The 57671-nt window shown below is 37.4% G+C and carries 56 protein-coding genes and 2 pseudogenes (2 of these 58 running past the window's edge); 27 read left to right on the top strand and 31 right to left on the bottom strand.

Annotated elements, in window-relative coordinates:
- Positions 1-344, top strand: partial view of a hypothetical protein gene (locus OK025_RS20215; protein WP_317666524.1) — the 3' portion only. The gene continues 292 nt to the left of window position 1, outside the view; only the last 344 of its 636 coding nucleotides appear in the window; its start codon lies off the left edge, out of view; it ends in the stop codon at positions 342-344.
- Between the two features lie 181 nt (positions 345-525).
- Here the strand turns inward: OK025_RS20215 and OK025_RS20220 are convergent, their stop codons facing one another.
- The 9 genes from OK025_RS20220 to OK025_RS20260 all read right to left on the bottom strand — a co-directional run bounded on the left by OK025_RS20220 (position 526) and on the right by OK025_RS20260 (position 8165).
- Positions 526-1290 carry a LytTR family DNA-binding domain-containing protein gene (locus OK025_RS20220; protein ID WP_317666526.1) on the bottom strand — a complete coding sequence of 255 codons (765 nt, stop codon included), beginning with the start codon at positions 1288-1290 and terminating at the stop codon, positions 526-528.
- Positions 1271-2287, bottom strand: coding sequence for a sensor histidine kinase (locus OK025_RS20225; RefSeq protein ID WP_317666528.1), 1017 nt, complete (start codon positions 2285-2287; stop codon positions 1271-1273). Before OK025_RS20225 ends, OK025_RS20220 begins: the two co-directional genes overlap by 20 nt.
- A gap of 120 nt (positions 2288-2407) precedes the next feature.
- Positions 2408-2806, bottom strand: a complete 399-nt coding sequence (locus tag OK025_RS20230) for a DoxX family protein (protein ID WP_286849870.1) — start codon at positions 2804-2806, stop codon at positions 2408-2410.
- Positions 2807-2832: 26 nt separating this feature from the next.
- Positions 2833-3876, bottom strand: coding sequence for an alpha/beta hydrolase (locus OK025_RS20235; protein ID WP_317666532.1), 1044 nt, complete (start codon positions 3874-3876; stop codon positions 2833-2835).
- 43 nt (positions 3877-3919) lie between these two features.
- Positions 3920-4360 (bottom strand): hypothetical protein, encoded by a 441-nt coding sequence (locus tag OK025_RS20240; protein ID WP_317666534.1) that lies wholly within the window; start codon positions 4358-4360, stop codon positions 3920-3922.
- Positions 4357-5337 (bottom strand): heme-binding domain-containing protein, encoded by a 981-nt coding sequence (locus tag OK025_RS20245; protein WP_317666536.1) that lies wholly within the window; start codon positions 5335-5337, stop codon positions 4357-4359. The genes OK025_RS20240 and OK025_RS20245 overlap by 4 nt, the downstream gene beginning before the upstream one ends.
- A gap of 127 nt (positions 5338-5464) precedes the next feature.
- The gene (locus tag OK025_RS20250; protein WP_317666538.1) at positions 5465-6238 is read right to left on the bottom strand and encodes a DUF1223 domain-containing protein; all 774 of its coding nucleotides are present in this window, start codon (positions 6236-6238) and stop codon (positions 5465-5467) included.
- Positions 6239-6271: 33 nt separating this feature from the next.
- The gene (locus tag OK025_RS20255) at positions 6272-6730 is read right to left on the bottom strand and encodes a protein-disulfide reductase DsbD N-terminal domain-containing protein (protein ID WP_317666540.1); all 459 of its coding nucleotides are present in this window, start codon (positions 6728-6730) and stop codon (positions 6272-6274) included.
- Positions 6731-6866: 136 nt separating this feature from the next.
- Positions 6867-8165, bottom strand: coding sequence for an epoxide hydrolase (locus tag OK025_RS20260; RefSeq protein WP_317666542.1), 1299 nt, complete (start codon positions 8163-8165; stop codon positions 6867-6869).
- A gap of 378 nt (positions 8166-8543) precedes the next feature.
- Between OK025_RS20260 and OK025_RS20265 the strand changes: the two genes are divergently transcribed.
- The 6 genes from OK025_RS20265 (at position 8544) to OK025_RS20290 (ending at position 14015) form a co-directional block, all read left to right on the top strand.
- Positions 8544-9491: an alpha/beta hydrolase gene (locus OK025_RS20265; RefSeq protein ID WP_317666543.1), complete on the top strand. Its 948-nt coding sequence runs from the start codon at positions 8544-8546 to the stop codon at positions 9489-9491.
- Positions 9492-10333: 842 nt separating this feature from the next.
- A complete protein-coding gene (locus tag OK025_RS20270; RefSeq protein ID WP_317666544.1) occupies positions 10334-10780 on the top strand; it encodes a tetratricopeptide repeat protein in 447 nt (148 codons plus the stop codon).
- A gap of 312 nt (positions 10781-11092) precedes the next feature.
- Positions 11093-12004: a hypothetical protein gene (locus OK025_RS20275; protein WP_317666545.1), complete on the top strand. Its 912-nt coding sequence runs from the start codon at positions 11093-11095 to the stop codon at positions 12002-12004.
- Between the two features lie 518 nt (positions 12005-12522).
- Entirely contained in the window at positions 12523-13080 is a 558-nt protein-coding gene (locus OK025_RS20280; RefSeq protein ID WP_317666546.1) for a hypothetical protein, read from the top strand.
- Between the two features lie 52 nt (positions 13081-13132).
- On the top strand, positions 13133-13426 hold the full coding sequence (locus OK025_RS20285; RefSeq protein WP_317666547.1) for a hypothetical protein: 294 nt from the start codon (positions 13133-13135) through the stop codon (positions 13424-13426).
- A gap of 424 nt (positions 13427-13850) precedes the next feature.
- Positions 13851-14015, top strand: a complete 165-nt coding sequence (locus tag OK025_RS20290) for a hypothetical protein (RefSeq protein WP_317666548.1) — start codon at positions 13851-13853, stop codon at positions 14013-14015.
- 162 nt (positions 14016-14177) lie between these two features.
- Here the strand turns inward: OK025_RS20290 and OK025_RS20295 are convergent, their stop codons facing one another.
- The 3 genes from OK025_RS20295 to OK025_RS20305 all read right to left on the bottom strand — a co-directional run bounded on the left by OK025_RS20295 (position 14178) and on the right by OK025_RS20305 (position 18218).
- Positions 14178-17039: a response regulator gene (locus OK025_RS20295; protein ID WP_317666549.1), complete on the bottom strand. Its 2862-nt coding sequence runs from the start codon at positions 17037-17039 to the stop codon at positions 14178-14180.
- Positions 17040-17369: 330 nt separating this feature from the next.
- Positions 17370-17531, bottom strand: a complete 162-nt coding sequence (locus OK025_RS20300) for a hypothetical protein (RefSeq protein ID WP_317666550.1) — start codon at positions 17529-17531, stop codon at positions 17370-17372.
- Between the two features lie 309 nt (positions 17532-17840).
- Complete coding sequence (locus OK025_RS20305) at positions 17841-18218, bottom strand: hypothetical protein (RefSeq protein WP_317666551.1); 378 nt, start codon at positions 18216-18218, stop codon at positions 17841-17843.
- Positions 18219-18739: 521 nt separating this feature from the next.
- Between OK025_RS20305 and OK025_RS20310 the strand changes: the two genes are divergently transcribed.
- Complete coding sequence (locus tag OK025_RS20310) at positions 18740-19198, top strand: nuclear transport factor 2 family protein (protein WP_317666552.1); 459 nt, start codon at positions 18740-18742, stop codon at positions 19196-19198.
- A gap of 626 nt (positions 19199-19824) precedes the next feature.
- On the opposite strand, the gene OK025_RS20315 is transcribed toward OK025_RS20310, so the two are convergent.
- The 4 genes from OK025_RS20315 to OK025_RS20330 form a co-directional block, all read right to left on the bottom strand.
- Entirely contained in the window at positions 19825-20016 is a 192-nt protein-coding gene (locus OK025_RS20315) for a hypothetical protein (RefSeq protein ID WP_317666553.1), read from the bottom strand.
- Between the two features lie 20 nt (positions 20017-20036).
- The gene (locus OK025_RS20320; protein WP_317666554.1) at positions 20037-20381 is read right to left on the bottom strand and encodes a hypothetical protein; all 345 of its coding nucleotides are present in this window, start codon (positions 20379-20381) and stop codon (positions 20037-20039) included.
- A gap of 540 nt (positions 20382-20921) precedes the next feature.
- Positions 20922-21476 carry an HAD family hydrolase gene (locus OK025_RS20325; protein ID WP_317666555.1) on the bottom strand — a complete coding sequence of 185 codons (555 nt, stop codon included), beginning with the start codon at positions 21474-21476 and terminating at the stop codon, positions 20922-20924.
- A gap of 203 nt (positions 21477-21679) precedes the next feature.
- Positions 21680-22081 carry a helix-turn-helix domain-containing protein gene (locus tag OK025_RS20330; RefSeq protein WP_317666556.1) on the bottom strand — a complete coding sequence of 134 codons (402 nt, stop codon included), beginning with the start codon at positions 22079-22081 and terminating at the stop codon, positions 21680-21682.
- Positions 22082-22163: 82 nt separating this feature from the next.
- Between OK025_RS20330 and OK025_RS20335 the strand changes: the two genes are divergently transcribed.
- The gene (locus tag OK025_RS20335) at positions 22164-23045 is read left to right on the top strand and encodes an NmrA family NAD(P)-binding protein (RefSeq protein ID WP_317666557.1); all 882 of its coding nucleotides are present in this window, start codon (positions 22164-22166) and stop codon (positions 23043-23045) included.
- 2 nt (positions 23046-23047) lie between these two features.
- Here OK025_RS20335 and OK025_RS20340 read toward each other — a convergent pair whose 3' ends face one another.
- The 8 genes and pseudogenes from OK025_RS20340 to OK025_RS20370 form a co-directional block, all read right to left on the bottom strand.
- Positions 23048-23857, bottom strand: coding sequence for an AraC family transcriptional regulator (locus tag OK025_RS20340; RefSeq protein WP_317666558.1), 810 nt, complete (start codon positions 23855-23857; stop codon positions 23048-23050).
- Between the two features lie 137 nt (positions 23858-23994).
- A pseudogene (locus OK025_RS26845) lies at positions 23995-24242 on the bottom strand (SDR family oxidoreductase).
- 2 nt (positions 24243-24244) lie between these two features.
- Positions 24245-24355: an SDR family oxidoreductase gene (locus OK025_RS20345; RefSeq protein WP_317666559.1), complete on the bottom strand. Its 111-nt coding sequence runs from the start codon at positions 24353-24355 to the stop codon at positions 24245-24247.
- Between the two features lie 68 nt (positions 24356-24423).
- Complete coding sequence (locus OK025_RS20350; protein WP_317666560.1) at positions 24424-24996, bottom strand: hypothetical protein; 573 nt, start codon at positions 24994-24996, stop codon at positions 24424-24426.
- Between the two features lie 2 nt (positions 24997-24998).
- The gene (locus tag OK025_RS20355) at positions 24999-25418 is read right to left on the bottom strand and encodes an SDR family NAD(P)-dependent oxidoreductase (protein ID WP_317666561.1); all 420 of its coding nucleotides are present in this window, start codon (positions 25416-25418) and stop codon (positions 24999-25001) included.
- A 274-nt stretch (positions 25419-25692) separates the two neighbouring features.
- Positions 25693-26292: an NAD(P)H-dependent oxidoreductase gene (locus tag OK025_RS20360; protein ID WP_317666562.1), complete on the bottom strand. Its 600-nt coding sequence runs from the start codon at positions 26290-26292 to the stop codon at positions 25693-25695.
- A 77-nt stretch (positions 26293-26369) separates the two neighbouring features.
- A complete protein-coding gene (locus tag OK025_RS20365) occupies positions 26370-27191 on the bottom strand; it encodes a helix-turn-helix domain-containing protein (protein WP_317666563.1) in 822 nt (273 codons plus the stop codon).
- 392 nt (positions 27192-27583) lie between these two features.
- Positions 27584-28231, bottom strand: coding sequence for an HD domain-containing protein (locus OK025_RS20370; protein ID WP_317666564.1), 648 nt, complete (start codon positions 28229-28231; stop codon positions 27584-27586).
- A gap of 304 nt (positions 28232-28535) precedes the next feature.
- On the opposite strand from OK025_RS20370, the gene OK025_RS20375 reads away from it, so the two are divergent.
- Together OK025_RS20375 and OK025_RS20380 are read left to right on the top strand one after the other, a co-directional pair.
- Positions 28536-28931: a DUF6896 domain-containing protein gene (locus OK025_RS20375; RefSeq protein WP_317666565.1), complete on the top strand. Its 396-nt coding sequence runs from the start codon at positions 28536-28538 to the stop codon at positions 28929-28931.
- A 315-nt stretch (positions 28932-29246) separates the two neighbouring features.
- The gene (locus OK025_RS20380; RefSeq protein WP_317666566.1) at positions 29247-29657 is read left to right on the top strand and encodes a hypothetical protein; all 411 of its coding nucleotides are present in this window, start codon (positions 29247-29249) and stop codon (positions 29655-29657) included.
- A gap of 367 nt (positions 29658-30024) precedes the next feature.
- On the opposite strand, the gene OK025_RS20385 is transcribed toward OK025_RS20380, so the two are convergent.
- Entirely contained in the window at positions 30025-30177 is a 153-nt protein-coding gene (locus OK025_RS20385; RefSeq protein ID WP_120333750.1) for a lmo0937 family membrane protein, read from the bottom strand.
- 433 nt (positions 30178-30610) lie between these two features.
- Between OK025_RS20385 and OK025_RS20390 the strand changes: the two genes are divergently transcribed.
- Entirely contained in the window at positions 30611-31111 is a 501-nt protein-coding gene (locus OK025_RS20390; protein WP_317666567.1) for an RNA polymerase sigma factor, read from the top strand.
- A 165-nt stretch (positions 31112-31276) separates the two neighbouring features.
- Here the strand turns inward: OK025_RS20390 and OK025_RS20395 are convergent, their stop codons facing one another.
- On the bottom strand, positions 31277-31561 hold the full coding sequence (locus OK025_RS20395) for a hypothetical protein (protein WP_317666568.1): 285 nt from the start codon (positions 31559-31561) through the stop codon (positions 31277-31279).
- Between the two features lie 246 nt (positions 31562-31807).
- Here OK025_RS20395 and OK025_RS20400 point away from each other — a divergent pair, with 246 nt between their 5' ends.
- Complete coding sequence (locus tag OK025_RS20400; protein ID WP_075993108.1) at positions 31808-31993, top strand: hypothetical protein; 186 nt, start codon at positions 31808-31810, stop codon at positions 31991-31993.
- 187 nt (positions 31994-32180) lie between these two features.
- Here OK025_RS20400 and OK025_RS20405 read toward each other — a convergent pair.
- Positions 32181-32582 (bottom strand): annotated as a pseudogene (locus OK025_RS20405) (ferritin-like domain-containing protein); the annotation flags it as partial.
- 287 nt (positions 32583-32869) lie between these two features.
- Between OK025_RS20405 and ligD the strand changes: the two are divergent.
- From ligD to OK025_RS20430, 5 genes are all read left to right on the top strand, one after another.
- The gene (gene ligD, locus OK025_RS20410; RefSeq protein ID WP_317666569.1) at positions 32870-35632 is read left to right on the top strand and encodes a DNA ligase D; all 2763 of its coding nucleotides are present in this window, start codon (positions 32870-32872) and stop codon (positions 35630-35632) included.
- Between the two features lie 16 nt (positions 35633-35648).
- Complete coding sequence (locus tag OK025_RS20415; RefSeq protein WP_317666570.1) at positions 35649-36560, top strand: cation diffusion facilitator family transporter; 912 nt, start codon at positions 35649-35651, stop codon at positions 36558-36560.
- Between the two features lie 154 nt (positions 36561-36714).
- Complete coding sequence (locus OK025_RS20420) at positions 36715-38829, top strand: catalase (RefSeq protein ID WP_317666571.1); 2115 nt, start codon at positions 36715-36717, stop codon at positions 38827-38829.
- A gap of 111 nt (positions 38830-38940) precedes the next feature.
- On the top strand, positions 38941-39804 hold the full coding sequence (locus OK025_RS20425) for an SDR family oxidoreductase (RefSeq protein ID WP_317666572.1): 864 nt from the start codon (positions 38941-38943) through the stop codon (positions 39802-39804).
- A gap of 267 nt (positions 39805-40071) precedes the next feature.
- On the top strand, positions 40072-40902 hold the full coding sequence (locus OK025_RS20430; protein ID WP_317666573.1) for a hypothetical protein: 831 nt from the start codon (positions 40072-40074) through the stop codon (positions 40900-40902).
- A gap of 121 nt (positions 40903-41023) precedes the next feature.
- Here the strand turns inward: OK025_RS20430 and OK025_RS20435 are convergent, their stop codons facing one another.
- Positions 41024-41587 carry a hypothetical protein gene (locus OK025_RS20435; RefSeq protein ID WP_317666574.1) on the bottom strand — a complete coding sequence of 188 codons (564 nt, stop codon included), beginning with the start codon at positions 41585-41587 and terminating at the stop codon, positions 41024-41026.
- Between the two features lie 744 nt (positions 41588-42331).
- Positions 42332-42748 carry a hypothetical protein gene (locus OK025_RS20440; protein WP_317666575.1) on the bottom strand — a complete coding sequence of 139 codons (417 nt, stop codon included), beginning with the start codon at positions 42746-42748 and terminating at the stop codon, positions 42332-42334.
- 1125 nt (positions 42749-43873) lie between these two features.
- On the opposite strand from OK025_RS20440, the gene OK025_RS20445 reads away from it, so the two are divergent.
- The 6 genes from OK025_RS20445 to OK025_RS20470 all read left to right on the top strand — a co-directional run bounded on the left by OK025_RS20445 (position 43874) and on the right by OK025_RS20470 (position 48555).
- Complete coding sequence (locus OK025_RS20445; RefSeq protein ID WP_317666576.1) at positions 43874-44281, top strand: hypothetical protein; 408 nt, start codon at positions 43874-43876, stop codon at positions 44279-44281.
- A gap of 362 nt (positions 44282-44643) precedes the next feature.
- Positions 44644-45351, top strand: coding sequence for a DUF4304 domain-containing protein (locus OK025_RS20450; protein WP_317666577.1), 708 nt, complete (start codon positions 44644-44646; stop codon positions 45349-45351).
- 48 nt (positions 45352-45399) lie between these two features.
- Positions 45400-45960: a hypothetical protein gene (locus OK025_RS20455; RefSeq protein ID WP_317666578.1), complete on the top strand. Its 561-nt coding sequence runs from the start codon at positions 45400-45402 to the stop codon at positions 45958-45960.
- A gap of 389 nt (positions 45961-46349) precedes the next feature.
- Positions 46350-47168, top strand: coding sequence for an oxidoreductase (locus OK025_RS20460; RefSeq protein WP_317666579.1), 819 nt, complete (start codon positions 46350-46352; stop codon positions 47166-47168).
- Positions 47169-47203: 35 nt separating this feature from the next.
- A complete protein-coding gene (locus OK025_RS20465; RefSeq protein WP_317666580.1) occupies positions 47204-47647 on the top strand; it encodes a DUF2147 domain-containing protein in 444 nt (147 codons plus the stop codon).
- Between the two features lie 2 nt (positions 47648-47649).
- Positions 47650-48555: a helix-turn-helix transcriptional regulator gene (locus tag OK025_RS20470; protein ID WP_317666581.1), complete on the top strand. Its 906-nt coding sequence runs from the start codon at positions 47650-47652 to the stop codon at positions 48553-48555.
- 731 nt (positions 48556-49286) lie between these two features.
- Here the strand turns inward: OK025_RS20470 and OK025_RS20475 are convergent.
- Positions 49287-49769, bottom strand: a complete 483-nt coding sequence (locus OK025_RS20475) for an adenylyltransferase/cytidyltransferase family protein (RefSeq protein WP_317666582.1) — start codon at positions 49767-49769, stop codon at positions 49287-49289.
- Positions 49770-49784: 15 nt separating this feature from the next.
- Entirely contained in the window at positions 49785-50267 is a 483-nt protein-coding gene (locus tag OK025_RS20480; protein WP_317666583.1) for an adenylyltransferase/cytidyltransferase family protein, read from the bottom strand.
- Positions 50268-50472: 205 nt separating this feature from the next.
- On the opposite strand from OK025_RS20480, the gene treY reads away from it, so the two are divergent.
- The 3 genes in view from treY to treZ are tightly spaced (at most 14 nt apart) and all read left to right on the top strand, a layout consistent with a single transcriptional unit that may run on beyond the window.
- Positions 50473-54669: a malto-oligosyltrehalose synthase gene (gene treY / locus OK025_RS20485; RefSeq protein ID WP_317666584.1), complete on the top strand. Its 4197-nt coding sequence runs from the start codon at positions 50473-50475 to the stop codon at positions 54667-54669.
- A gap of 8 nt (positions 54670-54677) precedes the next feature.
- Positions 54678-56786 (top strand): glycogen debranching protein GlgX, encoded by a 2109-nt coding sequence (gene glgX / locus OK025_RS20490; protein WP_317666585.1) that lies wholly within the window; start codon positions 54678-54680, stop codon positions 56784-56786.
- Positions 56787-56800: 14 nt separating this feature from the next.
- On the top strand, positions 56801-57671 hold the beginning of the coding sequence (gene treZ / locus OK025_RS20495; protein ID WP_317666586.1) for a malto-oligosyltrehalose trehalohydrolase. Its footprint extends 947 nt past the window's final position; the window shows 871 of its 1818 coding nt (coding positions 1-871); it begins with the start codon at positions 56801-56803; its stop codon lies beyond the right edge, outside the window.

The following is a 57671-nucleotide window of genomic DNA, read 5'->3' on the forward strand; positions in this document are numbered from 1 at the left end:
ACAATAGAATGGAATTGGACAATTCAAGTGCTGACTTCATTGCTATATTAACTTACAAGACAACGGAACAAGGTGGACGAAAAACTGCAGCCAAAACTGGTTATCGCCCACAGATAAAATTTGACTTTGATGAAATGCACGCTTCTGGACAACAAATGTTTATTGATAGGAGTCTTGTTTTCCCTGGTGACACTGTTGAAGCTGTAATAAAAATTTCTTCTGTTGATTATTTCTCGAACCAGCTGACGGAAAAAATGAAATTTGAATTTAGAGAAGGGACTACTGTAATTGGCACGGGGATAATTAAACATGTAATTAATAACAGACTAAGAAAAAGCTCTTAGGCCAAATGAGTGGGGCGTATTGTCTTTTTGCGTTGTTTGATGATGCAAAGGACTTATAAAATTTTTGATGATAATAGCTCAAAATAGCTTAAGTGTGCTTTCCATGTCTTTTTTTTAAATAGGATAATAATAAAAAAACGGAAGGCTTAGCCTTCCATTTTTTATTCAAATCATTTGTCTCTTAACGATCTTCCAGCCAACTGAGGAACTGGGCGGTCTTTTCTTTGCCTATAAGCAGCTTATCGTCTGTGGGGACAGTCAATTTGACATATAGCTTCCTGGCGAAATAATGTTCAACCTCTTTAACGGCCGAAAAACTGATTAAATACTGTCTGTTCAGCCGAAAAAAATCTTTGCCAGATAATTGGGTAGCCAGCTGATCCAGGGATTGACTGAGATCAAAATGCTCACCCTTAAAAGTCACCATGGTCGGAGAGGTGTAGTTAATATAGATAAAAGCAATATCTTCTGTCTTCACCGTCATGTACTTATTGTTTTTGAACACGAGAAAGCTCTTCTTTTTATTGTCTTCGCCACTGATCTTCTGGATCAGTTCAACAAGATGATTTTCGGTGGTTTTCTGAAAGAAATTCTTGAAATTATCTACCTTTTCAAAAGCGTTTTTTAGGTCTGTTTCTGAGAAGGGTTTAAGTAGATAATCAATTCCGTTCTCTTTTATAGCCTCCATTGCGTATTCACCAAATGCTGTGCAAAAGATGACAGGACATACAACCTTTACCGTCTTGAATATATCAAAACTGATTCCGTCAGAAAGTTGTATATCCATAAAGATAAGATCCGGGCTGGCGCTGTCAGAGAGGTAATCTATAGCTCCTTCAACGCTCTGGATCTTTGCCATGATCTTAGACTCTGGACGAAGTTTCAATATCAGGTTCTCGAGGGAACGGGCAGCTTTAATCTCGTCCTCAATTATTAGTATGTTCATATATAATGGGAAGTTTTATAGTAAATGTTTCAGTATCCATTATGATAATGATCTCCTTTTCGGATAGATGAAGATAACGCTGGTTGATATTTTCAAGTCCTAAACCGGTAGAAGGTTCCGATATTTTCCTGGGCTGTATATTATTGCTGACAATAAGGTAATCACCTTCCTGCCCAATGGATATATGTAGGGGTTTCTCAAGTGAAACTATATTATGTTTAATGCAGTTCTCTACCAAGAGCTGCAATGTAAAAGGAGGAATAAAACTTCCATAAATTTCACGTCCTAGATTCATTGAAACAACTAAACCTTCCTCAAAACGTGCTTTTAATAGGTAAATATAGGAGTCCATAATCTGTAGCTCCTCTCCGAGTGGAAGTAGGTTCAGTTTGAGGCTGCCCAAAGTAAACCTGTAAAAATCAGCAAGCTTGATGATAAATTCCGCTGACTGAGTATCATTGCTTTCCACCATGTATTTTAACGTGTTGAGACTGTTGAACAGAAAATGTGGATTTACCTGCTGTTTTAAAAGCTCATACTGTGCTGCGAGATTCGCGGACATCGAACGCTCAAGTTCCCGCACCACCTGCTGGTTGAGATAAGTCTGGTATAGAAGATGTATAAACATATAGAAAGTCAGGTTGATGAGTACACCTCTGACCTCATACATCAGCATTTTAGGTCCAAAATTGAGATGTGAAAGGATGTAATACTGTATTGAGGAAAGTAGGAACATCAATACCAAACCAACTCCTAAACCTCTGAAAAGTTGAGGTGATATCACATTTTTGCTGCCCGTTTTCTTTGTATAGGCTGGTATCGAATAGATATTGTAGTACCAGATCAAAAGAGCAAAACCCGTGGTTACACCAAAGTCGGCAATACCCTCAGAAAGAATAAAATTATGGTCCACAATCTTTGGGATAGATGTTAGTATACCCAATGATATTGAACTGATCCAGATTAGTTTATGGGAAATATAGAAAGGTGTCTTCATACTTTGCTCACCGTTGTTAAGCTGATAATGTTTTATATAATTTGCTGGTATTTCGGGCTGTTTGAAATGCCAGCAAATTAGCGAAAAATGTTTTATATCTAAGTACCTGATACTTGTAATTTAAGTATTTAGATCTTTTGCTGTATAAATGACATGATTTATCCTATTAAATGAAAAATAGGTAACTGAAAGTATAGTAATGGCAACGCATGTATCGATTACGGAAGAAGGTCCAAGAACAGCAATTTTTGAGAAGAACGCAAAAATAATGTCAAAATACATACCTGCGAAAACCCATTCCTTAAGCCTTTTAAATCTATTCGGGATCAGTAATATGGTAACACCTAAAATTTTGAATACACCGAGAATGTATATAAAATGCGCTGGATAGCCTAATTTTTTTGTGATGTCCCATACTGCAGGGTTATGTGTCAGTTCAAAAAAGCCGCTGAGCCCAAACCATATTGATATCAGGATACTTCCTGTAAAATAAATCTTTTTGTATGTTGAATTTTTCATAATATTTTTTGTGATTAATTTCTTTATTATTTAGAGAGCGAGTCGGCCTCAATAATGGCATCCGCAAATTCTTTGGGAGCTTCCTGTGGTAGGTTGTGTCCGATCCCACCCGTCAGGTTATGGTGTTTGTACTTTCCTTTATATTTGGAAGCATAGTTTTCAGGGAGTGGAAACGCCGCACCGTTGGCATCACCTTCCAGCGTCACGGTCGGTACGGTGATATCCGGTGATTTGGCGAGCTTTGTTTCAAGTTCGTCGTACTGTTTCTCTCCGGGAGCCAGCCCCAACCGCCAGCGATAATTATGGATCACGATAGCAACATGGTCAGGATTTTCAAACGATTTGGCCGAGCGCTGATAGGTTTCTTCATCAAAAGAACATTTCGGGGAGGCTGTTTTCCAAATCAGTTTGTTAAAAGCCGCTGTATGTGCTTTGTAACCTTTGTAACCCCGCTCCGTTGAGAAATAGTACTGGTACCACCACAAGAATTCAGCAGCCGGTGGAAGTGGGATTTCATTTGCTTTGGGGCTTCCGATCAGATACCCGCTTACAGCTACCAGCGCAGAAACACGCTCCGGCCAGAGGGCAGCCATGATATCGGCAGTCCTGGCACCCCAGTCAAAGCCTCCAATAACAGCTTTATCTATTTTCAGGGCATCCATGAAGACGATGATATCGAGCGCCACAGCGGACTGCTGTCCGTTACGTACAGTCTTTGGCGAAATAAAGGTTGTTGTTCCATAACCCCGGAGATAGGGCACAAGTACCCAGTATCCTTTTGCTGCAAGTAATTCAGCGGATTTTTCAAAACTGTGAATATCGTATGGCCATCCATGGAGCAGTATAACGGGCTTCCCGGTTTTTGGACCGACCTCTGCGTAGCCTATATCAAGCAGTCCTGCCTTTATTTTTTTTGTATGCTGAAATGCGGAGTCTACGGTGTTGTCAGCCTGTACATGTTTATCCTGAGAAAGCTGTTGGGCGTGGACTAATGATGCACCTGCTGTGACAAGCAGGGATAACGAGAGGGTGAAAATCACCTTTTTGCCAAAATTTGCTATTGTATTCATTGGATCTGTTTTTTGTCGATTTTAAATTATTGAGTTGAAGCTATCATAGTGGAAAATTTACGGGATCAGTGTCCATTATGTCGGCAATACGCTGCCCTCTGGATTCCCCGGAGGGTATTTCACCATATTCTGTGGTATAGTCCAGTTTGCCATCGCCGCCGGCTTTTACCGTCTCTACACGCAAGAGTTCACCGTTTACTTTACTTCCAAAATATTGCGGATCTTCCAGCATTTTATAGGTAACAAGTTTGAGGGAAACGCGGTCGTGACTATGTCGGGCTCCTTCCAGGAGGGACAGGGCTTCCTTATTGCCGTATAATGCCGACATCGTCTGCCTGTCCGTATTAAAGGATGATGAGATAAATTTCAGTTCGCCGGATTCAAACATGAACCGTATTTTTCCATTCTCTTTATCTGATATGTTCTTGCTGCATGAGCCGAAGATTAAACTACATATAAATAGTACGGATAAGATCTTTTTCATTTTTGGACAGTTTTTAAGTATTGCTGCATCATTCTTTTGGAGTTCACTTTCGGCGGAACATTGAACAGGTAACCCGTCGATTCTGCGAGCTGCCTATGACAGCTGATACAGGACTGTTGAGCAAACAGTGCAGTCCTTCCGGTAGGTTTTAAATCTTGACCATTGAATTTCGCAAAACCCCAGCCTTCGGTTTCCTTATATGTTTTTCCGTCTTTTACCATGTACTGCATGTTCACGAAATCTCCGGGCACGATATCTCCATTGGATTTTCGGGTCTGTTTAAAAACCGCCTTGGCCACTGCACTGCCATCGGGCCAGGGGTGGAAGTTTTCCTTTTCGATAGCGCGGACTGCGATGTCATTTCCGTAAATAACGCGTATTGTATTGTCGATAAGCGTGCTCATCCCGATCACTTTCCAGTTCTTAAAATCGGCATTGTACGGGATTCCGTTCGGTGATACCGGGGCAAGGGCAGCTGTTATTTTTAGTACGTTCGCAATACCCTGATTTGCAGGTAGCAAACCATCTTTTGCGGATAGCGAAAGGGCATATTGTTTTATGGTCGCTACTTCAACAGCAGATAGTTTTGAGTCCGGATGTGTGAGCGCATAGGAAGGCAGGGGCATCTTACCCGCGTTTACCATATTGTAAATGGCATAAAATTTACCTTTCTGTTCCGCATCGGAGAGCTTATCCCACTCGGAAAAATTCATCACTTCCCGTGCACGGTCAATATCCCTGTTCACGATCCACGATACCGGGGCAATTTTATCAAAGAACGATAGCCGCTGCTCATTGGAATGGCAGTTGAAACAGGAACGTTCTAGGATAAGCTGGACCTGTTTAGGCACATTTCTGATATGTCCGGTTACGGCTTTTTGTTCAATGGTTCTATTGAAAAATTGAAGGACGATAAGACCGACCACAATGCAGATGGATATGGTGGGTATCAGTTGGATTCGCATTAGGAGTTTCATGATCTTTGCTCTTTTGTTATGTTAAAATTAAGGTAAAGTACTACCCTAGGGAAGCTCAAAACAGTTGGACCGGACATATTGAAGGTTGAATTCTTCTTTTGGATCCCCGAAGTGGACAATCTATTTCCTAAAGGTTTATGCTTGTGGCAGCTAGTATTCCTCCGGATTTCTTGTCCTGCTCGAAAGCGATGATTTCCCATGCATGACCGGTTTCCGGAAGTTTAAAAGAAAAACTGTCCTGGGCTTTAGTGCCCATGCTCTTTAGCTCGCGTACAACCTGCACATGGGAGAGGGCTTTTCCGGCGTTCTCTCCCGCAGATACCTGAGAGGAAGCGTGTTTTTGGACAAGAGCGACCAGGATGTCCGAATTTTTGGAGCTAGAGGATGATACATAAGCGATCTGGATATTTTTACCTTCGGCTTTCAATACTTTTAAAGCAAGGGTTTCAGTATGTTGTTCTAGCATCGCGGACTGGATGCCGCTGATGACTTTGCCTGTTTCCGATCCGACCATTTCCTGTTTGCCATTGATGACCATCTGGGGGGTATATAAGGTACTTACATTCATCCATGTGGCGTACTGTTTCTGTCTTTCGGTAAAACTGCTTTTGCTGAAGCGATCTTTCCATCCCTGATGATCCCAGTAATCGACATGAAAGGCCATGATATAAAGTTTTTTATTCAGATTATCCTTCTCAAGTTTTGCAATAAGCTCATCTGCGGAAGGGCAACTCCAGCAACCTTCTGAAGTAAAGAGCTCGACCACGGCGAAGCTTTTGTCTGAGTTGCTGCTTTTGATCTTTTGCAGTTTTTTATCATCATTGATACCCTTGAAGGCCATGATCAGGGCAATGATCAAAGGCAGGCTCAAAACGTATAGTATTTCTTTTATTGATTTCATGATCTAAATTTTTAAGCTGTTTATAGTTTGTTGTTAGTTGAAGATTTTTAGGGAGAAGCCGAAATCCTGTGGCGGAACACATACCTGATCGCTGCACTGCATAAACTGAATGGTTCCCCGGATTGTTCCATTTTTGCCCTTTAATCTGATCTTCTGACCGAACTCGACCTCATTTTCAAAATAGGTAACTGGCATGCCCAGAAGTTTATCAAACTTCAACAGTGGGCTGGGCTGGCTCACATTTCCCACCAATTGGTAAGATCTGTCAGGCTCGAATTTAAAATTCATCTTGATCGGGCTTTGGGGGCTGTTTCCCAGTGCATACATATGCCATCCAGGGGCGATCCTGGCCTTCATCCAGATTTCTCCTTCTTTGGGGGATTTCCTTTTAAGCGTGCATTCCCATGTCACCTGACCGGATAAGGTCTGTCCTTTTGAATGTGAGCAGAACATCATTAGAACGGTCACTACTAAAATTGCTAATCTGTTCATTTCTATATTTTTAATTGTTAAAACTTAAATTCTTTGTACAAATAGAGCGGAATTATGCTCTCGCTGCCACTGTAAACTGCTTGAAGTAGACGTTCTAAGCCCTGAAATGGACAGTTTGGAACATAAAGGAAAATCATCACAGTTGATCCCGTAGCGTTTTAAAAGCGTTCCTCATTTCCTGGGTGAAGAGCTCCGGCTGTTCCCATGCCGCAAAGTGCCCACCTTTTGGTGCGATATGATAATAGTATAAAGAAGGATAAGCCGCTCTCGACCAGCTTTCTGGTGCTTGATATATTTCATGCGGAAATACTGAAATAGCTACAGGAATTTTTATGCGCTTTGTTTGCTGATGTTCGGAACTGAAATTGTTGTTATTATTTTCCCAGTAAAAGCGGGACGAGGATGCTCCGGTATTGGTTAGCCAATACAAAGTTATATCGTCAAGGATCGCATCGCGGCTAATTACCTTTTCTGGCTGGAGGTTACTTTCTGACCACTCAGCGATCTTTTCGTATAAAAACGCTGCTAGTGCAGTTGGAGAATCAGAAAGCAAATAGCCTGTAGTTTGTGGCCTAGTCACCATCATCCCGCCATACGCTGCGTTTCTGCCAAAGAAAGCGCGCATTGAATTATAAGCCTTTGTTTCTTCTGGAGAAAGACTTGTCGGAGCGGGATCACCGGCGTTGATTGGTTTTACCAGGTCTGCAGGGATTGTGGCCGGCATGGTTAGGTGGATACCCAATAGCCCCGAAGGAGCCTGTCTGGCAAGCGCGTCGGAGATTACAGACCCATGGTCTCCACCTTGAGAAACATATTTTGTGTAGCCCAGGCGTTTTACCAAAATATCCCAGGCTTTGGCAACACGGTCAGGGTTCCAGCCAAGTTCTTTAGGGATTTCGGAAAATCCATATCCTGGAATTGCGGGGATGATAACATCAAAGGCATCTTCAGCTTTACCACCGTATTTGACGGGATCTGTCAGTGGGCCTATAGCATCAATAAATTCCAGGGGTGATCCTGGCCATCCATGTGTAAGGATAAGGGGTAAGGCACCTTTTTCCTTTGAACGCACGTGAATAAACTGTATGTCAAGTCCATCAATCTTGGTGACAAACTGTGGCAGCGCGTTCAGTTTGTTTTCAAGTTTATGCCAGTCATAGCCATTTCCCCAATAATTGATCAGTTCTTTTAACTGGGCTAGTTGTATGCCCTGTGATTCATCGTTTACCGTTTCGCTATCTGGAAACCGGGTCTCCGAAATACGTCGTTTCAGTTCATCAAGTTTATCCTGCGGAATATTGATTTTATAAGGTCTGATACCAGTTTCTGAGTTTACACTTTCCGTTTTTGCTATGGTGCGCTGTGCACTTGTAATTGAAGGAATACATAGTGCGCATGTCGCTACCATAAGGATTGTTGTTATTTTTGTCTTCATTTCTTTTTTGTTTTAGATTTTACAATCTGATTTCTTTTGTTGCAACAAATGTATGTGGGGCGGTGTGGGTGTTAAACGGAGAATAGGTTCAAGTGGACATATTCACAGGTGAGCTGGGAGTTTTAAAGCTCGAACAGGAAGTTCCATTTTTATAAATCGGATTGAAAGTAAGATATCGGCAGATAAAAGAACCGGCTATGAAGGATTTTGATAGAAAGCATTGTCCTGTAATCAACATAGAGGTACTTTTCTATCAAACTATATGAGTCGCGGAATTGACTAATTCACTTACAATATTGTCCGCTTCAACTGTTTTGGGTATGTACTGCGTTGAGGATCGTTTTAAGTTTGCTTCAGAATCATTAAAACAATAATAAAATGAAGACAACCAGAAAATTTACTATCGCAGGCGCCCTATGTTTAAGCCTTTTTTCCGCAGTATCAATTTCGTGTAGCAACGATAATGATTTACGAATAGGGCAGGAGACAACTATTGTAAATCACAAAAATGCTAAGACCAGCTTTATCAATGTGAAAGGAACAGATTTCGCTTACCGAAGTTGGGGTAAAGACGGAGGAATTCCGCTAGTATTACTACCTGGAACAGGTGGTTCTATGGATGATTGGGATCCTGTCGTGACCGACGGTCTAGCGAAAGAATACAAATTGATCATATTTGATAATAAAGGAGTGGCATCTTCCAAAGGAGCTACCCCCAATACTATCCAGGCAATGGCTAACGATGCCATCGATTTTATCAGAGCAATGAATTTAGGGAAGGTCAATATTATGGGATTTTCAATGGGCGGATTCGTGGCTCAAAGAATTGTTTTGACGGATCCCGAACTAGTTAATAAAATAATTTTAGCTGATAGTGGGCCTAAAGGAGCTATTGGTCTTGCCAATCTTCCAAATATAATTGCTGGAAGTGCCGGACTTAGCCCTGAAGATTCCTACTTAAAATTCGGATTTACCGATTCACAGTCAAGTATTGCGTCTGGAAAATCGTCTTATGCTAGAGTTCATCAACGGATAATTGATAGAGATCCAGTGCTTAGCGATGCCAGTACATCTGCTCAGTTTAGAGCTATACTAACCTGGGCACAGCCAGATCTCGAAGCACTTGATGAAATTAAGGCTATTAAAAAACCTGTTTTAATCGTACATGGTGATCAGGACCTTCCAATCTCTATTCAAAATGCCCATAATATGAAACAAAATTTAGAAAACTCTATTCTTTTAGAGTTTTCAGATTCAGGGCACGCTGCATTTTATCAAAATTATGATACTTTTTTGGCGAGGGCTGTCGCATTTCTTGCTCAATAGGTTATTTGGAATAAAAAATGATAAATAGCTAATAGTTCGTTTGAAACGCTTATTAAACAGCGGACTACAAAAGCTTGTTAGTTATTAATGGTCTTGATACTAAAAGTAAAGCACGATTCTTTAGGCACTTTACTTTTAGTATTTTATAGAACTTTCGTTTTTAATATTTTTAAAGAAGGATTATAATGGACAACACTTGGATTGTCCCTCGATACAGGATTCTGATCAGTCAAAATCAGATGAAATTCCCATCATTAAATAACAGGGGATATGTATAGCGATCTATATCTTATAACCTTTAACAATCCAATTTTTAAATCCATTCGTACCATAAGGTGGCTCAGGAAATGCGTCACGAACGGATTTCGGATTTACTGAAATATTTGAGGATGGAGAAATGATTACAACTACTATTTCAAAAGAAATTCGAACAGATTATTTAATTAAGCTATTAGAAGGTTTTGGATTTGAAAGGGTGACACAAATTGACTATAATTGCGAAAGGATAGTCGACTGCACAACAGGATAAACTAAAGCGTATGGTTTCTCAAACTTTACTGTTTTCTTTGAAATAGAAGGGGGGGCGTCAACCATATTTGGCTTTCGATTTGCTCATGGGTTTCTTTAGTGGAAATTTCAGTAGAAAAATTTGAATTGGTTAAGTTAGTCCAATATAGTTTAGGAGAAGAATGTGACTTGATTTTAATGAAAATATGTAATTGATGTGCGGATTTTTGAGATTTTACTCAATACAATTTGTCGAATTATTTGAAGTCAATTATTTCGGATAGATATGACGTTTAGATAGAAAAAATATTGGGCATTTTGTTATTTTATATAATATGGCGAGAGGAGATAAATTATATTTTCAAGCTCTCAAAGAAGCGAGCAAAAATACTGATATAGGAGATTCAAATGCACTTGAATTATTAAATAGAGCGATTGACAAGGGTAACAGTAAAGCGCAATATGCTTTAGCGACATGGTATCTATATGGGAAAACCGTCAAAAAAGATTATAAAGTAGCCGTTAAGCTGTTATTTGAATCATCCCTTCAGAACAATGAATTGGCCTGTTTTGATTTAGCCGTTTGTTATGAGAATGGTTTTGGCATAAAAAAGAATATGAAAAAAGCTTTCTTGTTTTATTCTAAGGCTATCTTACTTGGTGAGAGACAATCTATTTACGAAGTTGGCCGCTGTTATTATTATGGCATTGGAGTTAATAAAAACCTCGACCTGGCTAACATATATCTTGCTATAGCCAGTTTGCATGGCATAAAAACGTAACTGAGTTTAAATTTGATATGAATGCTGCAAATAATAATCAGATATAAATCATTTCTTTTGAGGAATTTGGTGTCGAATAAATAGGAAAGGTGGGAAGTTCTTATGTGAAGGAAGTTTTGGGTAATCTTGGGGTAAGGCCAAAATTTAAAGTTTCGCTTTGTATTCCGCGAAGCCAGTTGTTTTGACTTTTTTCTTAAATTTATTCAATTAATTGGCTTTGGCTTACTGTGTTGCTAAATTGAAATTTTCGCTTCAGTTTCTGCCAATGGCGCCAAGCCCCCAAACGTTTTAAGAAATGCGAAAATGACGACAATGATGAAAAGCGCAACACTTTTAATTTTCGGTTTGACTTTGGTATTTAGCCAAGTTTCTGGACAAACATTTAAGCAACAATTCAACGAACTTGTTTCTAAAAACGACACGTTAAGTCAACAACAGCTTTTAGACAAATGGGAAAAAGCAGACAGCAATGACCCTGAACTTTATATCGCTTATTTTAACTATTTTGTGAAAAAGAGTAATAAAGAAGTTGTAACTCTTGGACAAAACCCAAAGGGAACTGACGTTCTTCAGATTATGGATCAAGACAGTTCTAAAAAAGAGCCTGTTGCTTATATATATGGTGACACTTACTATGATCAAAACATTTTAAAAAAGGGTTTTGACTACATAGACAAAGGGCTTGCAAAACATCCGAACAGACTTGATATGCGTTTTGGTAAAATTTATTTGCTCGGACAAATTGAAGACTATGAAAAATTCACAGCTGAAATTATCAATACGATTGACTATTCTGATGTAAACAAAAACAAATGGACATGGGCAGACAACACCCCACTTGACGACCCCCAAAATTTTATGCTTAGTTCAATACAAGATTATCAACTTCAAATTTACAACACTGAAAATGACAGCTTGATTGAAAATATGAAACGAATTGCCGAAGCCGTTTTAAAATATTACCCTGAACATATAGAGAGTTTATCAAATATTTCAATCGTCTTTATGCTGCAAAAACAGTATGACAAAGCTCTTGACACTCTTTTGAAAGCCGAGAAACTAAAACCAAAGGACTACATTGTTTTGAGCAACATTGCACAAACATATAAACTAAAAGACGACGCAATAAATGCAATTAAATATTACGAACTGACAATCAAATACGGAGACGACCGAGCTAAAAACTACGCAAATGGACAAATCGAAGAACTTAAAAAGAAATAAAAGCACTTATATTCTCTGGCAGCAAAAATGAGACTGCGCATTATCATCAAATTAGTATTGCGTCACACGCAATAAGGCATCAATTGAATCAGTTGAATTTCTTCGTTTTCATTGAGCTCGTTTGGTTTCTTCTTTCTTTTAAATGATGTCGTTCTGGTTTCAGCATTTGGATAACCGCATTGTATTTCCCTCCGCGTTGGAACGAATATGTTTCAATATCGTCAAATGGGAAACCGTTTATAAAATAGGCAGAGGTTATTGAGTCGGCGTGTAAGCAATCTTTTGACATATAAAAATTCAATAATAGTTATATCCTAAACGTTCAAAAGATTCATCTTTTTGTATATAATTATTATATAACTAAGCAGCTAATTTACATATCTAATTTGTATCTTGATTCAACATGGTTAATCTGGTTATAAGGAAAGTACTGAACGATTATGTCTCTTTCATAAACGACCTCAAACTTCATTTATCTTCTAGGTGGAAATTTCAATTAATCAAAAATAATTTAAATTATGAAAAAGGTTCTCTTTAGTTTGGTTGTGTTAATATTGACATTGGTTATTTTTGATGCGAAGGGACAAACAAAAAAAGACAACAAATACGATTTTTTTGATACCGTTGTAAACAACCACAATCAAATATTCCAGGCTTCGGGTATCCCCTCGGCCGTCGAAATGGTGCTAAAGTATTGTAAAGCGGTGGATTTTAATTTTTATGACTTGCAGATTAAATGGCAAAATAGAACGGATGGTTCTTTCCATGAATTTGACAAAAAGGAATTATACGGAGTTACTTTTTCCCGGAAATTTAATTTACCGCGGGATGAAAGTTTTCCTATGGATAGTCTTTTTCAAACGATAGAAAATGAATTGAAATCTGGTAAAAAGGTAATCATCGCGCTTCAGGTGGAAACAGGTTGGTCCATTTTTGTCGTCTATAAACAAACTTTGGATGGTGAATTTGTTTCTTACAGCAAATATGGAAGCCATACAACGATACTTAGAAATACAAAAGAAATTGTGAAAAAGTCTAATGGTACAGAAATCATAACGTACAATATTCTGTCTTAATTTTGGGAAGATGCCAGCATTTCTTATTTTATAATCAAAAATAATTTAAATTATGAAAAAGGTCCTCTTTAGTTTAGTTGTGTTAATATTCACATCTTTTGTTTTTCATTCGAAGGCTCAAACACAAGAAAAAGATAATTTTGAGTTTTTTGACACTGTCATAAACAACCACAATCAACTCTTTCAAATGTCTTGTATCCCATCTGCTGTCGAAATGATTCTAAAGTATTATAAATTAGTGGATTTTGATTTTTACGGTTTACAAAACGAATGGAAGAACAAAACTGATGGCTCTTTTCGTGATTTTGACAATAAACAACTATACGGTATTACTTTTTCTCAATAATTTGTTTTGCCTCGGAATTCAACCTTTCCGATGGACAGCCTTTTCCAAACTATAGAAAACGAGTTGAAGTCTGGGAAAAAAGTGATTATCTCACTTCCAACAGACGGCAACTGGCATATGTTTGTTGTATGTAAACAAACTCTAGATGGAGACTTTGTATCATATAGCAAACTCGGAAGTCATACATTAATACTTAGAAATACAAAATACATTGTGAAAAAATCTAATGGTACGGAAATCATGACTTATCGCACTCCATCTGGTATGTAGCCTTTTTAAGATTTTAATCCAATGATTGCATTAGTGTTACATAGTGATTGCATAGCAGGTTATTGGTTTTATAACTCCAATGGGATCTTAGCATATCAGTTATTACTGTTTTGGAATAAATATAGTCCAACTAGCATAAGTTTTGATCAAACTTGTGAAGAGGGTCAAAACTTATTTTACACTAACGAGACTCATTTATACCGACCATGAACTGATGGTGAAAAGTAATGCCTATACAAATTTGGCGGTGATCGGTATTTGGGCGTTTATTTTCTTCTCTTCGGGACTCCATATACAACAGTTACAAGGAGAGCTATAAAATCCAATAAGTGGGTTTTAGAATTTAATGAAAATTCGGATGTAGAGAAAATAGTTAGAAAATATAATATTAATGGATAAATCAGATGAGGTATTTTGCTAGAAATTACTGAAGGCCGAATTGTCTAGTCTGGCCTTCCCAAATGAAATTCAACCATAACTACTAAACGCTAATATATTTTTTGAGTACTTCAAGAAGTTCTACCCGCCGTATCGGTTTGGGAAGAAAGTCATTCATTCCGGATTCAAGGCATTTTTCTTTTTCCCCCAGTACATTTCCAGCTGTAACGCCTATGATAGGTATATGTTGATATTCTGGCAACATTCTAATATGTTGTGTTGCCTCGATACCACTCATGATCGGCATTTGTACATCCATGATAATAAGGGAAAACTGCTTTTTCCTGCATTCTTCCAAAGCCTGTAAACCATTTGCCGCTTCCGTTAGAAGTATATTGGGAGCAAGAGACTTCATTAACTTATTGTTCAGGACCATATTCACTGGGTTATCATCAACCAAAAGTACATCTAATTCTCGCTCAAATGCATGCGATTCTTTCTTAGGCTGATCCTGAACTATTTCTATTGCTGTGCTTCGGTCTACCTTTTTAAGGGTTTTGTATAGATCATGTGATTTTATAGGCTTCAACAGCAAATGCGTATTTTCTATTTTCCTAACTGAAGTAAGTATATCCAGCTCTTCCGAAGAGGAAGAAAGTACTATAAATGGAGCAACCTCTTTTCGCTGATTTAACAAGCCTTTTATTTTATCTATTGTTTCCAATCCGGACATAATAGGCATATGATAGTCCATCAAAATCACATCGAACCGCTCACCTTTCAACATGATATCCAAGGCTTCCATTCCATTAGAAGCCAATGTGGATTTGATATTTTTATAGCTAAGCATGTGTTCAAGGATAATCCTGTTGCTTTCATTATCATCCACCACTAAGGCTGATTTAATAGTCGTTTCATCCTCTTCTTTCCATTCAGACATTTCGTAAGGAACCTCAAGGTCGAAGAAAAATACAGAACCGCTGCCCACTTCGCTGGTCAGTGACAAATGACTTCGCATATATCCCAAGATATTGTTGGAGATGGTTAGTCCCAGTCCGGTGCCGCCAAATCGTTTACTGATTGAACTGTTTTCTTGGGTAAAGGCATCAAAAATATATTTCTGTTTCTCAACAGGGATGCCGATTCCGGTATCTCTTACCGAGAATCGTAAGGCAATCGTATGATCATCCATGCGTAACTTCTCTACTTTTAGTTCGATCTCGCCCTTTTCTGTGAATTTCACGGCATTTCCTAACAGATTGATCAAGATCTGTTTTAACCTGATTTCATCAATGAAAAGTATTTTTGGAAGGCTCGGCTCAACGTTGAGAAGAAGTTCGATGTTTTTTTTCTGAGATTGATAAAGAATAACATTGATGACTTGGCTTAACATATCATATACATCACTTTTTTCAATCAAAAGTTCCATTTTTCCAGATTCTATTTTAGAAAAATCCAGTATATCATTGATGATGCTAAGTAGGTTTTCCCCTGATTCATTAATGTAATTCAGATATTGTGTCTGTGTTTCATTCAGCGGTGTCCGGAGGAGTAGGTCTGAAAAACCAATAACACCATTCAAGGGAGTGCGAATTTCATGACTCATATTAGCCAGAAATTCGGATTTTGCCCTGCTGGCTATATCTGCAATTTGCTTCGCATTTTTCAGTTCCTCGTTTATTTTTACGGCATTTGTGATATTCTGTATGGAAATAATTATACCTCCAATCTCATCTTTTGTAAGATACCAAGGTCCGACTTTAAGATCGTAATGTTGAATTTCTTCTTTTCCTTCCACCTTTAGTGCAAAATCCCCATCGATGTACGTTTCTCCCAAAAGCGCATTCCTGTATATCTTTTTTCTTTCTTCGGGAATATTAGGCGATATTGTAAACAGGTTATTGCCGATAAGGTCGACATTTTTCATACTAAATTCATCTCGCCACCTGCTGCTTACAGCAACGTAGTTAAGGGCTCTGTCAAACATCGCCAAAGGAATAGGAACATCTGTAGCACAGGACTGCATCATAGCTTCTTTCTGAGCAACTTCCAGAAACATTTTTTTGAAGGCATCAATGTTCTGGATAATTCCAAAAACCCTGTGACAAACTTCATTTTCAAATTCGGGAATCCCTTTTACTCTTACCCAGATGGTGACGCCGTCGTTACGCAGAAGTTGCAGCTCCTCATCGAATGGAATTCCTTGTTCTACTGCTCTTTTAAATAGAAATTCTATTCTCGCTCTGTTTTTTCCTTCGTAAAATCCAAGGGCATTTTCATAAGTTGGTTGGAAATTAATGTTAGTTTTATGAATTTCTCGCACACTTTGAGACCAGATGAGCTTTCCGGTCTTCATATTGACTTCCCAGCCTCCCACTTGGGCAACCGCGCTTGTTTCCTCAAGCATTTCCTTCGTGTAAAACAGATCTTTTTCCAACCTATCCCGGCGCATAATGTCCGATTTTAGTTGAATATAGACGAAAATGGTGACACCAATGGCCGCAACTGCAGAAAAGATGATGAATAGAACAGTCCGTTTAGTGGAGTTATTCAGATCTTCATTTTTTAGGGCAAGCTGAACTTCCTCGTGTTTTACAAATTCCTGAACGAGCATTCGACATTTATCCATGGCCATCTTGTTTTGAACAAGTTCTTCTGGGGTCATTAATATTCCCTTTGTACGATTATAAATCAACAAGACATATTCTTTCATCAACATGTCTGAGGTATGTAACAGTTCACGAAGGATATTAACCTGGAGTTTATCGTCAAGATTAAACCTATCTTTGTTAGCAACAAGCAGCGGATATTCATTCCTGCTTTTATTGAAGGGTTCAAGAAAATCTTTACGGCCGGTAAGCTGATATCCCCGATTGCCCGTTTCGGCATTTAACAGCGTGTTTAAAATATCTTTTATTAAACTGATAGACTCCTTCGTTTTTAAAAGACTTTTCCTGCTTTCCATCTGGTTATGTATGCTAATATAAGATGCTATAGAACCAGCAATCAGCAGTATTAAAGAAAGCATTACACCTATCCGTAGATTTCTTATTATTTTTTTTGGCATTGGTCGGTAGTTTACCGTTAAGATACTAAAAAAGTAGAATTGTCTCTCTAACCAGTCAGTAATATTTGATGGCTTTCATCAAATTTCTACGTGATGACCTATATTGGAGATCTCGAGTATTGGGGTCAAACGATTCTACTTTAACCCGCATGACACAGCAGTTCCTCTGCCGATGGTATTGATTATTTTTGTGTTTTATTATGGCATAACCGTTAAATCTTATTAATTCTAATTCTTCTTTTCCTTTAGGTAAGTTGTAATATTCCATTCGTACCAGCCATTTTCGTTTACCTCTGATGCTATCATGTCTTTTGGAATTTTCTCTGTGTAAACACAATGTATTCGTTCGGTCAAATCTGCATTAAAGAATTGTTCAATATTGTTAGTCATTTGCCGTTATTTTTATCGCTCTAAAAGTATCCTTTTGCATCGAATATGTAAAAAGAGTTTTTAGGTTGGCATTTAAGTTTAGCTCGAAGAGTCCAAAATAGGGCTGAAGATATTCTTCGTCCAAATTTTCAGATGAGACATGTCGTTCGTTGAGATTTTTGAGTTTGGATAATGAGGCTACTTACCTGTCTTCTAATATACTGGAACGACTAGCTATAACAACCATAATGATTCCGAAAATTGAAAATAGCATAAAAGAATACCTGAGGTCAAAAAAAAACGAAATAAATCCAATCGCAGGTGGTCCGATTAAAAACCTAAAAAGGCTATAGTTGATACTAGTGTAAGAGATATACTTGCATTAACCTTATTGTGTTTTCCTGTTACACCATATACCGTAGGAACACTGCATGAACCGCCGAGTCCAACCATCATAAATGCTAGGGTACATACAATTAAATTTGATGATAATACAGATAGGAGTAAACCCGATGCCATGGAGATACCAGACGTTTGTATAACTTTTTTTCTACCAAATCTAACAATGAGATAATCTCCTAAGAACCTTCCGGTAGCCATCATTAAAATAAAGGAGGTATAACCCAGAATAATTAATTGTTTAGGTGCCTTTACAATATCTTGAAAGTAAACCCCGCTCCAATCAAACATTGCGCCTTCAATAGCCATGTTCAAGAAACCTATTATGCCCAGTTGAACTAAAGTTTTATCAAGGTATTTGAAGATAGAACTGCTAAAAGTAAAAGTTGTAAAATAGAGCATTTGAAAAGTGAGCTATTTAATCATAATGTCAACTGGACCATTTATAACTTTAACAGAAACTATTCTATTCAAAGTATAATTGAGAATAAAAGCGGCTAGGGGTGGAATGAATTGATTCACATGGCTAGCTATGCAAAATCTACTAAAGATCTCGACAATTTGCTATTTATTTTTATGACAATGAGAAAAAAGGAATAATTTATATAGCGTATCTCACCGAGTGGTCCATATATTTTCCTTGATATACATTAATTAAATTTCTTAAACTAGATTATTGTTGAAAAGCATCCTTTTGATTGAACTTTGTGAGGTGAAAATTGTACATCTGTTCCGTAAAAAACTGTTTAATCTATTAATTTTCTTGATAGGTTGTTCAATTATAATCTCGGGGTAGCTTTTTTACTGTCAATGTTTAAATATTTAAAAAGATGAAAACACCGAAAGAAGTTATTGAGCTGTTTTTGGCCAATACAACCAATCCAGAGGTAATGAGGCCCATTATTAATCCTGATGCCACTTACATTTCATTAAATTTTGAGAATGCAGAATTACAGCGAATATTGCCGTGGACTGGAACTCATAAAGGAGCTCAAGCCTTTATAGACACATTTGCAGGAGTTAATGAATTTTGGACAATTCAGGCATTTGAAGTTCAGGATATATTTTCAGAGGATGAAAAAGTTGCAGTTTTTGGAACTTTTACCTATACATCGCGAACATTAAATAAGCAGATTACATCTCCTTTTTCTATCCTTGCAAAGGTTAAGGGGGAGAAAATCTATCATTTTATGTTTATGGAAGATACTTTTGCGACTGCTGGGAGTTTCAGAGTAACCGCTGCCGGTAAATTCCAGAGTAATCCAAATGAACCAGAATTTGAACTGTAATATTTCTGACCCCAAATAGGCTGTGCTCAAATGGGGGCTATTTGCTTCTTTTTAATGCAATAATCGCAATATCGCTTTATATCGTTTACTAAATAGTTTGTTTGTGACTATTTTGGTTAAGGAGATTACTCCACCTATTTTGAAGTGTCTGAATTAGATCAGACACTTCTTTTTTTATTATTTAAAGATTTGCGCTTTCAAGTTTGAACCGTGAAGATTAAATCGGACTCTTGAAGAGTTTCCCCATAGTCTGTCAGTGTACACTCTCCCATATTTTTATTAGGTGTAATATTTCCTGAGCCATCTTTTACCGATAGAGTTTTTTACCATATTTTGATATCTTACGGCTATCGTCTACAAAGCCCTAGTTTTTGTCTGATGGCCTAGCTTCGATCATCAGACTAAGTTCCTCAAAATCCGTCATCGCTTCAACGTCTTTTTTTCGTTGTGGATGTATTTATCGGATATGGAAATTGATTAACTTTTCCCGGCAATAGTATTTCTATTTGTTGCTTTCTCATTGTTTTTTTATACGTCAATGATAAGACTACTATTAAATCCATTGTGCGGTTCACTGATATAGCCGTAAGGACTGCATATAATTTCGGTGTTGCCGACTTTATAGTTTACAGAAGTATAATACTCATATTGCCTAGCACATAAATGATTGGTATATCCAATGAAAGTGATTTGGGCCAGCTGATCCCTTTTACACCTAGATCAGTATCTCCAGCCAATACAAGTATATCTGCTAAATTCAGATTGATATCGTTGTATCCAAATTCTCTATGTAGGTCGCTAACGATGTGGATTTTCATTATAGATTAAGTTAGTGAATTCAATGCCAGTCGTAATAGCAAAAACGACATTGTTTTGCTGTTGGAGTTCTGGCTAGCTTCCCACAATGGGGACAGTAATTAAAAAAAACTTCAGCAGCATGATCACGCATAATACGGGTTGCTGTATCTTCATTAAATTTCTCTAGGCCATTATTCAATAAACTTAGTGTATTTTCGTCTTTGGTAAGCCATCCGGCTTTAAAGTAAACTCTCTTTATTTTATCAATATCCACATTTTGATCTATCTTTAAAAGTGAATGTGCATGTTTATAAGCGAGTTTTTCTTTTGGAGACATCAAATGAAGGTAATAGTTTATGATGTAATCTTGTTTTTCTTTTTCCATGACTATAATGGCTAAGTTTTCTTTTTCCAATTTGAAAAAACACAATTGACAACCGTTACTAGGGTGGTTAAGAAACAAATAATTAATGAGTAAAACAGCACACCTAACGATGCTCCACCTTGAAAATTAGTAGGGTCTACATATAAAAAAATATTAAGTACAAGGCTAATAGTCATTATGAATATCAGTCGAACTTTTTCTCCTTTGTCAGCTCCTAAAATTCGATATATTATATAGCAAAATGGGAGAATGTATATTGCATATAGCATTGTAAATTCATGATCTGTTGGAAACATAATAACTATTATTTAGCCTTTTTTAGCATATTCTAATATTGTCTAACACGCCTAATTTCTTTCTAAAAGTACTTTTCTGTATTGGTTTCAGCAACTTGTAAATCAAATCCATGCTCAAACTCACAGTTATAAAAAATAGGAGCTCTGAGCTTCAGTTTCTTGAAGAGATCTTTTAAAAACTCCCTATATTCTTGTATGGTTGTTTGCACAGTAGAGATTTAAATAGAAAAATACTAAAAATGATTTAAATAGACTTATCTTGATTCCTCCAATATCTTTTGTCCATTTGTCGGACATTTTCAACATTTCTAAATTTCTTTAAATAAGAAGCCAAAAGGAGTAACTCATCATCGTCAGCATTTCCTGTGAATTCAGTTATTTGGATTGCATTACCATAGTTCAACATTGATTTGTCAGCAGTATCATCTATTATAAGCGTTCTTTCCAATAAGAAGCCCTTTCGTTTCACTTTGGACAGCCTTTTAACGTAATAGTATTCATCTGTTACAATTTTCCGCTTTCTTGTTGTGCGGGATCTTCCCCAGATAAACTCAAAATCAATAGTGGCTGGTTTGATTTTATCAACAAGTTCTTGCACGTAAGCATCATCGGCAGAGCTCCAAATGGCCATTTTAAATTCTTCAGCTATCTCTGATAAAAAATAGTCTAAATTTGGACGGATATATACATAATACGGCCCTGCAACAAAGTCTTCCTGCTTTATCAGCTTATCTTTTGTAGCGTAAAGCAATGTCTCGTCTAGATCCAATACTAAAAGAGTATTCTTCATATTATTCATATAGGTTCATTTATGGGAAGTATTTCAGTTTTAATAATCTTTCATTTTACTTAAGACATTATTGTAAGTACCCTATTTTTCCAAATTTTACCAAAACCAAAAGAGAATAGCAGGAGTTTTTCTTCATTTATTAAAACGAAGTTGATAGGTCTTCATTGCGAATTTAGTAAGTTTTTTTCTAAATGAAAATGTTAATATTATCTTCAATTACGTTTAGGTAAATCTTCCATTTGCTTGCTGAATTGTGATTGATGACATTCTCCATGCTGTGTAGCCCAGACTGCCATTTCACGAAGTACAGGATATAAATCTTTCCCAGCTTTTGATAATTCATAGGTAACATGGGGCGGGACAACTGGTCTGGATTTCCTGATTACCAACCCATCGTTCTCCAGTTGTTTCAACTGTTGGATCAGGACTTTTTCTGTAATGGTATCAATCGACCTTTTAAGCTCACTGTATCTCTTTGTACCAGACAAAAGATTAAACATAATGATCGGCTTCCAATAGCCGCCAATTTTTTCCATCACAAAAGTTACTGGACATAATACATGTGCATTTTCCTTATTTTCCTGTATAACGGAGGTCTTCTTTATTGGTGTCATTTTATACCTACTAAGGGGTTAGTACTTGTACAAAAGTATGTATTAATATAGATTTGTACAATAGATTTAAATTATTGAAAATATGAAGATTACAGTTACTGGGTCGCTAGGGAACATAAGTGAAATTCTAACAGAAAAATTAGTTGGAGTAGGACATAATGTCTCCGTTATTACATCACAAGAAGAAAGTGTAGAGCAAATCCAAAAACTTGGTGCCACAGCGGTTGTGGGAAAACTGGATGATGATAGGTTTATTGGCTGGGCATTCAAAAATGCAGATGCAGTCTATACGATGATCCCGCCAAGTTATAAGACAGCTAGAGAAATCATAAAAGTTGGATCAGGATATGTTCGAGCCATTATTGAAAACAATATTCCTTATGTAGTAAACTTAAGTGGCATTGATGTACATCTTGTGGATGGACCGGGGCCTGCTAGAGTCAACTTCCAAAACGAAAAAGAGTTTAATTCAATTCAAGGAACAAATGTATTACATCTACGCCCCGGATTGTTTTATTCTAATTTTTATGGAGCAGCTGATATGATTCGACAACAGCATATTATTGGAAATAATTTTGGTGGAAAAATTATTTTGGCTCTTTCTCATTCCCATGATATTGCGCAAGTAATATTTGAAGCTTTACATAACAATAATTTCAGTGGAAAATCCAGTGCCTACGCAGTGAGTGCCGAAATTACAGGATATGAAATTACCAACATATTGGGAAGGGGTACAAAATTTCCTGATCTGAAATGGATTGAATTTCCAGATCAAGTGTTGTCTGAAAATCTGCTCAAGCAGGGAAAGACCCCAGAAATGGCACATACTTATAACTTAGACATGGGGATCACTTTAAGGAATGGTGGGTTATTGAAAGATTATTTCAAAGAAAAACAAGGAATTCTTGCTGGAGCTTCAAGCTTTGAAAAGTTTGCCGAAGAGTTTACAGAAATTTTATTTTAATGTCAGAGTCTACTTTTTAGCAGACTTGGTGCAAACCCAAACTGCTTCTTAAACGCAGATGAAAAATGAGAAAGGTTTTCAAATCCTACCTCATAGCAAACTTCCAGTGGTTTTTTTTTCTTTTCGGTAAGCTGATAATAGGCAAGTTCCAAACGTTTATGCGTTAACCATCGTTGTGGAGTCATGGTAAATGCTTTTTTGAAATCCCGCTTAAACGTTGTGAGACTTCTGCCGGTGAGATAAGCAAACTTTTCCAATGGGAGATTAAACATAAAGTTTTTCTCCATATAATCTGCAAGATTGATCTTTCCGGGCTCCTCAAAATTAGCAAGTATATGATCGATCCTTTTATCCATTGTTCTGAGGATGCAAATGGCTTCTGTAATTTTAATCGCGGCAATATCCTCTGGGATATCTTTCATGTCAAAATAAGGAATAAGCGATGCTAAACAACTTTCCAGAAGAGGATGGTTATTAAAACAAAAAATTCTTGCTGAACTTTGCGGTTCGGAATCTATATTCTTGTCTGCATAAAAATTTTTTAATGTTTCTAATGATAAATGCATAACTACCGTTTTGTGAGGTTCACCGTCTTTGGGGTAATTAATGATAGTGGCCAACTGGTTTCTGGGAATCAGAAAAATATCCCCTTTTCCAAATAAATAGGTAGCATCGGCCTGTACAATCTTGGTTTCTCCGGAAAGAAACCATACCAACATATGCTGGTCAAACATAATGTCCGATTTGAAAAATTGGTCTTTATAGCTGGACAGCTTTATATCTTCGGTTATGTATCGGGCTTGGTATTCCATGATTTTTGCTTTTTTATGAAAGAAATCAATAAGATAAAGATAAGAAATAACATAATTTACGTTGTTTAAAAGTTCATTGTTAAAAATAGAAGAGGCACAATGGCTATCTTGCACCTCTTTTATGCTTGAAATTAATTCTAGATAGGTTGTCCGCCATCCACCAAAAAGTTGGCTCCGGTCAGAAAACTTGCATTTTCACTTGTTAAATAGTGAATCATATCTGCGACTTCTTCTGCTTTTCCATTCTTCTCCTTGGGATGCTTTGTATCAGATGGCTTTTCAGCTCGTCATTTAAACCGATTTTTTCCATGATTTCTGTGGCTATCGGTCCCGGACTTACGGTATTAATGCGTATTTTTTTTGAGGCCAGTACAAGGGCTGCTATTTTTACAAGGGCATAATATCAGCGCCGTTCTCTTTTAGTTTTTTAGCTGTGGCATAGCCAATACCGCTATTACCACCTGTTATTAACGCTACTTTATCTTTTAAATTTTTCATTTTTTTATATTTTAAACGACGGACGCAATACGTTAAATAAAACATTTAATGGGTAGATTTAACCGGATTTATGGATTGAAACGGATACCTGTCATCTCTTCAGTGAGTTTCCAAAGTCTTTTGGCATTGGTTTCGTCCAGTGAATAGCGATGTACCCCTTTTTGCGCGGTAATATCTGATGAGACTACCGCTATATCTCCGTCTTCGCAATAAACGCCGCCAATATGATCAAGTAGAGGACTTGTGGCGCACCATACTGTTGTGGCAGCTCCCTGTGGGATCGTCTTTAGCGATGCGGCCACTTCAGGTAACATGTTGCCGTTTGCATCCACAAAACCCATTTTTTGGAATAGCTCCAACGGGGCTTCTCTGCCTAATTCTGTTCCGCCGATAGAGCCGGGATGAACCGCATAGCTTCTGATATGGGAAGATTGTCCTCGCACGTCCAATTCCATTGAAAAAAGATTGACAGCGGTCTTGGATTGTCCATAACCCTGTAAAGTTTCATATTCACTGTACAGGAAATTAGGATCATCAAAATTGAAAGGTGCGAAATGATGACCATGAGAGGAAACATTAATTACTCGTGCTCCGTTGGCTTTTTTAAGAGATGGCCATAATCTGGAGGTGAGCTGGAACAACGCTAAATAATTAGTGGGGCTAGCTGTGACTCTATACCTCGTTCATCTCTACGCAAAGGAACCCACATAATACCTGCATTGTTAATAAGTAAATGTAAAGGTCTTCCTGAAGCGGTAAAATTTTTTGCGAAGGCATCAATAGAGGCGGGTGACATTAGATCCATTGCTGCTATTTCAACATTGGCCATTCTTTCCAGATTCTTTTTTGCTTTGTCGACATCGCGTGCAGCGACAATTACGGTGGCTCCGGCTGCTGCGAGTACTCTCGTAGTTTCCAGCCCAATTCCGGTATTGCCGCCCGTTACGATGGCTGTTTTTCCAGTAAGATCGATGTTTTGAATCACATCTTTGGCCGTTGATCTTGCATTGAAGCCTGAACCTATAGGTTGTTGTTGCGCTCCCTGATAATTATTCTTTTCCATTTTGAATACGTTTGATAGCTATTACTGATACAAAATTAGGAAGGATTAATATTTCCTGTTTTGTTCAAAAGGCCAAATTAACTTTGTCCAAAAGGGCAAGGGATTTTGATCAGGATATAAGCGGAAAAAAGGCAGGGTTGTGAATATCCTGCCTTTTATTCTAATATTTTGTGCTGAGTGTACATTACTCCCAAGCCATGACCCGATTATTACTATTACAGCAATGCTAACGAATACAGCGAGGCTTATGATTAATTTTTTGATAAGATCAGTTTTAATGATTAGAAAGTTGAGAATTCATACCCATATATACATCCCTGATTGCTGCGAGCCACATTTTAACGACTTCAGGACTGGCCCGGTCAGCTTTATCAAAAAAGAAGTGCTCTTTGACCTGAAAACCACAGTAAGTATAGATACCTTTATCAGAAGTCAGTATTAATGCTTTATCCATACCGACAGAGGCATATTCTTCATTGGATTTTCCGTGTGTATTGAGAATTATTGCCTCTTTTCCGGCTAATAATCCTTTTTGAATTCCCTGATCATAGCGGTAGGCAAATCCATAGCTGAATACTCTGTCGATATACCCTTTCATAATGGCTGGCATGCCGGTCCACCAAATCGGATAGATAAAGGTGACCGTATCTGCCCAAGAAATATATTCCTGTTCTCGTCTGATAAGTTCATTAACGTAGCCTTTTCGTTGCCCGTTTATATCTTCCAGAGATAATACCGGATCAAATCCTAGGTGGTACAGGTCTCTGGTAATTACTTTATGCTTCTGTTGTTTTATAACGTTTTCAATAGCTTGTTTAAATTGAGCATTCAGACTTTCCTGATTGGGGTGGGCGTAAATAATAAGGTGTTTCATATTGTTACTTTTAATTGATTGAACACTACAAAAGTAAGATAGGGAACAGCTGAAAAATTGTAAGAAAACGAAACCGGTTATTCACCAGCCCGACAAATATCCCGCTGGAATTTTAGGTAATTCTTAGGCGAAAGATTAATGAAATGTTTAAAGTCGTGAATAAGCTGGCTTTGATCATAATAACCACATTGGTCAATAATTTCAAACCAGTTGACTTTTTCCTTAGAAAGATCTGTCTTCTGAATCAATTCAATGGCTTTAGAAAAACGATGATATCGGTTCACCTCCTTTGCACTGAAGCCAAAGTGCCTTTTATGGATCAATTGGATGTTTCTTTCGGTCTGTTTAGTTTCTTCAGCAATGGATTTGATGGAGTTCATAGTATCCGATCTGAAGTTAGCCAAGAGGTGAGAAGTGGTATTTTGCTGATTGAGATAGGATTTGCAGAAGTTAAGAATATGGTCTACCTTTTCTTCTGTGGAATCAATACTATTTAATTGAAACCATAAATGGGTAAAACAATTTTCTTCCATTACTTCATCGGGATGAACAGGTAAATGATTAGATAATAATGCTCTGCCAAAAAAGCGATAAAATGCATCACCCTTGAAATTTGCAACTAAGATATTGGAATCGGGGGGAAGGCTGTATTCAAATGCTGATTTAATAGGGCCCAAAACAATACATTTGTCAACTTCAATTTTTGTTTTTTGCTTGGAAACCAAAAATGCCTGAGTTCCAAAATTAAAAACCATAATGGTTTGAAAAGAAGGGAGAAGGGTTTTGGTTATGGTATGTTCAGACTTGTTTTCAGCATAATAGAAATGAGAGAATACTGCTTCAAACTCTTTGCGAGCAGAAATCTTGTAGCTAAGATATGTATCTTCCTTTGGTTTCATTTATAGCTACCAATGTAAGAAATATTAATCTCTTTGATCCATCTATTATTCTTTCTTGAGAGAACAGGGGATTTAGGTCAATTACAAAAATTGACCTTTTTTGTATTACATAACTTGATTATTGTTATTCCACTTTTTTAGTAAGATATCCAATTTGTACAAGTCCTGACGGATAAGCGACTATATTTTTGAACAAAAGATTTTGCTCAAGAAATCCTTCCTTAAAAAGCCGTAGCGCAGGGAGAAGAGTGTGAATTTGGGACATCTTTTGATCATTTTATTGCCCCTGATGACTAAATATTGCTAAAACGAAAATTGTATTTTATATATACGGTCTAAGTATTGTTGCTTTAACAAGTGATAATACTTATTCTTTTATGTTAGATACTCTCTTAACTAAAAGTCGATATTGCACGATTACGAATTTCTTCGACGTTCAATCCAGCCTCTTTCAGTTTTTCTGATGCCTGTTTCTCTATAAGATCCTTTAATAGAATAAAGGTCTGATCGAATTGTACATGTTTACCAATTACAAAAGACAAGTCATACTCAATTTCTTCCCAAGTGGATATATCAGCGTGGTTATGCTGTAGCTGCACTTCCAATTTATCAATAGCATTGGCTACTTTTGCTTCAAAGGTCTTTTTCTTCTCAAATTCATAGAAAAGATCATATATCTCTAGGTCACTGCTGGTTGCAAGCATATCTCTAATATTAAGGATAGCCTTTTCTTCATTTTGTTGTTTAATGTTCTTGATTTCTGGATCGCGAATCTGATCTAAAACAGATACATCACCAGCTTCTGCCTCCACAAGATCATGAATAATGATCATCTTTAGCAAACGAGCAAGATCAACCTTCTCATCTAAAAGTGGCTCAATTAATATAGCCATCAGAGACATCCGCCATGTATGTTCGGCAACACTTTCCTGGCGCCCATTGGACAACCAACTATGTCGCAATTCAAATTTTAATTTTTCAGCCAACTTCAAGACATCCATTATTGCTGATAATTGATCAAACTTTATTTGATTATTCATATTAATTATTAATGCAACTCGATTCTTCCTGATATTAATTATAAATATCGGTACTAATTTAGCGTTTTCTATGCTTGAACGATGTGATTTTTTCGCTGAAAATACAATCTAATCCGATAAAAAGCAGAGACCAATACGGCAAGGTATTGATATCGCGCAGACCTTGTTAAAGCTCCATGAAACCTTCCTAAACAGGGTAAGGTTACCTTTATCGAGCAAATGACTTACGAACCGAGAAAATCCTATTTTATTAATGTATAGCTCACTAGCTAATTTACATATCTATTTTGTATCTTGATATAAAATGATTATTCTAATTATCAGAAAGATATTAAATGATTATGTTGCTTTTATTGATGACTTCAAATATCAGTTTTCTCCAAATATGGAAGAATTTGAACAAAAGAGCAGCAGGAATCGTTCGGGGCATATTGGTGACTTCAAATATCAGTTTCACGGTGCGGGATGCCGTTTAGAGAAAGATGGTGTTATATGTGAATTTGATTTTATGCCAATCAATGAATATCCTATAAAGTTTTCTTTATGGAAAATGCGTGAATTTATTTTGACCAATAAAGCATATGGAATAGTTAAATTGGGGGAGTCGGAATTAAATGAGGTGCTACATACCTTGGTTGAAGATGGCACTCTTGTCAAATTGGTATTGGATGGCATGGTTTGGGAAGTATACCAGATTTAACGCAAAATTCTATTTTCGTATATATGAATTAATTGTCCTGATCAGTTTGCTCTTAACGTTTACCTACGGACAGCCTAACCAAATCATCGATAAGCCCAAAGTTGATGAGCATATCGAGATACTGAGTTTAGTGTTTAGATTTTGTAGGCATCCATAGAAGTTCGAATTTTAGCAGGTTTTTGAATAAAATGAATAGCTATTATCTCAAATAATCAAACGATCTTTACAATAGATGAATGCTCAAAACTGGTTTAAATTGGACGACAACTTGAACATTTAGCCAACATTTACGTGTAGCTTTAGAAAATAAATAATATGACAAGAAATCTGAAAAATATTTTTTACAATTTTGAACAAGGAAATTATGGACTTAAAATTGTGTTCGATTTGGACGGATTATACCTGCTGTTCGGTTCAACAAATTTTATATACACTGATGCTCCTGAATTTGATGGATGGAGAAATTGGAATAAACTAATTTATAAAGAGCTTGAAAAGGATTCATTGCATATTACTGAAATTAAAGAAGATGAATTAACAAGTTACTTCCTCAAGCTATCAAATAGGGATATATTTTATATTTATCAGCATATGGATTTGGAAGGGGACTGGCACCAGAATTTTTCAATGGTATCCCCTAATGAGGATAATTATAATGAAGTTGCAAAGTACATGGAAGAGGAATGGATAGAAACAGTCGTTCCTGAATTCCGCAACATGTTGTAAGGCTCCTGTATTGTTCTATATACAATTTCAGAATGGAAAAAGATATTTCGTTATAAGAATATTTGAATAGATTCGCTTACGCTGTTGGAAGATGTTGTAGCGAAAATTAACCATCGCTATACGCGTAAGGATGAAATATTAGGTCAGATCGTGCTTCAAGGCCCGCAAATTGAAAAAATAGCTATAATATCAACAAGTGACTGACCGAAAGCCTGTGATAAAAGGCCTATTTTTAGAATACATATAAATAATAGCTTACGAACCGAGAAAATCTCCATTGTATTAGCCTTGATCAGGTCTATATTTCTATCTAGATGCATGGTATATAAAAATTTTTATATACCATGCATCAGATTTTTATATCGCGTTAAGCTGCCCCTCGGATGACACGTAACAGAACGACAATAATGGCGATAACTAATAAAACGTGAATTATATTCCCTGTAGCATAACCTCCAAAGAAACTAAACGCCCAAATAATGACTAAAATAACAGCGATGATATATAATAAATTTCCCATAATATATTTGTTTTTTCAGTAGAACAGCCTTCGATGGATTATGGTTTGAATGGATAAAATTTAAACTTTAATTGTTCGTTATCAATCGTTAGTTGTTAGTTATTAATAAGGTGTACAGTTTTCAGCGACCGGCTACCAAACTGGTTTGCAAATAACAATTTAGAATAAACGTATTTATAACATTTCCCATATATAAATACCCTATTGTCTTTTTTTATTATTTGCTTATTTTTTTATCTGTATTTAAAATTAAGCGCAAAAATCCACTAAAATTTGCTTAATAAGCTTTGTAAATAAGGACAACGTATTTTTACCGCTAACAATGCTATTTATTTTACATGCAAATTGGCCCTCAAAATTAGCACTCTTCTTGTTATCCTTTTCTTGTATAATCATTTTAAACAATCAGTTGAACAAAGAAAGAGGATAAGTTATGAACAACCACAATTTAAATGTACTCATCAACGAAAAAAGAAGTTTACTTCATCATTTTGCTGCCAAATTTACTGCTGATCCGGATGAAAAGGAAGACCTGATCCAAGAAACGTGGATACGCGCATTGAAGTCCATAGACAGTTTTGTTCAGCATCCGAAGCTGATGAGCTGGTTATATGTAATTATGAAACATACTTACATCAATAAGTATAGAAAAGCAAAGCGTACCACCGAAATTCAAGATCAATATGTGGTCTTGGAAAGTACAAATACAACAGAACTCAACAAAGGCATCAATAAGTTTATGGCCGAAGATATCGAACGAGCGATGAACAGCTTAACGTCGGAAAACTATGAAATTTTCCGTTTGTTTTTAGATGGCTATAAATACCATGAAATTGCATCCTATTTTGATATGCCAGAAGGTACAATAAAAACTCGAATCCATATGGTAAGAAAAAAGCTGCAAAAACAGCTTAAGGTCTACCGGTTAAATTGACAATACCAATAAATAAAACAAGCGCTAACGTTTCAGTTTAGTTTGATTTTTGCAAAAAGGCTGGCTTTTTAAGGTCAGCCTTTCTTTCGTATACTTTCAAAACAATAGTTCCTTTGCGGAAATTGTATGGTCATCAACTGAACATAATTGCACTCCGACGAGGGTTCATCCCGGTTGCAACTTTTCGATTATTTTCCAATTGTCTTCTTTTTTATCATAGCGAAGTAGCCAGGTTTCCTGGGGGACCTTCTCTTCCTTATCAGTTGAATGTTCACCCACTGTAATCGTGATCTCTGAAGGAAGAGCGTGGATAATTTCTGCGTAGGCTTTTTCTCCTCCAAGGAATTCAATAATTGCTGGCATCGCATTATAACCAATTTCAGGGCTGAATAAAAACTCAGCTATGCCGCCATAATGAATCTCAGTACCATGAAAAATAATACCATTCATAATCTTACAAATTGAAATTTAAAGTTATAGTGATCTTATCTCAGATCATAAATTTTGAAATTTTGATCTGCGATAATGCTAACAGTCGTATACCATTTTTGTTTTTTTGGCGATCCAATAATTTATTTTGCAAAAGCAATCTATTTGTTTTTGAGACGTGTTATATCAGTAATAAAAAGCAGGAGCTTGAGGGTAAGATAGAAAAATTTTCAGGCAAAAAGGATTCAAAAATATAATATATTAATCATGAACGTAAAAAGAATATTTGGAACTATTCTCACAGTATTGGGGATTGTAGGACTAATCTATACCGGCTATGAACTGATCATGAAAAGTAATGCCTATACGAATTTGGCGGTAGTCGGCATTTTGGCTCTTATTTTCTTCTCATCAGGAATAAGTCTTGTGAAGAACACTAAAGACGAGTCTTAAAGGCGGTTCATTTTTGGAAGTCTAATTTTCGGCTTTTGTTAAAATTAATGAAGGTCGGATTATCAAGTCCAACCTTCATACATGAATTTTACTTAATATAGTTGAGAATATAAATAACAACTATATACCTCGCACTGTTTTCGTAAAAAGCCTTTAGCTGGTGGCCAAGGTTTTTGCTGTATTTCAACTATTCTTGGGCAGCCTTGTCGTTAACGAAACCGCCTGCTATCCCCGTTAGTGCTTCGTCGGTATCCTTCTCATTGTCTAAGGTTTTTTGGAGCAGTGAAGCTACATCGTCGTGTCCCATCGTTTCTGCAAATGTGGGAAGAGTACCGTAAGTGGCGATCTCGTAGTGTTCTACTTTCTGTGCTGCAAGGATGAGGCCTGCATCTCTGGTAAAAGTATCCTTTTCTGTGTCAGAAATGATCGAATCGGCTTCATCAAGCAGACCCTGCATAGCGTCACATTTTTTAGCAACAGCTTTTTCTCCCAATTGCTCAAATACCTGTTCAAGAGTTTCTATATGTTTCTGAGTTTACTTGGTATGCTTTTCAAAAGCAGCAGCGAGTTTTTCGCTAGTTGCCGCTTTCATAGTTAACCCAGCCCAAACCACTTTAGTTCAATAAAATATATTTAACTGTTATCAAATAAAAACGAAAGCGATATTCTCTTCTAAGGTTTGGTACAATCCTGTTAGCGAAACCTTTCGCACTCCAATATTGTTCACATTAATATTTATCAGGCCATAAAAAGCAATTTGCTAAATCAGAGAAAACCATTTCATATTGAGTTTTGTGCTATATCAAAATCGAATTAACTGGTAGCGTAATATGCATTTTATTATTTACCAATATATTAATTTTTAAAATACCGATCATGGCCGATAATAAATCAAAAAAGGGAAAAACAGCTAGAAAAAGATTACCTAAAGGTACAGTTGCGGGATTAGCTAAATATCGGCAAAAGCGTGCCGAAGAGAAAACACCGGAACCCTTTGGCGGGAAACCAAGTGGAACAGAATTACGCTTTGTGGTTCAGAAACACGATGCTTCACACCTGCATTATGACTTTCGTCTTGAAATGGATGGTGTTCTGAAAAGCTGGGCGGTACCTAAGGGGCCTTCAGTCGATCCAGGTGTAAAACGTCTTGCCATGATGGTTGAGGACCATCCCTATGATTATCGGAATTTTGAAGGAATCATCCCAAAAGGGCAGTATGGCGGCGGCACAGTTATTGTCTGGGACGAAGGAACCTATGAACCTGCTGGAGGAGATTTTAGGGATATTCCCAAACAGGAAAAAGAACTTTTACATCAGCTGTATTCTGGTAAGCTAAAATTCAAACTCAATGGCAAAAAACTCAAAGGCGAATTTGCTCTTGTTAAAGCCCAGGGCAGGGGAGATAACGGCTGGCTGCTGATGAAACTGGATGATAAATATGCCAGTGAAAAAGACATAACGACGAAAGATAAATCGGTGCTATCTGGCAAATCCATTGCGCAGATGGAGCAATCTCCAGATCATGTATATGGAGAACCTATCATTAAAAAAGACAGTACCGTTAAAGATAAACGCTCTGTAAAGGCCAAAGCATCTGAGCTTATCAATGATCAACTTGATGCAGTTCCTAAAAATAAATCTTCGAAGAAAACAGATCTTCAAGATTTATTGAAAAATACACCAAAGCAAAAATTCTATTCCCACATTGAGCCCATGCTTGCCACATTGGTCGCTAAGCCTTTTGATGATGATGACTGGATCTATGAAGTAAAATGGGATGGGTATCGGGCGGTAGCTTTCATAAACAAAGGGGAAGTGGAATTGAAGTCCCGCAACGATAAAAGCTTTAATGAAAAATTCTATCCCATTTATGACAATTTAAAGGAGCTTGGATTAAATGCCATATTGGATGGGGAAGTAGTGGTGCTTGGTGAAAACGGAAAGGCCAATTTTGGCTCTTTACAAAATTGGCGCAGTGAAGCAGATGGCGATCTGGTTTATTACGTATTTGATATCCTCTGGTACAATGGGCAAGATTTAAAAGATCTTACGCTGTTTGAACGTAAAACTATATTAAAGGAAATCTTACCAGAACGGAAAAGCATTCTAGTCAGTGAACATTTTGAAACTTCGGGAACCCAGTTCCTTGAAGAAGCCAGGAAATTGGGCCTTGAAGGAATTATGGCCAAACGAAAAGATAGTATATACCATGTCCATAACCGTTCAAAGGACTGGCTAAAGATCAAGGCGAATAAAAGACAGGAGGTCGTGATCGGGGGATACACGCTGAATGATGACTCCAGTAAATTATTCAGTAGTATTCTTGTAGGTGTCTATGACCGAAAAAAATTAGTCTATACAGGTAAAGTCGGTACAGGTTTCAATGAAAAACTACAGAAGCAGATGATGCAGCTTTTTAAACCGCTGATCATTTCTAAAACGCCTTTTATGGAAGAACCAGATGTAAACAAACCATCACGCTTTAGACCGAATCCACCACACGCCACGGTGACCTGGCTCAAACCCGATCTCGTCTGTGAGGTTAGTTTTACGGAATTGACAAGTGATGGCGTGATGCGGCATCCTTCTTTTGATGGAATGCGCGAGGACAAAAGTCCGAAGAAAGTTATTTTGGAGGAGGCAGCTCCTATAGCAGAAATATTTAATGACATGGAAGATAAAATAATTGCTCCACGAAGTAAAGGTGAGCGTAAAACGCTATTGAATCCGAAAGATAATACGCAGGTCAAAAAGATAAATGGGCATGAGTTAAAATTCACGAACCTTGATAAGATCTTTTGGCCAAAAGAGGGAATAACAAAAAGAGATCTTATCAACTATTATTATCAGGCAGCTCCATTTATATTGCCTTATTTAAAAGACCGTCCCCAAAGCATGAACAGATTTCCCGATGGTATTGAAGGTGAAGGTTTCTATTTCAAAAACGTAACGGATACTGCTCCGGACTGGGCGGAGACCTATCTTTACCATAGCGATACAGATAACAAGGATAAGCATTATCTGGTTGGAAAAGATGAAGCGACACTGCTCTACATGGTCAATCTTGGCTGCATTGAGATGAACCCTTGGAGTAGTACGGTCAAAAAGCCCGAAAATCCATCATTCTGTATTATCGATCTAGACCCGGATAAAAATTCCTTTAATCAGGTCGTTGAGGCAGCACAGGTAACGAAGAGCATCCTAGATGATATGGGCGTTCCAAGCTATTGTAAGACCAGCGGTTCTACTGGCCTTCACATCTATATTCCGCTCGGGGGGAAATACACTTATGATCAGTCCAAGGAATTTGCCAGGGTGATTGTCACATTAGTACATAATGAGTTGCCCAAGTTCACCAGTTTAGAACGGTCCATTAAGGATCGGAAAGGAAAAATGTATCTGGATTTTTTACAGAATAGACCCCATGCAACCATTGCTGCGGCCTATGCTGTCCGTCCTAAACCCGGAGCAACGGTATCTATGCCGCTTCATTGGGATGAAGTTAAGAAGGGGTTGAAAATAAGTGATTTTCATCTGTTGAATGCCATAGAAAGGATGAATAGCGAAGGTGATATTTTTAAGCCTGTCCTTGGTAAAGGTATTGATCTCAAAAAAGTAATTGAAAAATATACCAAATAAATGCATTTAAACCTCCATGGATAATCCGGAATTAAAAACCAGTAATAAAAAATCAATATACAGTGCACTCGCGGCGAATCTATTAATTGCATTAACTAAATTCATCGCGGGAGCATTTACAAATAGTTCCTCCATGATCTCAGAAGGTATTCACTCAACGGTAGATACTGCAAATCAATTGCTCATACTTTATGGCTTGAAAAGAAGTAAGAGGCCACCCGACCAGTCTCATCCTTTTGGTTATGGTAAAGAACTATACTTTTGGTCTTTTGTTGTTTCCATTCTGATTTTTGGGCTTGGTGGTGCATTATCTATTTACCAGGGTATAGCTCATATCATGAAACCCGAATTTATGAGCGATCCTTTTTGGAATTATATTGTACTCATACTCTCCTTAATTTTTGAAGGAACTTCTTTTTTTATTGCTTTAAAAGAATTCAATAAAACCCGCAATGGCATGGGTTGGTGGGATGCAATTATTAAGAGTAAAGATCCTTCCAGTTTCCTTGTGGTCTTTGAAGATGGTGCAGCTGTGGCAGGGTTAATAATCGTTATGGTACTCATGGGACTAAGTCATTACTTGCAGATTCCTGAATTAGATGGCCTAGCTTCAGTAATCGTAGGCTTGTTGTTGGTTTTCGTATCCTTTATATTGGCTAGAGAAAGCAGAAGCTTATTAATGGGAGAGGGAATTGCTTCAGAAACAAGATTGAAAATCGCCCAGCTTGCCGAAAAGGATTCAGCTGTTATAAAAACTAAAAACATACTATCCACTTATCAATCGCCAGAGTACGTTGTATTGATGCTTATTATTGATTTTGAAGATCATCTTGAAACAGAGGATATCACCGAGGCGATACGCCGGATTCGTGAGGATATAAAAAATGAATTTGAGTTTGTGCACTTTGTAATTATTCAACCAGAATAATCACATATAAGCCCTTCGGACAAGCTATCAAAAACATCATTTTCAAGCCCATAACGTTAGAAATGGTGGTAATTCTGGCAAATGTAAATACCTGCCAAACCTTTCACACTTTGGTTTTGTTCACCTGATGGATCAAACCAGAACAGTATTGGATATGAAAAAAGAAAAGAATTTAAAAACTGCTGAGATAGATCAGCATTTAGTGGACAATTCCGAGCAGATTATGACCACCAATGATGGCGTGCCTATTTCCGACAACAACAATACATTAAAGGCGGGTGAGCGGGGGCCATCATTACAACAGGATCATATTTATTTTGATAAGCTGATGCATTTTGACCGCGAACGTATACCAGAACGTGTCGTTCATGCGCGTGGATCAGGAGCCCATGGAATTTTCGAAGCGACTGCTGACCTATCTCAATATACAAGCGCAGCATTTTTAAAAAAAGGAACAGTAACGCCTCTTTTTACTAGATTTTCCACAGTAGCAGGTTTCAAAGGCTCTACCGACCTTGCTAGAGATGTACGCGGTTTCTCTGTTAAATTTTATACCGAAGAAGGCAATTATGATCTTGTGGGTAACAATATTCCAGTTTTTTTTATTCAGGACGCGATGAATTTTCCAGATCTCATCCACGCGGTAAAACCAGAGCCGAACAACGAAATACCGCAGGCGGCATCTGCACATGATACCTTTTGGGATTTTGTATCATTGATGCCCGAATCTGCACATATGATCATGTGGACGATGTCCGATCGTGCAATACCCCGAAGTTTAAGGATGATGGAAGGTTTTGGTGTCCATACGTTTAAATTTGTGAATGCCCAAGGAAAAGGCACATTCGTTAAATTTCATTGGAAACCGAGATTAGGAGTCCATTCAGTCGCATGGAACGAAGCTCAAAAAATCTCAGGATTTGATGCTGATTTTCATCGGAGAGATCTTTATGAAGCTATTGAAAGGGGCGATTTTCCGCAGTGGGACCTCGGCGTCCAATTGATTCCTGAGGCCGATGAATTTAAATACTCGTTTGACATTCTTGATGCGACAAAGATTATTCCAGAGGAACTCGTGCCTGTTCAGATTATCGGAACCATGACACTAAATCGCAACCCAGAGAATTTTTTTGCAGAGACCGAACAAGCCGCTTTCGACCCCGGAAGGTTAGTGCCAGGTATAGATGTTTCGGATGATCCGCTTTTGCAAGGTCGGATATTTTCATATATGGATACCCAAAATTATCGATTAGGTGGTCCAAATTTCCATGAGCTTCCTATCAATCGTCCCGTGACCGGCAAACATAATAACCAAAAAGATGGTTTTGCGCGGTCTGAGATTCCTAAAGGTGCCGTGAGCTATTTCCCTAATAGTAAAGCTGTGGGTTGTCCTTATCATGCGATGCTCAATGATGGGGTAGGGTTTGAATCCCACAAGCAACTGATCGATGGCTCGAAAATTAGAGCCCGCTCAGATTCCTTCGCAGACCACTTTACACAAGCAAGACTATTTTTTAATTCACAAAGCCCAGAAGAACAGGATCACATGATCAACGCCCTGAGTTTTGAGCTTTCGAAAGTAAATGATGTCAATATAAGAAAGCGAGAACTGGCTATTTTGAACCAGATAGACCAGGGATTAGCAAAAAATGTCGGTACAAACCTAGGGCTTACCCCGCCAAAAGAACTTGATCCATTGACACTCAAATTCGCACGGCAGAACCATCCTCAATATCCTCTTAAACCAGTCAAACCTGAAGTTGACAAGTCTGCAGCTTTGAGTATGAAAGTAAAAGACGGCGCGGGTACAATCAAGAGTAGGAAGGTCGCTTTCCTTGTTGATAATGGGGCTAGTAAATCTTCCATAGATAAAATGAAAACGGCACTTGAAAGCGAAGGAGCGCAGGCCGTGTTAATTGCATCTCATGTCGGAAAGATCCGGTTCATGGAAGGGGCAGAAGAAGATATCCAACATTCCTATCTTACAGAGGCCTCAGTGTGTTACGATGCATTCTTCACACCAGCAGGCGAATCGGTAAAGACTCTTTCGCAAAATGCCGATTATCTCCATTTTATCAATGAAGGGTACCGACACTGTAAGGCCCTTGCATTTGCAAAAGATGCTGAAGGCTTAGCTGAACAGTCATTTATTAAAAAAGATAAAGGCGTTATTTTCGAAAGCAAGGACAATTTAACAGCCGATTTCATAGCGGTAATGAAAGGCCACCGTGTTTGGGAAAGAGAAAAATCAAGAAAGGTGCCTTCTTGATTTCTTGATATTCAACAAATAGTCCTTCTAACGAAGGACTATTTGTTTAACAGGCGAATAGAAGTAGGACTGGAAATCAGAAATGGTTTATAATTATTAACAAGAAGTAGCATGAAAAAAGAAGCAAGTAAAAAGATTCGACCGCTGCAAAAGCAAAAGCGACCGGGATTGGAAATAAATATGGTACCAGTTCCTGACACATCTCCACTAAAGTATCCTGCAGAAGGAAAATTAAAAAATAAGGTAGCGTTAATTACCGGCGGAGATAGCGGTATCGGCAAAGCTGTAGCTCTGTTATTTGCGAAGGAGGGAGCTGATATTGTTATAGCCTATCTTAGTGAAACAAAAGATGCAAAACAAACCAAAAAAGAGGTTGAATCCTTCTCTCGAAAATGTACGCTGATTAAAGGTGATTTGGGAAAAGAAAATCACTGTAAAAAAGTCATTGAAATTGCAATAAAAACGCATAAGAAAATTGATATTATTGTTAACAATGCTGGGCTTCACTGGGAAACAGAATCAATTGAAAAAATTTCGACTGAACAGTTAATCAAGACTTTTCAGAATAATTTCTTTTCTTATTTCTGGGTTACGAAGTATGCCATACCGTATCTTAAGAAAGGAGCAAGCATAATTAATACATCCTCGGTGACTGCTTATCGAGGCAGCCCAAAATTGATCGATTATTCTGCAACAAAAGGTGCAATAATTTCGTTTACACGGAGCTTGTCAGCAAATCTCATAGCTAAAGGAATTCGGGTCAATGCTGTTGCTCCAGGTCCGGTATGGACACCATTGATAGCATCATCTTTTGGTCCTAAAAAGAACGCCGAATTTGGAAGCGACTCTCCAATGAACAGGGCAGGAATGCCTAATGAAATTGCGCCAAGCTTTCTATTTCTAGCTAGCGAAGATTCACATTTCATGAGCGGTCAAGTTTTACATCCCAATGGAGGAGAAGTCGTAAATGGTTAGCTGAACAGATCAGAGGATACACCTGACGAATTCTACGCAAAGCATCAACAAAAATTGAATGCTTTTGAAAGGTTTGTTATCAAAAATATCGTTAGGCATAAGATGAATAAGAACGTTGCGAAGATAAGAAACGACAGGTAACAAGCAGTTTGACAAAATGGCGGATTTTTCGACTGGTAAAGTAAAACTATTTACGATATAGCGTTGTTAAATACATATATTATTACTGGAGTACTTGAAATAAAAACCTATTAATTATTAAACTAGATGAAAGCTATTTTTAAATTTACCCTGATTCTTTCAATTTTACTAACGCATTTAACAATTGCTTTAGCGCAGACAAAAGAAGATATCATTTTTCTTGCTGACGGAAGCCAAAAAAAGGGAAAGGTCGTTTCTATTAGCGATGATGTAATCAAGTTTTCATATACTGGAGAAGAAGTACAATACGAATTAAAACGTAAAGCAATTAATAAGATTGTTTTTGCGAACGGCAGGGAAGAATCTTTTCAAAACTTTTCGACTTCTCAAGTCAATAATGAACTCGCCAATTCAAATTTAGGCCAAAAAGACCAGGGGAATAGACTAGCTGTTATTCCATTTGAAATAGTGAGTAACGATCAAGCATTGGCTACAGATGCTATGCGTAGAGAAATTCAACAAGCTTGTATAGACGCGATGCGGTCCCGAGCATTATCCTTTCAGATCCAAGATCCACGAACTACAAATTCAGCCTTAACTAAAGCTGGAATAGGCCTGGCGGACATAGCTAACCATGTTCCGGATGAATTGGCGAAACTTCTTGATGTCGATTATGTGGTGTTGGGCTCGTATGAAATTGAAAATAAAGGTTCTTCCAGTTTCGGATCTGGTACAGCAACTTACAATAATAAAAATCAAGACAACAAAAACAAGGGGAGTGTAGTTCAATCCAACAGTTCATTTACAACAATAAATTATAACACGAAGGTGCAAATGAGCATTTATGATTCAAGTGGAAAGCAATTGTTTTCGGACACTAGAAAACCGTTGTTTGGCGGTTTGGATTCCTATAAAGGCGCTTTAAAAACATTGGCGAAACGTATACCTTTAAAATAAAATTTATATTTCCAACTTTGTGATGATATGTATTTGTGATCCAATCGCATAGAGTTTTCAATGGATTCAAATTAAGTACTACAATTTCTAGAAGTATAGGAATTAAATGCTTGATTTTTTTTTATCTAAACTTTATACCTTGTGTTTCAAGCTGTTCTGCGCCCGGAAAGATACCGAAGCTTCCAATTCTTCTTGTTGCCAGTTTAGTATGAATTTGATATTTTAATTTTCTTGATGTCGCTTGAATTTCTGTCCAGTCCCAAGCATTTACTTTTCCGTTGAATGTAGTTGAGATTTCGTTTTTCAATGCTCCGCTTTCATTAAAATGTCCGATGTGAGATTGATTGAGTTCGCTGTTTTTTAGTCCACCGAAATATAATTGAATAAGTCCCCAACCTTGTGTTGAATACCGAAAAGTGTGGCCTTTACAATATTTGGGGTTAAGGTCAATTTTTCTGAATAGGGGTTTACCTTTATGTCTTGGTGTCCAAAGTTGAAAAGCAACAGCAAATTTGTCTCCATTTTCAAGGTCAAATTTTGATGATATTTCGTTAACAGTTTTGTATTGGCAAATCCCTTGCCCGTATGGTGAATACGAGTCGTAAACCTGCAAGTCAGTGTTCCTGAAAATAAAGTCAAGAATTTTCAATTTGTCAGCTTTGTCAGCGAAAAAATTGTAGTTCATAGTTTAAGTTTTCTGTATTTTAGCCTTGCTGGTAGTGGATTACGTGTTGGCTAAGTAGCGTAACCGTATCGAAGATACGAAAGTAGAGCTGTTTCGCCAAGTCGCTTGTTATAAGTCAATGTTTTTTTTTTCATAAATATGCGAACATGTGAAATGAATGATGTCATCGGCAGCACTATCTTTACAAAACTTCATTGGAGCTCACCCCCAAAAAAACATTTCAAACTAATTGATACCTTAGGAAATGTCGTGCGAGAAAGAACGCGGAAAGTTAGGCCCGAACCGCAAAACTTTGTTTCATTCAGAAAGACTGACCTTGACATCTATGTATTGGTCAATAGATTTTTTACCAAAAGTATTTGCTTTGCAATAGATCAACAGGGTGATTTAGTTGTGCCCAGGGAGTCGACAGCAGCCGGTTTTCTTATTCTCTTTCCGTTCGCTGGCGCAGTTTATTTATACCTCAAGTTTCATCAATAAACACTTAGCGCGAGGTACGAAGGGTAGTAATTATTACCAGACAAACTTTTACCTTCGTAAAGACCTTGGATGGTTTCTGCCATGAAGCGTTCAAAACACCGAAGCCCTCTTGAGTATTTCTAAAAACAAACATTAACGAAAAATCGAATGGGTCTTTTTCTTTCATGACCGTGTCGTTTGAATAATTGAATATAAATAATCTTATTGAATTATTCCTCTGACACAGTTTACGTTACAGTCTCCTGCGATGTGGTAGTGAGTGTACTACTTGATTTCAAAATGCCAATTGTTGTCAATTAATGTATTTTGAGCTATTTCAAATTTCCGAATAACAGTTTGTGGATGTTTCTCCAACATTTCTGTTTTTAACTGTATAGAATCAACTGAAAAGATAAATATCATTTTATCATCATTAAACCTATAATTCGAGGGAGAGTCCCAATCGCCCATAACAGCGAAGTGGGTTGAATCGTTCGATTTAATAAAATAATACTGTCTCAACTGTTTATCGACTTTACCATATTCACTAAAATATAGTTTAGCATTATTGGTGGAGGAATCCTTTGTAAGGTAAACACAAACGTTTTTATCTGTTTTATTGACTATACAAAATCTTGGATCAATTCTATCACAAGAAACCAAAGTGATAGAAGCTGCAATTGCTATTTTTAATATTTTCATCCTGCTAGTATTTATCAAATTTCAATTTATACGAAAGATAAAAGAAACTTATTATTAACCTTTCATATCAAGTATTATTCTTTAATCAGTACAAGTTTGTTGTATGAATTGTTGTCGGAATTAATAACCGCCAACCCCGCTGATTAAGTTTGTTCCGTGTCATTTGATACCTTTTTATAAGCTGAGGATAATTTGCTTTCACTTTTTTCATATCGTATTCAATTGAATCAATTGAAAATATAAAAATATTTCCATCTCTGTCAAATTGCTGATATGGTTCTAATTACCAATAATCGAAAACCAAATTATATATTCTTCACTTTATCACATGCTGGCATCGGATCACTTTCCTTCTTACGCATACAACCAAAAGGACAGCAAAGTACCAACATGAAAATTTATTTTAAAAGTGCGTACCTTGACATTAAATCAAGCAAAAGAAAAGGCAGCCCATAACAGCACATTTTCAATAGGCAGGGCGTGTTTAGTCATTACGTTAACTTTTACTATACTATATTTAAAAATTCAAAGCGTGTTTATTTTTTTATGCACAAACAAATAGTTGTACGATTTTAAGAAGAGTCAAAAAACTATAGAATTTAAAAGTTATTGAATTTCCACATCATCCTTTTCTAACTCAAAAAAGTAACTGAATACAATTGCAGCGATTGAATAGCACATTATTGGTTGCAGAACTCCAACGGTATTACACAAACAGATTGTGGTACCAATGCCAAGAATTGCCGTAGAAACCAAAATTAGTCTTACCCATTTTGTGTCCATTCTACTATGTTTCTTAAGCCAGTAGAAGACTAAAATATAAATAATTAGGGTTGGTATAGAGAAGAGGAGACTTACGACCGATAGCATGATTATAGCCACCATTGCTGCATCGGCACCTAATCCAGCTGCCAGAATAAAAAGAATCGCACCTATTAATAACGTGCTTCCCCAATGTTTAAAAACGTACAACCAGTTCGTAGTTTAAAGCTTATGCGGTATGTAAGGCTATTTTAATCGTTACTTTTGGATCATAAGTCATGTTCGAATTTAAAATTAACTTTCTAATTTGGCAAATTACGTATATTTAAGAGTTATATGACATAGTTGTAAATCAAGTACTAAATGGAACAAAGAGAATTTTCCAAATTAATACTTAAATTCCTGGAAGGAAATTATCCACAGTTTGCTCAGACAATAAAGTTTCAAGATGACGGATCGTTTGATTGTGATTTAAAAAGTGAATCCGAAATATTTTCAATTTGGATTACAACATATAATAACGAAATAACTATTGGAATTGAAGATCCAAATGGAAAAACAGATATTCATCGTCATATTTCATGTTATGGTTTAGATGATTTAGAAGCTTGTGTTGCAGAATTGTCATCATTTATTGAAAATATTAAAGCCGACAATTTAGTTTTATATCAAGATGAGGATGGAAAATATGATTGGATAGAATCATTTGAATTTGAAAACCTTGATAACTGTAAAAAGTTTTCCTGGAAGATTAATCACGACGTCACATAATAGCAGTTTTTCCCCTTCCACCCGAATATACACATATGAAAAAGTATTAACCTTAACCTTCTCTCAGTGATCATTACTGTTATAGATCCACATAGGCTCTGTTTGACCTGCTCGTTCAAAGCCCTTCTTTTTATAAAAGTCGATAGCATTTCTATCAGCCGTAAGCATCTGCAGTGAAGACCCTTTTAAATCTCTTGCATTTTATCCATAATCAGACGCCCAACACCTTTGCCTTGATAAGAGGGTATTTATTATGATTAGCATTCTCCATAAAATCTATTTGCGAATTTGGTAAATTGCGTATATTTAAGAGTTAGTGATCAGGCTAAACAGACATTCCGTAACAAACAGAAAGAATAAAATTGGGACTACTTGATATTTTTAAACGACAGGACAAATCCAAAAGTGAAACTGAACAATCAGCAATACCGACAGGTTTTAAAACTCATCTTGACATAGTTGAAAAAGATATTTATGCCAAACTAAAATCATTCGGTTTTAAGAAGAACGGTAGGACGTTTAACAGACGGCTTGACGATGGGATAATTCAGGTAATCAATTTACAAAGTGGACAATATCCCATTGGACAGGGGTATAAAATACCGGGGTTACGGGAAAATTTATACGGAAAGTTTGTTGTTAATCTTGGCGTATGTATCGAAAGCCTTTACAAATTTCAATCACCGACAGAAAACAAAAAATATTACAAGGAATATGAGTGCCAAATCAGGGCTAGACTTGGAGCCTTATTAACAGGACAAGACTATTGGTGGACTATTACGGACGACAACAATAAAATCACACAAGAAATTATTGAAGGAATTGAAACGACAGCATTTAAGTGGTTTTCAGGTTTAGAAACGAAAGATAAAATAATTTCTAACAATGGAAAATTACCGTATGACGCTACACCAAGAGTAAAGTTGGACATAGCACTAATTGTATGGTTTGACGATAAAGCGAAAGGTTCTGAATTATTCAAAGATTATTACCACAGCATTCAACCAGCGAAATCATCACATAAGGCGTATGTCAGAGATTTAGCAAAAGAACTAGAAATCGAGCTATGACGACAAAAGCCCAAATTGTTTTATGCAGTTTTAAAAAGACTTCCCTATATGACTCTAGAAGAAATAATTAATCATCATAGAAATACTTACATCAATCAATTAATTTCCTTTTATGAAAACAGAGGTAATGGTGTGAAAGAAATATTACTAAAATTAAGTTCTGATGAAGAAACCTTATTATTTAATTTAACAAGACCTGATTTTTTGTCAAATAAAGATGGCAATTATGGTATCGAAGAATTATACCCAGATACATTTTCAAATCATCAGCCTATAAATTTTGTATATAAAAATTTAAATATAGAATTACACCCTATATTTTGGCACGGAGTTGAATTTATTTTGGATTCAAAATTTGCAGAGTTTGAATGGTTAAAAAGTTGGACTACTACAGCTCTGAAAGAGAACAATGATGAATCTACTAATGAATTAGATTTGCTTGAGGCTATACATAATGTATCTATACCTAGCATTTCGGAAAAATCAACGATTTTCACAGTAGACTTTGGCACTTCAACATCCGAAACATTTTTCGCGTTGTTAAATACTATTAACGAAACTGGCGCTAAAAACATTATCATAAATTCCTTTGATTTAATTGAAGAATAAAAATTGCATACAACATCGTATTGGCAATAATGAGACTGACAGTTATAAACTCAACATTTGTAATTCTAACGGGCATTTGTTCAAGGTTCAACTTTGGTTCTTCGAATGAACATTTTTTGCTAAAAATCCCTGCCTTAGGCCATACCTGAACCGTTGTAAGCCATTTTAATACACGGCACGTCAAAGAAAGTATGGAAAATCTATTTGAAAGCCAAGAGCAAATTAAAGAACTAATTCAACGAGCTGAAGAGGAAGGCGAGACAAAAAGGCTTTGGAAAAACAGGAAGTTTTCGTTTTCTGTAAAATGTATTTAACAATCGTGGATTTGTATACAACAAGAGATTAAGGTATTCCCAACTTTGCAGTATCAAACTTTAAATGTTGAGAAGATGAAAAAAGTAATTCTTATAACAGGTGCAAGTTCGGGAATGGGTAAAGAATCCGCAAAGGCGCTTATCAAGCAAGGACATATCGTTTACACTGTTGCTCGCCGCATTGAAAATATGCAGGATCTGAAAATGCTGGGTGGACATCCAATACAAATGGACGTAACAAAGGAAAGTGATATCGACAGGGTTGTCGATATCATAATTTCAGAACAAGGAAAAATTGATGTATTATGGAATAATGCAGGATTTGGACTTTATGGTTCTGTTGAGGATGTTCCCTTAGATGAGGCGAGAAAACAGATGGAGGTAAATGTTTTTGGAATGGCTGCAATGACACAAAAAATAGTACCTCATATGCGGAGAGCAAAATCCGGAACAATTATCAATACTTCCTCGATGGGGGGAAAAATGTATTTTCCAATGGGAGCATGGTATCACGCCAGTAAACACGCAGTAGAAGGTCTGAGTGACTGTTTGCGATTGGAATTGAAACCTTTTGATGTGAAAGTTGTCGTGCTGGAGCCAGGCTTTATAGCAACTGAATTTGGTTCAGCGCTCTTAGATCAGTTTGATCAATTACCAAAAGACAGTGCCTACAAAAGCATGATGGATAAGATCAGAAAAGGAACGGCTGATGCTGCAAAAGGAAACGGCTCCTCTTCACCAAAAGTCATTGCCGATGCGATTATAAAAATCGTCAATTCAAATAAACCCAAAACGCGGTACAAAGTTGGTAAGTTTTCAGTCATGATGCCCTGGATGCGTATCTATTTAGGAGACGAGTTGTTTGATACAATAGTAATGAGCCAAATGAAATAAATCCTTTTTATTAATCATAACCAAAATACTGTAAAATGAATACGATTAGACTCTTATTCCTGTTGATGATGGGAATATTTGGCAATGCTTATGCGCAAACTGAGAATGAAATAATAGGCAATTGGGAATCTGATAAGAAAGATGTGATCTTAGAAATTTATCGCAGTGGCGATAGCTACCAGGGCAAGTATATCTGGGGAAAACAAATTGTGGAAAGCGATGGAAAGACCTCCAAAAAAGACTTGAAAAATACCGACAAAAACCTTCGGACGAGAAATATCGTGGGCATTACAAGTTTAACTTCTTTAAGGTGGAATGGTAAAGAGTATACGGACGGAAAAATCTATAATGCGCCAAGCGGAGATACCTATAGTTGCAAGGTGTGGATTAAAAATAATAAATTATATTTACGTGGATACTTAGGGCTCTCTTTATTGGGGCAAACAGCAAGTTTTCACCGAACTTTAGACAGTAAATAGAAATGAAGCCTGTAATCAATATAAAAACTATTTCCGACATCAATAAGTTTGTACAGCATAAAACCAAACATCCATTGGTTACGATAATTGATTTCAGCAAAATGGATGACGTAATGGAAGAAGGAATGCGTATCAGCTGTGATTTTTATTCTGTGATGTTTAAAAATTATTGTGCAAACAACATGCGATATGGAAGGCAGTCGTACGATTTTCAGGAAGGAAGTTTGGTCTGTATCGCTCCCAAACAGGTGGTCACTATGGATAATGAGATAGAAAAAAAGGAAGACGTGATGGGCTGGGGACTATTTTTCCATCCTGATCTCCTGCATGGGACATCTTTAGGTTCAAAGATGAAAGAGTATACCTTCTTTTCTTACGAAACATCAGAGGCATTGCATCTTTCGGATAAGGAAAAAGAAACATTATTTGACTGCATTAAAAAAATTGAAACGGAACTAGAGGAAAATATTGATCATTATAGTCAGACTCTGATCGTTTCCAATATCGAACTATTGCTCAATTACTGCCAGCGCTATTATGGGAGGCAATTTATAACTAGGAAAGGTTCGAACAGAACTATTGTTGGAAAAGTAGCGGATGTATTGACGAATTATTTTAATTCGAATGAACTCATTCAAAATGGGTTGCCTTCAGTGACTTGTCTTGCTGAAAAAGTTAATCTCTCGCCCAATTACCTCAGCGATTTACTAAAGAAAGAAACAGGCATGAACGCCAAAGACACGATCCATTATTACCTAATAGAAGAAGCCAAAGATGTTCTTTTAGGGACTAATAAAAGCATAAGTGAAATAGCTTATGAATTAGGGTTTGAATATCCTCAATACTTCAGTAAACTATTTAAACAAAAAACAGGAAATACACCGCAGGAGTTTCGAAACTTAAATTAATACTAGTAAGTGAAATTTTTTCATAAACTTACTGTATTCTTCATAATTTATCTTGCGGGTATTATACCGAACCTGTTTCAGACTATAATTGGTATTTTATTCAACGGTGAATTCCCTATAATGTTCTGTCTTGTCATTACAAAGAAAACCCCAAAACAAATTGTTAGCGATAAGCTGATCCATTTTTTTATGATCTGTTGCACTGAGAAAGAAGAATATAAAAAGGATTATCTAACTCTTTGTGAATGATGATCTAGTTTAAAAAAAGGGAATTCACTGTTTAACACTGTTAGACTGCAAAGTTGAATTTCTTATAAGCATAAAAAGTTGATTAATGTCCAGGTTAGGGGATAAAACCGAGTGAACATAATTTGTACATCGCTTTGCTTCCCGAAGAAAAGTTTGATGTACAATAAGTAAAATGACCGTGTCGGGGTAAAAATAATTTACAAACGAAAAGAAAAGCCCTGTGTCTTTAAATACGAGGCGATAATCTATCAGCAGCAATTCTGGCCTTTCATTGATGTAAGAATTGCTGCTGATAGAATCAATAGATGTTGCTTCAAGTACAATATTTGCCGGACTTTGTATATGCTCAGAAAAAAGTATACGGTAGGCGAACAGTAGCTTTCTCAAATTCGTAATAATACCAATATTGATTTTTTCCATACCTAACGATATTATTGTTATTTACAAGCTTTCTACTTATCGCTACCGATATAATGCTACCTTTAAAATTGAGGTATACGTTGATTTAGGGATAGCATGTCAGATTTGTGCTGAAAAGCATTTTCTCCCTTTTCGGCTTCTTTGTCACTTACAATTTTGCGAAGTGATTGGCTCGAGAACCTATTTTTGTTTTTGGTATAGCATATTTCGATACCTTCCGAAATACAGTAATCCTTTCCTGAAAAATCGACCAATTTATATTCTTCACCTATAAAATACGTGTGAATGGGCAGCGACTGAAGCATATCCGTGATGTCTTTATCCGATTCAAAAGGAATAATTTCATCAACAAATTGACAACCCTCCAATTTGATAAACCGTTCGACCATTGTTTGTGCTGCATCTTGGGATTCAGCATTCTGTATGTTTGAATCGGTTTTAAGTCCTACAACCAAATAATCACATTTGCTCTTAGCTTCCTGTAGTGCAACAATATGGCCTACATGTAACATGTCAAATACGCCGAAAATAATACCTACGTTCATATATTCATTATTAGTTTATGCATTTATACGCTTTAAGGCGTAGTTAACTCCCTCATTTATATTTACTACTGAACCCAGACTGGCTCTTTCTTTCGATGCAATTATTCGGCGTAAAGAAGAACTCGAAAACCTGTTTTCCCGTCTATTGAAATACAATTCTATTCCCTTTTCTTCGCAGTATTGCCTTCCTGTAAATGCTTTATCCATATATTCATCGCCTAAGATCCGCACATGTATTTTGAACGAACGTAATACATCTTCCAGATCCTGTTCTGTTGCATATGGAATAATCATATCTACATGTTTACATGCCTTTAATTGCATATAGCGTTCAAATACAGATTGTGTTGGCTTGTTTTTCTCTGGACGATCAAGTGTTGGATCGGTTTGTAGGCCGCAGATCAGAAAGTCGCAATGATCTTTGGCATCTTCGAGCATTTTAATGTGACCTGCATGGAGCAGATCAAAAGCAGAAAACGTAATTCCTATTTTTTTCATTTTATATTATTTTATAAACTGCAATTATTGAAGAGGTATAGGTAGAACGTAGCTCAAAAAGATTCGTTTTAATTTTAAATTATTTTTTTTCTACAGTATTTTCAGATTTCTTAGACCTTTTTCCATCTTTCTTTTTTGAAATTCATATGAACTAAAATTGCTGGCGGACGTTCTGATCTAAAATGAAATTCAGCGAGCCATGCAGATGAATAGAAATGTATCTATAAATACACCAAAGACTACTTACAGAATTCAGTTTCACAAAGAATTTAACTTTTCGGATTTCAAAAGGATCATTCCTTACTTAAGAGACCTGGGCATCGATACAATCTATGCTGCACCTATTTTTCAGTCAACACCAGGCAGTATGCATGGTTATGACGGTACAAATTTGAATAAAATAAATAGTGAGCTTGGTACGCTGGACGAGCTGAGATCCATTAAAAAAGAGTTAAGTGAATATCATATCAAATGGTTACAGGATATTGTTCCGAACCATATGGCGTTTCATCCCTCGAATGAATGGCTAATGAATCTGCTCGAATTTGGACAGACATCAAAATTTAGCCATTTTTTTGATACCTGCTATAGTTCCAATGTATACGAGAAAGGAAAGTTAATGGTGCCTATCTTGTCTGAGACCTTAGACGAAACGGTTTCAAACCATGAAATTACTGTCGTTTTCTCAGACGATAGTCTTCGGCTTTCTTATCAGGAAAACCTCTATCCACTTTCGCCTGAATCCTATTTTTTCATCCTTAATGATTATTTAAAAGCAAGCCAATCGGATTATAGTGGACTTCTGGTTCAAATAAATACGGCTCAAGCTAATGGAGATGTTGAGGAATGGAGAGAACTCCGTGCGCATATTTTTAAGAATCTTTCAGATGAGAAATTAAAGCATATTCTTGATCAGTTTAATAATAATCTGGAAAGTATTCACGAACTGGTGGCTAGTCAGAGTTATGAGCTTTGTCCTTGGTGGTTTACAAATCAACGTATAAATTTTAGACGTTTTTTTACGGTCAATGAATTGATTTGTTTAAATGTGCAAGACAAAAATGTATTTGAGCAGTCGCATAAGCTTATAAAAAAACTTGTCGATGAAGAACTGATTGATGGATTAAGGATTGATCATATTGATGGACTTTATAAGCCTACTGACTATTTATTTAATTTGAGGAAATTAATCGGTCCACAGCCTTATATAGTTGCGGAAAAAATACTTGAACAGGGGGAGAAACTTCCACTCGAATGGCCTATACAGGGAACAACAGGTTACGATTTTTTGTCGGCTTCCAATAATGTTTGCTCCTGTAAATCGGGAAAGAAAATATTGGACAAGTATTATAGAAAAGTTATTGGAGAAAATATATCCATCAAAAAACAACAGTATATAAAAAAGAGCATAATTCTCAAGGAACACATGCTGGGCGAGCTTAATAACCTGGCCCGGTCATTGGCATCACTTTTAGCCGTTAAAAGTCCGAATAAGCTAGGGTCTTTAAAAGATATTCTAACCTCTTTTCTGGGATTTTTCCCTGTTTATCGATTATATGACGAAAGCTTTCCACTGGTGGCAAACAATTTCGATCTGCTGTCTTCTCTTTTTAAAAAGTTGACCCGAAAGCCCGAGCTCGATCAAAAGCTGGTTAATCAATTTCGAGAACTGTTTGAGCAAGCACAGGCAGATTCAGAATCGCCGAGCCAAACTGCTGTGGTTGATTTTTTTCTCCGATGTATGCAGTTGGCCGGCCCAGTAATGGCTAAGGGGGTGGAAGATACGTTAATGTATACCTACAACCGTTTTATAGGACACAATGAAGTCGGCGATCATCCGGATAACTGGGGGCTAAGTAAAAAGAAATTCCACAAATTAATGCAGGAAAGGCAAAACTTTTGGCCACTGTCCATCAATGCAAGTTCTACACACGATACCAAACGTGGTGAAGATTCGCGAAGTCGCTTATTAGTCCTCACCGCTATGGCTCGGAAATGGGTTAAACAGGTTCAGATTTGGCAAGATGTGGTTTGGAATGAATATCGAAAAGACCTCCCACATCCGAATGATGAATATTTTATTTATCAGTCATTGGTAGCGTCTTATCCAATGGAAAAACAAGATGGTGAAGCATCCAAAGCATTTGAAAAACGTTTTTTGGACTACTTGGTTAAATATCTGCGCGAAGGGAAAGAGCGCTCGAGCTGGGAAAATCCAAATCTAACCTATGAAGACGCTGTTCGGGAATTTGCCTCTTTTTTGCTTGATAAAGATCGTCCATTTTTTACGAGCTTTTATCAATTTATTGAAGCGGTAGCTGATTTCGGGATTTTAAACTCGCTTACACAGCAAATCTTGAAATTTACTTGTCCCGGTGTACCTGATATTTACCAGGGGTCGGAACTCTGGAACCATAGTTTTGTTGATCCCGACAATCGACGACCGATAGATTATCAATTAAGTGAAAATCTGCTGCAGGCAATTGAAAATATGCCCAACGACAGTCGAATTCGACAATTATGGCAGAATAGATACGATGGGACAATTAAACTATGGTTTGTTAAGGAATTGGTAAAACTCAGAAAGTATGATGCTGCACTTGCACCAGATAGCAGTTATATTCCGTTAAAAGTAAGCGGTCGTTACCGTAAACATATTTTGGCATTCGCGCGTAGATCTGGAGATGATTGGATGATCGTAGTACTTCCGCTACACCTGGCTGCTATCGGTAAAATCTCCAAATTCGTAACTGGCTCATTTACCTGGGCAGATACGAGCGTTCATCTTCCCGTAAATCATTCCGTGACCTGGCATCACATGCTATTTGACGTAGCGGGCGAAGGCACAGAAATTTCAGTGAACGCCATTTTTAGGGATCTTCCAATGGCTATTTTAAAATACAAAAGTACCCTACCTAAGCGTAGTGCGGGTGTTTTAATGCATATCAGCTCATTGCCATCATCCTATGGAATTGGTGATTTGGGATCCGGAGCACGTCGTTTTGTTAAACAACTACATTATAGCGGCCAAAGCTGGTGGCAAGTTCTTCCTTTAGGGCCGACAGATGTAACGCAAAACCATTCTCCTTACAGCACCCTAAGTAGTAGAGCAGGTAATCCATTATTCATCGATTTAAACGAATTACTAGAATTTGGCTTATTGGAAAGGGGGGAACTAAAGACTTTAAAAAGAAATAGTTCTAAAACAATAGATTTTGCTGATATAGTCTTCACAAAAAACAAACTTTTGGAGAAGGCATTTAATCGTCTTTCTGTTCAACATGCGCTTGATTTCTCCGAATTTGTAGCCCGTGAATCTTCGTGGCTTGAGGATTATGCACTTTTCAAAGTTCTAAAAAACAGACATGGGAATCGTCCTTGGTATGAGTGGCCAACACAATACAAACATCGCGATAGTACTGCAATTAACGATTTCGCAGTTGAATTCGCAGATGAATTGCGAAAGGAAAAATGGTTTCAATACCTATTTTTCAGACAATGGGATGCCATAAGAAACTACGCATACGATTATGGCGTAAGATTTATCGGTGATATTCCATTTTATGTTGCCTATGATTCTGCCGATGTTTGGGCCAATCCGCACTATTTTTCCATAGGGGAAAATGGTACTATTAAAAATGTTGCTGGGGTTCCGCCTGATTACTTTAATGCAGCGGGGCAATTATGGGGGATGCCGACTTATCATTGGGAATCACTCAAAAAAGATGGCTACAAATGGTGGATTGAGCGCCTGTCACACAATTGTGCGCTGTTTGATAGGTTGCGGCTTGATCATTTTAGAGCATTTTCTTCCTATTGGGAAGTTCCCTTTGAAGAAACTTCCGCCAAGAATGGAAGTTGGTCAACAGGTCCTGGTTCGGATTTTTTTGATCAAGTAAAAGTTCATTTAGATGACATGCCTTTTATCGCTGAAGATCTTGGAGACATTGATGCGAAGGTATACGATCTGCGCGATCAATACAACTTTCCGGGCATGGCGGTTTTACAGTTCGCTTTTGATAAAGATATGGCACATTCGCCCCATATTCCACATCATTATTGCAGAAATTCTGTTGCCTATCCGGGAACACACGATAATAATACGACACTTTCTTGGTATCGTGAAGATCTTAAATCATCGAGTAAAATAAATATCAATACCTATTTTGGACAAATTATTGACAGCGGAAATGTAAATGAGGTCCTCATACGATCACTTTACGCTTCTGTCGCAGACACAGTCATTGTTGCGATGCAAGATATCCTCAATCTTGGTGGATCATGTCGTATGAACCGACCTGCCACTACGACCGGAAATTGGTTGTGGCGCATGCAGAAAAGAGCTTTTTCTCCAAAACTTCAGGCGAGATTAAATGACTACGCAAAAATATACAACCGTTAAACATAAAGATGGAAACAAAAATCAATACTGGAAGCCCTTATCCTTTGGGCGCAACTTACGATGGAGAAGGGGTTAACTTTGCCCTTTTCTCCGAAAATGCCGAAGCTGTCGAACTTTATCTCTATGATAGTTCGAACCAACAAGAAATCGAGCAATTTAAAATAACGGAGAAGACGCATCAAGTTTGGCATATTTATGTTTCGGGAATTAAGCCAGGACAACTGTATGGTTATCGTGTGCACGGTCCTTACGATCCGGCCCAGGGGCATCGTTTTAACCCGCATAAATTACTGATTGATCCCTATGCGAAAGCAATTTCGGGTGTCGTACAATGGAATGATGCTTTATTTGCGTACAATATAGGCGAGGACGATTTGAGTTTAGATACAACTGATAGCGCCCCTTTCGTCCCGAAATCTGTGGTTATAGACGGTCATTTTGATTGGGGGGACGACCATCCTCCGCGTATACCGATGCACCAAAGTGTGATTTATGAAACACATGTAAAAGGTTTTACAGCAACTCATCCAGAGATTCCCGAAGAAATAAGAGGAACATACGCAGCCTTGGCGCATCCTGTCACCATAAATTACTTAAAGGAATTGGGGATCACTGCAATTGAATTATTGCCTATACACCATTTTATTACAGACCGTCACCTTCAGGATAAAGGACTAACTAACTATTGGGGATATAACAGTATTGGTTTTTTTGCCCCTGATGTGCGCTATTCAGCTTCGGGTACCTATGGAGAACAGGTCGTGGAATTCAAGGAAATGGTAAAAGCACTCCATAGTGCAGGGATAGAAGTTATCCTTGATGTCGTTTACAATCATACAGGCGAAGGGAATGAAATGGGGCCAACACTCTCTTTTAGAGGAATTGACAATGCTTCATATTATCGTTTGGCTGAAGATCCACGTTATTATATGGATTTTACTGGAACAGGCAATACATTAAATACCCGCCAGCCTAATGTACTACGGCTGATCATGGATAGTTTACGCTATTGGGTGCAGGAAATGCACGTTGATGGATTCCGTTTTGATCTAGCTTCAGCATTAGCGCGGGAGCTCCATGACGTAGATAAATTGAGCTCTTTCTTTGACGTTATCCATCAGGATCCCGTGATCTCACAGGTTAAACTAATTGCAGAACCGTGGGATATTGGAGAAGGAGGGTATCAGGTCGGCGAGTTCCCCGCCGGTTGGGCCGAATGGAATGGAAAGTATCGTGACTGTATCCGCGATTATTGGATCGGAGCGGACAGTATGATCGCTGAATTTGCTAATCGCCTAACGGGATCCTCCGATTTATACCGGGGTGACAATCGTACACCTTCCGCCAGTATAAATTTCATTACTGCACATGACGGATTTACGCTCCACGATCTGGTATCGTATAACGAAAAGCACAATGAAGCTAATGGTGAGGATAATAACGATGGAGAAAGCCACAACCGCTCCTGGAACTGCGGGGCAGAAGGACCTACAGATGATTCTACGGTAAATAACCTAAGAGAAAAACAAAAAAGAAACATGCTCGTCACCTTATTTCTTTCCCAGGGAGTACCTATGCTTGTCGCTGGCGATGAACATGGGCGAACACAGCAGGGCAATAATAACGCCTATTGTCAGGACAATGAGATTTCATGGCTCAACTGGGCCAATGTAGATGTATCTTTATTGGACTTCACTAAAAAATTGATCCATTTTAGGCGAGAACATCCGGTATTCTGTCGTCGCAAATGGTTTCAAGGATTGCCTATCCGCGGTACAGGTGTTGAAGATATCGTATGGTTTCTTCCAGATGCATCTGAGATGGATGATCATCACTGGCAGGAAGACTATGCGCGCTCACTCGCTGTGTTTTTAAACGGTGCGGGAATTAGATCAGTAGATACTGATGGAAAGAAAATCGTGGATGCTAATTTTTACCTGCTATTTAATGCGTATTGGGAAGATGTAACCTACACGCTCCCCGGTGAAAATTATGGGGCTGGTTGGTTTAAGATCTTAGATACGAATAATGATACGATAGAAAGCTTTGGAAACTATTCAGCAGGAGATTCTATTTTAGTGCCCTCACGTTCCATACTTTTATTTCAGTCACAATAAAGTGGGAGATATTGATGAGCGAGACAGGAATTAAACAATTGGGTATTCGTCGCAATGGTGACCATTGGCAGATTCGCGTATGGGCACCAATGGCAAAGAATGTGCATTGCCGATTTTATCAAAAAGATATGGAGATTGCGCTTAAGCCCCAACAATATGGTTATTGGTACGCGGAGACTGATTTATTAACAGCTGGAGATTTATACCGGATCAGTGTCGATGGCAAGGAATTGCCGGACCCGATTTCGCTCTCCCAGCCAGAAGGTGTACATGGTCCCTCAAAAGTCGTTGATCTCACTTTTTCTTGGACCGATACAGACTATCGGCCTCCAGCATTGTCTGATTTTATTATTTACGAGCTTCATGTAGGAACATTTACTTCATCCCATGATTTTGATGGTGTTATCAAAAAGATTCCCTATCTGAAAGATTTGGGTATCACTGCTATTGAAATTATGCCTGTTGCACAGTTTCCAGGTGAAAGAAATTGGGGTTACGATGGTGTTTTTCCATTTGCAGTGCAGCATTCCTATGGTGGTACATCGGAACTTCAAAGGCTTGTGAATTCCTGTCATGAGGCCAATATTGCGGTAATTTTGGATGTCGTCTATAATCATCTCGGTCCCGAGGGAAACTATTTCTCGAATTATGGCCCATATTTTACCGACAAATACCATACGCCCTGGGGTAATGCGCTGAATTATGACGATAGCTATTGTCATGGACAGCGGGATCTGGTACTGAACAATGTACGCATGTGGTTTGAAGACTTTCATATCGATGCGCTGCGTCTGGATGCGGTACATGCAATCAAGGATTTTAACGCTGTTCATATCCTTCAGCAAATTCGGAAGGAAACGGATGAAATTATTGCTAAATCCGGAA

The organism is Sphingobacterium sp. UGAL515B_05, assembly GCF_033097525.1.
Taxonomy (GTDB): Bacteria; Bacteroidota; Bacteroidia; order Sphingobacteriales; family Sphingobacteriaceae; genus Sphingobacterium.

Bases quoted from the DNA above. Each gene is read 5' to 3' on its own strand.
- OK025_RS20220 (WP_317666526.1), bottom strand. From the start codon at position 1,290: ATGAACATACTAATAATTGAGGACGAGATTAAAGCTGCCCGTTCCCTC.
- OK025_RS20225 (WP_317666528.1), bottom strand. From the start codon at position 2,287: ATGAAGACACCTTTCTATATTTCCCATAAACTAATCTGGATCAGTTCA.
- OK025_RS20230 (WP_286849870.1), bottom strand. From the start codon at position 2,806: ATGAAAAATTCAACATACAAAAAGATTTATTTTACAGGAAGTATCCTG.
- OK025_RS20235 (WP_317666532.1), bottom strand. From the start codon at position 3,876: ATGAATACAATAGCAAATTTTGGCAAAAAGGTGATTTTCACCCTCTCG.
- OK025_RS20240 (WP_317666534.1), bottom strand. From the start codon at position 4,360: ATGAAAAAGATCTTATCCGTACTATTTATATGTAGTTTAATCTTCGGC.
- OK025_RS20245 (WP_317666536.1), bottom strand. From the start codon at position 5,337: ATGAAACTCCTAATGCGAATCCAACTGATACCCACCATATCCATCTGC.
- OK025_RS20250 (WP_317666538.1), bottom strand. From the start codon at position 6,238: ATGAAATCAATAAAAGAAATACTATACGTTTTGAGCCTGCCTTTGATC.
- OK025_RS20255 (WP_317666540.1), bottom strand. From the start codon at position 6,730: ATGAACAGATTAGCAATTTTAGTAGTGACCGTTCTAATGATGTTCTGC.
- OK025_RS20260 (WP_317666542.1), bottom strand. From the start codon at position 8,165: ATGAAGACAAAAATAACAACAATCCTTATGGTAGCGACATGCGCACTA.
- OK025_RS20265 (WP_317666543.1), top strand. From the start codon at position 8,544: ATGAAGACAACCAGAAAATTTACTATCGCAGGCGCCCTATGTTTAAGC.
- OK025_RS20270 (WP_317666544.1), top strand. From the start codon at position 10,334: ATGGCGAGAGGAGATAAATTATATTTTCAAGCTCTCAAAGAAGCGAGC.
- OK025_RS20275 (WP_317666545.1), top strand. From the start codon at position 11,093: ATGATGAAAAGCGCAACACTTTTAATTTTCGGTTTGACTTTGGTATTT.
- OK025_RS20280 (WP_317666546.1), top strand. From the start codon at position 12,523: ATGAAAAAGGTTCTCTTTAGTTTGGTTGTGTTAATATTGACATTGGTT.
- OK025_RS20285 (WP_317666547.1), top strand. From the start codon at position 13,133: ATGAAAAAGGTCCTCTTTAGTTTAGTTGTGTTAATATTCACATCTTTT.
- OK025_RS20295 (WP_317666549.1), bottom strand. From the start codon at position 17,039: ATGGAAAGCAGGAAAAGTCTTTTAAAAACGAAGGAGTCTATCAGTTTA.
- OK025_RS20300 (WP_317666550.1), bottom strand. From the start codon at position 17,531: ATGACTAACAATATTGAACAATTCTTTAATGCAGATTTGACCGAACGA.
- OK025_RS20305 (WP_317666551.1), bottom strand. From the start codon at position 18,218: ATGGCTATTGAAGGCGCAATGTTTGATTGGAGCGGGGTTTACTTTCAA.
- OK025_RS20310 (WP_317666552.1), top strand. From the start codon at position 18,740: ATGAAAACACCGAAAGAAGTTATTGAGCTGTTTTTGGCCAATACAACC.
- OK025_RS20315 (WP_317666553.1), bottom strand. From the start codon at position 20,016: ATGAAAATCCACATCGTTAGCGACCTACATAGAGAATTTGGATACAAC.
- OK025_RS20320 (WP_317666554.1), bottom strand. From the start codon at position 20,381: ATGGAAAAAGAAAAACAAGATTACATCATAAACTATTACCTTCATTTG.
- OK025_RS20325 (WP_317666555.1), bottom strand. From the start codon at position 21,476: ATGAATAATATGAAGAATACTCTTTTAGTATTGGATCTAGACGAGACA.
- OK025_RS20330 (WP_317666556.1), bottom strand. From the start codon at position 22,081: ATGACACCAATAAAGAAGACCTCCGTTATACAGGAAAATAAGGAAAAT.
- OK025_RS20335 (WP_317666557.1), top strand. From the start codon at position 22,164: ATGAAGATTACAGTTACTGGGTCGCTAGGGAACATAAGTGAAATTCTA.
- OK025_RS20340 (WP_317666558.1), bottom strand. From the start codon at position 23,857: ATGGAATACCAAGCCCGATACATAACCGAAGATATAAAGCTGTCCAGC.
- OK025_RS20345 (WP_317666559.1), bottom strand. From the start codon at position 24,355: ATGAAAAATTTAAAAGATAAAGTAGCGTTAATAACAGGTGGTAATAGC.
- OK025_RS20355 (WP_317666561.1), bottom strand. From the start codon at position 25,418: ATGGAAAAGAATAATTATCAGGGAGCGCAACAACAACCTATAGGTTCA.
- OK025_RS20360 (WP_317666562.1), bottom strand. From the start codon at position 26,292: ATGAAACACCTTATTATTTACGCCCACCCCAATCAGGAAAGTCTGAAT.
- OK025_RS20365 (WP_317666563.1), bottom strand. From the start codon at position 27,191: ATGAAACCAAAGGAAGATACATATCTTAGCTACAAGATTTCTGCTCGC.
- OK025_RS20370 (WP_317666564.1), bottom strand. From the start codon at position 28,231: ATGAATAATCAAATAAAGTTTGATCAATTATCAGCAATAATGGATGTC.
- OK025_RS20375 (WP_317666565.1), top strand. From the start codon at position 28,536: ATGATTATTCTAATTATCAGAAAGATATTAAATGATTATGTTGCTTTT.
- OK025_RS20380 (WP_317666566.1), top strand. From the start codon at position 29,247: ATGACAAGAAATCTGAAAAATATTTTTTACAATTTTGAACAAGGAAAT.
- OK025_RS20385 (WP_120333750.1), bottom strand. From the start codon at position 30,177: ATGGGAAATTTATTATATATCATCGCTGTTATTTTAGTCATTATTTGG.
- OK025_RS20390 (WP_317666567.1), top strand. From the start codon at position 30,611: ATGAACAACCACAATTTAAATGTACTCATCAACGAAAAAAGAAGTTTA.
- OK025_RS20395 (WP_317666568.1), bottom strand. From the start codon at position 31,561: ATGAATGGTATTATTTTTCATGGTACTGAGATTCATTATGGCGGCATA.
- OK025_RS20400 (WP_075993108.1), top strand. From the start codon at position 31,808: ATGAACGTAAAAAGAATATTTGGAACTATTCTCACAGTATTGGGGATT.
- ligD (WP_317666569.1), top strand. From the start codon at position 32,870: ATGGCCGATAATAAATCAAAAAAGGGAAAAACAGCTAGAAAAAGATTA.
- OK025_RS20415 (WP_317666570.1), top strand. From the start codon at position 35,649: ATGGATAATCCGGAATTAAAAACCAGTAATAAAAAATCAATATACAGT.
- OK025_RS20420 (WP_317666571.1), top strand. From the start codon at position 36,715: ATGAAAAAAGAAAAGAATTTAAAAACTGCTGAGATAGATCAGCATTTA.
- OK025_RS20425 (WP_317666572.1), top strand. From the start codon at position 38,941: ATGAAAAAAGAAGCAAGTAAAAAGATTCGACCGCTGCAAAAGCAAAAG.
- OK025_RS20430 (WP_317666573.1), top strand. From the start codon at position 40,072: ATGAAAGCTATTTTTAAATTTACCCTGATTCTTTCAATTTTACTAACG.
- OK025_RS20435 (WP_317666574.1), bottom strand. From the start codon at position 41,587: ATGAACTACAATTTTTTCGCTGACAAAGCTGACAAATTGAAAATTCTT.
- OK025_RS20440 (WP_317666575.1), bottom strand. From the start codon at position 42,748: ATGAAAATATTAAAAATAGCAATTGCAGCTTCTATCACTTTGGTTTCT.
- OK025_RS20445 (WP_317666576.1), top strand. From the start codon at position 43,874: ATGGAACAAAGAGAATTTTCCAAATTAATACTTAAATTCCTGGAAGGA.
- OK025_RS20455 (WP_317666578.1), top strand. From the start codon at position 45,400: ATGACTCTAGAAGAAATAATTAATCATCATAGAAATACTTACATCAAT.
- OK025_RS20460 (WP_317666579.1), top strand. From the start codon at position 46,350: ATGAAAAAAGTAATTCTTATAACAGGTGCAAGTTCGGGAATGGGTAAA.
- OK025_RS20465 (WP_317666580.1), top strand. From the start codon at position 47,204: ATGAATACGATTAGACTCTTATTCCTGTTGATGATGGGAATATTTGGC.
- OK025_RS20470 (WP_317666581.1), top strand. From the start codon at position 47,650: ATGAAGCCTGTAATCAATATAAAAACTATTTCCGACATCAATAAGTTT.
- OK025_RS20475 (WP_317666582.1), bottom strand. From the start codon at position 49,769: ATGAACGTAGGTATTATTTTCGGCGTATTTGACATGTTACATGTAGGC.
- OK025_RS20480 (WP_317666583.1), bottom strand. From the start codon at position 50,267: ATGAAAAAAATAGGAATTACGTTTTCTGCTTTTGATCTGCTCCATGCA.
- treY (WP_317666584.1), top strand. From the start codon at position 50,473: ATGAATAGAAATGTATCTATAAATACACCAAAGACTACTTACAGAATT.
- glgX (WP_317666585.1), top strand. From the start codon at position 54,678: ATGGAAACAAAAATCAATACTGGAAGCCCTTATCCTTTGGGCGCAACT.